This window comes from Microcoleus sp. C2D2 (assembly GCF_036702495.1).
Lineage (GTDB): Bacteria > Cyanobacteriota > Cyanobacteriia > Cyanobacteriales > Microcoleaceae > Microcoleus.
In genome coordinates this window covers 1-57,671 of the sequence record NZ_JAUBTO010000037.1, presented here as the reverse complement: position 1 = coordinate 57,671, position 57,671 = coordinate 1, and the positions used below count along the sequence as shown (strand labels likewise).

At 44.8% G+C, this 57,671-nt stretch carries 54 protein-coding genes and 1 pseudogene (1 of these 55 running past the window's edge); 29 read left to right on the top strand and 26 right to left on the bottom strand.

Translation table 11 applies throughout. The annotated features are described in order from the left end of the window. The 3 genes from QUB61_RS14685 to QUB61_RS14675 form a co-directional block, all read left to right on the top strand. Positions 1–494, top strand: partial view of a hypothetical protein gene (locus QUB61_RS14685; RefSeq protein ID WP_333129354.1) — the 3' portion only. The gene continues 139 nt to the left of window position 1, outside the view; the window shows 494 of its 633 coding nt (coding positions 140–633); its start codon lies beyond the left edge, outside the window; the stop codon is at positions 492–494. Between the two features lie 134 nt (positions 495–628). Beyond that, positions 629–1,222 carry an L-threonylcarbamoyladenylate synthase gene (locus QUB61_RS14680; protein WP_333129361.1) on the top strand — a complete coding sequence of 198 codons (594 nt, stop codon included), beginning with the start codon at positions 629–631 and terminating at the stop codon, positions 1,220–1,222. Positions 1,223–1,247: 25 nt separating this feature from the next. Continuing rightward, positions 1,248–2,183, top strand: coding sequence for a HAMP domain-containing sensor histidine kinase (locus QUB61_RS14675; protein ID WP_333129351.1), 936 nt, complete (start codon positions 1,248–1,250; stop codon positions 2,181–2,183). A 206-nt stretch (positions 2,184–2,389) separates the two neighbouring features. On the opposite strand, the gene QUB61_RS14670 is transcribed toward QUB61_RS14675, so the two are convergent. Further along, complete coding sequence (locus tag QUB61_RS14670; protein WP_333129348.1) at positions 2,390–2,878, bottom strand: GNAT family N-acetyltransferase; 489 nt, start codon at positions 2,876–2,878, stop codon at positions 2,390–2,392. Positions 2,879–3,541: 663 nt separating this feature from the next. Further along, the gene (gene hemB, locus QUB61_RS14665; RefSeq protein WP_333129346.1) at positions 3,542–4,525 is read right to left on the bottom strand and encodes a porphobilinogen synthase; all 984 of its coding nucleotides are present in this window, start codon (positions 4,523–4,525) and stop codon (positions 3,542–3,544) included. 305 nt (positions 4,526–4,830) lie between these two features. Between hemB and QUB61_RS14660 the strand changes: the two genes are divergently transcribed. Beyond that, positions 4,831–5,814, top strand: a complete 984-nt coding sequence (locus QUB61_RS14660; protein ID WP_333129344.1) for a DUF1517 domain-containing protein — start codon at positions 4,831–4,833, stop codon at positions 5,812–5,814. Between the two features lie 287 nt (positions 5,815–6,101). Continuing rightward, positions 6,102–6,704 (top strand): cyclic nucleotide-binding domain-containing protein, encoded by a 603-nt coding sequence (locus tag QUB61_RS14655; protein ID WP_333129341.1) that lies wholly within the window; start codon positions 6,102–6,104, stop codon positions 6,702–6,704. A 221-nt stretch (positions 6,705–6,925) separates the two neighbouring features. On the opposite strand, the gene QUB61_RS14650 is transcribed toward QUB61_RS14655, so the two are convergent. Both QUB61_RS14650 and QUB61_RS14645 read right to left on the bottom strand, forming a co-directional pair. After that, positions 6,926–7,372, bottom strand: coding sequence for a hypothetical protein (locus tag QUB61_RS14650; RefSeq protein WP_333129339.1), 447 nt, complete (start codon positions 7,370–7,372; stop codon positions 6,926–6,928). A 453-nt stretch (positions 7,373–7,825) separates the two neighbouring features. Continuing rightward, on the bottom strand, positions 7,826–8,596 hold the full coding sequence (locus QUB61_RS14645; RefSeq protein ID WP_333129337.1) for a hypothetical protein: 771 nt from the start codon (positions 8,594–8,596) through the stop codon (positions 7,826–7,828). A 958-nt stretch (positions 8,597–9,554) separates the two neighbouring features. On the opposite strand from QUB61_RS14645, the gene QUB61_RS14640 reads away from it, so the two are divergent. From QUB61_RS14640 to QUB61_RS14620, 5 genes are all read left to right on the top strand, one after another. After that, a complete protein-coding gene (locus QUB61_RS14640; protein ID WP_333129335.1) occupies positions 9,555–10,253 on the top strand; it encodes a class I SAM-dependent methyltransferase in 699 nt (232 codons plus the stop codon). A 192-nt stretch (positions 10,254–10,445) separates the two neighbouring features. After that, the gene (locus QUB61_RS14635) at positions 10,446–11,078 is read left to right on the top strand and encodes a 7-carboxy-7-deazaguanine synthase QueE (RefSeq protein ID WP_333129333.1); all 633 of its coding nucleotides are present in this window, start codon (positions 10,446–10,448) and stop codon (positions 11,076–11,078) included. A 122-nt stretch (positions 11,079–11,200) separates the two neighbouring features. Continuing rightward, positions 11,201–11,644, top strand: a complete 444-nt coding sequence (locus tag QUB61_RS14630; RefSeq protein WP_333129360.1) for a retroviral-like aspartic protease family protein — start codon at positions 11,201–11,203, stop codon at positions 11,642–11,644. A 73-nt stretch (positions 11,645–11,717) separates the two neighbouring features. After that, complete coding sequence (gene uvrA, locus QUB61_RS14625) at positions 11,718–14,678, top strand: excinuclease ABC subunit UvrA (protein ID WP_333129331.1); 2,961 nt, start codon at positions 11,718–11,720, stop codon at positions 14,676–14,678. Positions 14,679–14,860: 182 nt separating this feature from the next. Beyond that, positions 14,861–15,679, top strand: a complete 819-nt coding sequence (locus tag QUB61_RS14620) for a hypothetical protein (RefSeq protein WP_333129329.1) — start codon at positions 14,861–14,863, stop codon at positions 15,677–15,679. A gap of 364 nt (positions 15,680–16,043) precedes the next feature. Here QUB61_RS14620 and QUB61_RS14615 read toward each other — a convergent pair whose 3' ends face one another. Next, positions 16,044–16,211, bottom strand: a complete 168-nt coding sequence (locus tag QUB61_RS14615) for a hypothetical protein (protein WP_333129327.1) — start codon at positions 16,209–16,211, stop codon at positions 16,044–16,046. Here QUB61_RS14615 and QUB61_RS14610 point away from each other — a divergent pair. Both QUB61_RS14610 and QUB61_RS14605 read left to right on the top strand, forming a co-directional pair. After that, the gene (locus tag QUB61_RS14610) at positions 16,205–16,621 is read left to right on the top strand and encodes a XisH family protein (protein WP_333129325.1); all 417 of its coding nucleotides are present in this window, start codon (positions 16,205–16,207) and stop codon (positions 16,619–16,621) included. The two genes, QUB61_RS14615 and QUB61_RS14610, sit on opposite strands and share 7 nt — an antisense overlap. Then, positions 16,609–16,929, top strand: coding sequence for an element excision factor XisI family protein (locus tag QUB61_RS14605; protein WP_333129323.1), 321 nt, complete (start codon positions 16,609–16,611; stop codon positions 16,927–16,929). Before QUB61_RS14610 ends, QUB61_RS14605 begins: the two co-directional genes overlap by 13 nt. A 395-nt stretch (positions 16,930–17,324) precedes the next feature. Here QUB61_RS14605 and QUB61_RS14600 read toward each other — a convergent pair whose 3' ends face one another. Then, complete coding sequence (locus tag QUB61_RS14600; protein WP_333129321.1) at positions 17,325–17,819, bottom strand: GAF domain-containing protein; 495 nt, start codon at positions 17,817–17,819, stop codon at positions 17,325–17,327. 377 nt (positions 17,820–18,196) lie between these two features. Here QUB61_RS14600 and QUB61_RS14595 point away from each other — a divergent pair, with 377 nt between their 5' ends. The 3 genes from QUB61_RS14595 to QUB61_RS14585 all read left to right on the top strand — a co-directional run bounded on the left by QUB61_RS14595 (position 18,197) and on the right by QUB61_RS14585 (position 21,237). Further along, positions 18,197–19,069 (top strand): alpha/beta hydrolase, encoded by an 873-nt coding sequence (locus QUB61_RS14595; protein ID WP_333129319.1) that lies wholly within the window; start codon positions 18,197–18,199, stop codon positions 19,067–19,069. Positions 19,070–19,334: 265 nt separating this feature from the next. Further along, on the top strand, positions 19,335–20,582 hold the full coding sequence (locus tag QUB61_RS14590) for a DUF262 domain-containing protein (protein WP_333129317.1): 1,248 nt from the start codon (positions 19,335–19,337) through the stop codon (positions 20,580–20,582). A 37-nt stretch (positions 20,583–20,619) separates the two neighbouring features. Continuing rightward, on the top strand, positions 20,620–21,237 hold the full coding sequence (locus QUB61_RS14585; protein ID WP_333129315.1) for a HEPN domain-containing protein: 618 nt from the start codon (positions 20,620–20,622) through the stop codon (positions 21,235–21,237). Between the two features lie 197 nt (positions 21,238–21,434). Here QUB61_RS14585 and QUB61_RS14580 read toward each other — a convergent pair whose 3' ends face one another. After that, positions 21,435–21,653, bottom strand: coding sequence for a high light inducible protein (locus QUB61_RS14580; protein ID WP_333129313.1), 219 nt, complete (start codon positions 21,651–21,653; stop codon positions 21,435–21,437). 556 nt (positions 21,654–22,209) lie between these two features. Between QUB61_RS14580 and QUB61_RS14575 the strand changes: the two genes are divergently transcribed. Continuing rightward, entirely contained in the window at positions 22,210–22,776 is a 567-nt protein-coding gene (locus tag QUB61_RS14575) for a Crp/Fnr family transcriptional regulator (protein WP_333129311.1), read from the top strand. 466 nt (positions 22,777–23,242) lie between these two features. Further along, positions 23,243–23,653 (top strand): DUF1257 domain-containing protein, encoded by a 411-nt coding sequence (locus QUB61_RS14570; RefSeq protein WP_333129309.1) that lies wholly within the window; start codon positions 23,243–23,245, stop codon positions 23,651–23,653. A 41-nt stretch (positions 23,654–23,694) separates the two neighbouring features. On the opposite strand, the gene QUB61_RS14565 is transcribed toward QUB61_RS14570, so the two are convergent. The 3 genes from QUB61_RS14565 to QUB61_RS14560 form a co-directional block, all read right to left on the bottom strand. Next, positions 23,695–24,132 (bottom strand): hypothetical protein, encoded by a 438-nt coding sequence (locus QUB61_RS14565; protein ID WP_445300243.1) that lies wholly within the window; start codon positions 24,130–24,132, stop codon positions 23,695–23,697. After that, entirely contained in the window at positions 24,032–24,259 is a 228-nt protein-coding gene (locus QUB61_RS39910; protein WP_445300242.1) for a hypothetical protein, read from the bottom strand. The genes QUB61_RS14565 and QUB61_RS39910 overlap by 101 nt, the downstream gene beginning before the upstream one ends. Before the next feature lie 672 nt (positions 24,260–24,931). Further along, on the bottom strand, positions 24,932–25,165 hold the full coding sequence (locus QUB61_RS14560) for a hypothetical protein (protein ID WP_333129304.1): 234 nt from the start codon (positions 25,163–25,165) through the stop codon (positions 24,932–24,934). Between the two features lie 457 nt (positions 25,166–25,622). Between QUB61_RS14560 and QUB61_RS14555 the strand changes: the two genes are divergently transcribed. The 5 genes from QUB61_RS14555 (at position 25,623) to QUB61_RS14535 (ending at position 36,031) form a co-directional block, all read left to right on the top strand. Next, the gene (locus tag QUB61_RS14555) at positions 25,623–26,849 is read left to right on the top strand and encodes an acyltransferase family protein (protein ID WP_333129302.1); all 1,227 of its coding nucleotides are present in this window, start codon (positions 25,623–25,625) and stop codon (positions 26,847–26,849) included. A gap of 371 nt (positions 26,850–27,220) precedes the next feature. Beyond that, complete coding sequence (locus QUB61_RS14550) at positions 27,221–28,513, top strand: glycosyltransferase family 39 protein (protein WP_333129299.1); 1,293 nt, start codon at positions 27,221–27,223, stop codon at positions 28,511–28,513. A 78-nt stretch (positions 28,514–28,591) separates the two neighbouring features. After that, entirely contained in the window at positions 28,592–29,989 is a 1,398-nt protein-coding gene (locus tag QUB61_RS14545; protein WP_333129297.1) for a hypothetical protein, read from the top strand. 295 nt (positions 29,990–30,284) lie between these two features. Then, entirely contained in the window at positions 30,285–30,539 is a 255-nt protein-coding gene (locus QUB61_RS14540; RefSeq protein WP_333129295.1) for a hypothetical protein, read from the top strand. Continuing rightward, positions 30,539–36,031: a response regulator gene (locus QUB61_RS14535; RefSeq protein WP_333129293.1), complete on the top strand. Its 5,493-nt coding sequence runs from the start codon at positions 30,539–30,541 to the stop codon at positions 36,029–36,031. Before QUB61_RS14540 ends, QUB61_RS14535 begins: the two co-directional genes overlap by 1 nt. Positions 36,032–36,241: 210 nt before the next feature. Here QUB61_RS14535 and QUB61_RS14530 read toward each other — a convergent pair whose 3' ends face one another. Together QUB61_RS14530 and QUB61_RS14525 are read right to left on the bottom strand one after the other, a co-directional pair. Beyond that, positions 36,242–37,510: a transposase gene (locus QUB61_RS14530; protein WP_333129291.1), complete on the bottom strand. Its 1,269-nt coding sequence runs from the start codon at positions 37,508–37,510 to the stop codon at positions 36,242–36,244. Positions 37,511–37,956: 446 nt separating this feature from the next. Beyond that, positions 37,957–38,664, bottom strand: coding sequence for an ABC transporter ATP-binding protein (locus QUB61_RS14525; protein WP_333129289.1), 708 nt, complete (start codon positions 38,662–38,664; stop codon positions 37,957–37,959). A gap of 322 nt (positions 38,665–38,986) precedes the next feature. On the opposite strand from QUB61_RS14525, the gene QUB61_RS14520 reads away from it, so the two are divergent. Continuing rightward, a complete protein-coding gene (locus QUB61_RS14520) occupies positions 38,987–39,817 on the top strand; it encodes a PEP-CTERM sorting domain-containing protein (RefSeq protein WP_333129287.1) in 831 nt (276 codons plus the stop codon). A gap of 238 nt (positions 39,818–40,055) precedes the next feature. Here the strand turns inward: QUB61_RS14520 and QUB61_RS14515 are convergent, their stop codons facing one another. The 6 genes from QUB61_RS14515 to QUB61_RS14490 all read right to left on the bottom strand — a co-directional run bounded on the left by QUB61_RS14515 (position 40,056) and on the right by QUB61_RS14490 (position 45,327). After that, positions 40,056–40,835, bottom strand: coding sequence for an ABC transporter ATP-binding protein (locus tag QUB61_RS14515; RefSeq protein ID WP_333129285.1), 780 nt, complete (start codon positions 40,833–40,835; stop codon positions 40,056–40,058). Positions 40,836–40,953: 118 nt separating this feature from the next. After that, on the bottom strand, positions 40,954–41,523 hold the full coding sequence (locus QUB61_RS14510) for a hypothetical protein (protein ID WP_333129283.1): 570 nt from the start codon (positions 41,521–41,523) through the stop codon (positions 40,954–40,956). Positions 41,524–41,534: 11 nt separating this feature from the next. Next, on the bottom strand, positions 41,535–42,305 hold the full coding sequence (locus QUB61_RS14505) for a hypothetical protein (protein WP_333129281.1): 771 nt from the start codon (positions 42,303–42,305) through the stop codon (positions 41,535–41,537). 285 nt (positions 42,306–42,590) lie between these two features. Continuing rightward, the gene (locus QUB61_RS14500) at positions 42,591–42,830 is read right to left on the bottom strand and encodes a hypothetical protein (RefSeq protein ID WP_333129279.1); all 240 of its coding nucleotides are present in this window, start codon (positions 42,828–42,830) and stop codon (positions 42,591–42,593) included. Next, positions 42,808–43,686 carry an SAM-dependent methyltransferase gene (locus QUB61_RS14495; RefSeq protein WP_333129277.1) on the bottom strand — a complete coding sequence of 293 codons (879 nt, stop codon included), beginning with the start codon at positions 43,684–43,686 and terminating at the stop codon, positions 42,808–42,810. Before QUB61_RS14495 ends, QUB61_RS14500 begins: the two co-directional genes overlap by 23 nt. Positions 43,687–43,761: 75 nt before the next feature. After that, positions 43,762–45,327 (bottom strand): ABC transporter permease subunit, encoded by a 1,566-nt coding sequence (locus tag QUB61_RS14490; RefSeq protein WP_333129275.1) that lies wholly within the window; start codon positions 45,325–45,327, stop codon positions 43,762–43,764. Positions 45,328–45,603: 276 nt separating this feature from the next. On the opposite strand from QUB61_RS14490, the pseudogene QUB61_RS14485 reads away from it, so the two are divergent. After that, positions 45,604–46,175, top strand: a pseudogene (locus QUB61_RS14485) (Uma2 family endonuclease). Positions 46,176–46,217: 42 nt separating this feature from the next. Here QUB61_RS14485 and QUB61_RS14480 read toward each other — a convergent pair. The 4 genes from QUB61_RS14480 to QUB61_RS14465 all read right to left on the bottom strand — a co-directional run bounded on the left by QUB61_RS14480 (position 46,218) and on the right by QUB61_RS14465 (position 49,590). Then, positions 46,218–46,553 carry a XisI protein gene (locus QUB61_RS14480; protein ID WP_332958835.1) on the bottom strand — a complete coding sequence of 112 codons (336 nt, stop codon included), beginning with the start codon at positions 46,551–46,553 and terminating at the stop codon, positions 46,218–46,220. Further along, entirely contained in the window at positions 46,541–46,954 is a 414-nt protein-coding gene (locus QUB61_RS14475) for an element excision factor XisH family protein (RefSeq protein WP_333129273.1), read from the bottom strand. The genes QUB61_RS14480 and QUB61_RS14475 overlap by 13 nt, the downstream gene beginning before the upstream one ends. 18 nt (positions 46,955–46,972) lie before the next feature. Continuing rightward, positions 46,973–48,049 (bottom strand): branched-chain amino acid ABC transporter permease, encoded by a 1,077-nt coding sequence (locus QUB61_RS14470; protein ID WP_333129269.1) that lies wholly within the window; start codon positions 48,047–48,049, stop codon positions 46,973–46,975. Between the two features lie 149 nt (positions 48,050–48,198). Then, on the bottom strand, positions 48,199–49,590 hold the full coding sequence (locus QUB61_RS14465) for a branched-chain amino acid ABC transporter substrate-binding protein (protein WP_333129267.1): 1,392 nt from the start codon (positions 49,588–49,590) through the stop codon (positions 48,199–48,201). 294 nt (positions 49,591–49,884) lie between these two features. On the opposite strand from QUB61_RS14465, the gene QUB61_RS14460 reads away from it, so the two are divergent. The 4 genes from QUB61_RS14460 to QUB61_RS14445 are packed head-to-tail and all read left to right on the top strand — an operon-like array spanning position 49,885 to position 51,405. After that, positions 49,885–50,181, top strand: a complete 297-nt coding sequence (locus QUB61_RS14460; RefSeq protein WP_333129265.1) for a DUF1778 domain-containing protein — start codon at positions 49,885–49,887, stop codon at positions 50,179–50,181. Next, complete coding sequence (locus tag QUB61_RS14455) at positions 50,172–50,684, top strand: GNAT family N-acetyltransferase (protein WP_333129262.1); 513 nt, start codon at positions 50,172–50,174, stop codon at positions 50,682–50,684. The genes QUB61_RS14460 and QUB61_RS14455 overlap by 10 nt, the downstream gene beginning before the upstream one ends. A gap of 39 nt (positions 50,685–50,723) precedes the next feature. Next, positions 50,724–51,071, top strand: a complete 348-nt coding sequence (locus tag QUB61_RS14450) for a nucleotidyltransferase domain-containing protein (RefSeq protein WP_333129260.1) — start codon at positions 50,724–50,726, stop codon at positions 51,069–51,071. Next, the gene (locus tag QUB61_RS14445; RefSeq protein ID WP_333129257.1) at positions 51,049–51,405 is read left to right on the top strand and encodes a HepT-like ribonuclease domain-containing protein; all 357 of its coding nucleotides are present in this window, start codon (positions 51,049–51,051) and stop codon (positions 51,403–51,405) included. Before QUB61_RS14450 ends, QUB61_RS14445 begins: the two co-directional genes overlap by 23 nt. A 144-nt stretch (positions 51,406–51,549) precedes the next feature. On the opposite strand, the gene QUB61_RS14440 is transcribed toward QUB61_RS14445, so the two are convergent. The 4 genes from QUB61_RS14440 to QUB61_RS14425 form a co-directional block, all read right to left on the bottom strand. Further along, positions 51,550–52,545: an AAA family ATPase gene (locus QUB61_RS14440; RefSeq protein WP_333129255.1), complete on the bottom strand. Its 996-nt coding sequence runs from the start codon at positions 52,543–52,545 to the stop codon at positions 51,550–51,552. Then, positions 52,542–53,213, bottom strand: coding sequence for a nicotinamide riboside transporter PnuC (gene pnuC, locus QUB61_RS14435; protein WP_333129253.1), 672 nt, complete (start codon positions 53,211–53,213; stop codon positions 52,542–52,544). The genes QUB61_RS14440 and pnuC overlap by 4 nt, the downstream gene beginning before the upstream one ends. A 21-nt stretch (positions 53,214–53,234) precedes the next feature. Continuing rightward, on the bottom strand, positions 53,235–54,686 hold the full coding sequence (locus QUB61_RS14430) for an NAD(P)/FAD-dependent oxidoreductase (RefSeq protein ID WP_333129251.1): 1,452 nt from the start codon (positions 54,684–54,686) through the stop codon (positions 53,235–53,237). 122 nt (positions 54,687–54,808) lie between these two features. Continuing rightward, the gene (locus tag QUB61_RS14425; RefSeq protein WP_333129358.1) at positions 54,809–55,843 is read right to left on the bottom strand and encodes a glycosyltransferase family 2 protein; all 1,035 of its coding nucleotides are present in this window, start codon (positions 55,841–55,843) and stop codon (positions 54,809–54,811) included. A gap of 607 nt (positions 55,844–56,450) precedes the next feature. Here QUB61_RS14425 and QUB61_RS14420 point away from each other — a divergent pair. Next, positions 56,451–57,566, top strand: a complete 1,116-nt coding sequence (locus tag QUB61_RS14420; RefSeq protein ID WP_333129249.1) for a glycosyltransferase family A protein — start codon at positions 56,451–56,453, stop codon at positions 57,564–57,566. The last annotated feature ends 105 nt before the right edge of the window (positions 57,567–57,671 follow it).

Sequence of the window (57,671 nt, the reverse complement as noted above, 5' to 3'; positions counted from 1 at the left end):
TGATGGGAATGCTCTCGCAAGAGAACGGCTTCTTAGTGGTGGGCGTTATTTTGTTGTCCATGCCTATTTTTTGTAAAATTTTTGTGCAGACAGGCGTAGAAGAAATATATGAAATATATGATGTGCAATCCGACATAGGCGTAGATCGACAGCGAGAGATGCCGAGCATCGCCAATTCGGCGAACTGCGGGCCACCTATGACTCTGGAAGTGATAGGAGAAGGGCTGGTACTTAATACTCCTACTTGGCAAGGGACTTTTAAATGGGAAAATTTTAAATTTTTTACTGAAACCATAAGTTTATTAGTAATCTATCCGGTGCCATCCCTCTATCCGGTGCCAAAATCGACTTTTATTATACCCAAGCGTGCATTCAGCGGTGAAGAGCAATTGTGGGATTTCCTCCAATTGCTGCACCACAAGCTCGGGAAACGCCGCTACAATTATTTAAAGAAAATGCCGACCAAATTCTTCAATCTAAAATCTAAAATCTAAAATCTAAAATAGAATGTGGGATTTCCTCCAATTGCTGCACCACAATATCGGGAAACGCCGCTACAATTATTTAAATAAAATGCAGGCCCAATTCTTCAATCTAAAATCTAAAATCTAAAATCTAAAATCGAATGATGGCACAAGTTTCGATCGACTCCTTGATTCAAGGGGCTATTTCAGGAGATTATATTGTCAGCTTTCCCACAGATACTGTACCCGCTTTGGCTGCGCGTCCCGATCGCTCGGAGTTGATTTTTGCAGCTAAACGCCGCAGTCAAGACAAACCGCTGATTTTGATGGCAGCATCGGCCGAGGCTTTGTGGCCTTACGTGCAGGGGAGTCCAGTAGACTTAATATTGTGGCAGCAAGTGGCCGCATCCTATTGGCCGGGGGCGTTAACTTTGGTACTGCCGGCTTCGGCAAAAGTCCCGGCGGCGATGAATTCGATCGACCCGAGTACAATAGGGCTACGAGTGCCCAACCTTCCCCTTGCCCTAAAGATTCTAGAGCAGACAGGCCCTTTGGCTACCACCAGTGCCAATTTATCCGGCCAACCGCCTCTGGAGTCGGTGGCAGAAATTGAGGCTCAGTTTCCGGAAGTCTTGACATTAGTTCCTTCTGAATTAGCAACAGGGACAACAGCTTCGAGTTTGCCTTCGACTGTGGCTAAATGGACTGGCAGCGAGTGGAAAATATTGCGACAGGGCGCGATCGAGTTAGAATGCTAAAAGCTAAACTCCAAGGCAAAGCAATATGGCGCCGATCGGCTGGAGCGACTTTATATATTTAGGTATGGGACTGGGACTGGGTGTGGGAAGCAGTTGGATTTGGCGCCTGCGGCAAAAAAGCTCGCAACAGCCCGAACCCGAACTCACAGTGCAGCCAACTCCTCAAGAAATTCACTTAGAGAAGTTTGATGCCCTTTGCGAGCAACTTAAGCAAACTCAATTGGCTTATCAGATGGCATCGGAGATGAGCCAATTTAAGGCGGGTTTTTTGGCTCGAACTTCTCACGAGTTGCGATCGCCGCTGAGCACTATGATTGGTACGCTGCAATTAATTCTCTCGGATTTGTGCGACGATCCTGCTGAGGAACGAGAGTTTGTCGAGCAAGCTCACGTCGCCGCACTCAAGCTGGTGAAATTGATAGATGAAATTATCTCTGTTGCTAAAACTGAACATGGCACTGACAGGATGGATATTGAGCCGATTCAGTTAGCTAAGGTTTTTGAGGAAGTTGATGATTTAACTTACTTGCAAGCTGCTAACCGGGGCATTCGTTTAGAGATATTGCCGCCCGATCCGGAGATTTATGTATTGGCAGATTTGCCGAGGTTTAGGCAAGTTTTAGTCAATTTGGTAGATACTGCTGTTGCTCAGATGGAGGAGGGCAGTATTTCTGTTTCTGCCCATGCTTCGCCGGCATCTGGATATGTTCACATTTGGGTGGACGATCAGCGTTCAGTTAGTGCTTGGAGCGAGTCTTGGGATTTGCTGAAGCACGATTTGGAGTGTGATGCTACTAAGAGCAGCGATAATTCTCTGGTGTCTTCTGGAATGAAGTTATTGATGAATCAGACTCTTTTAACTTTGATGAGCGGAAAGTTAGAGGTTCTGGCTGTGCCTTCTGACTCCGAAGAGTGCAATTTTAACCGGACTCAGTGTTCTATTCCTTTGGCAAATTCGTGAAGAAGGAAGTTCGGCAACGATCCGTGTACGGGATGTAACGGATTTAACGGATTTAACAGTCGGGAAGAGGGCAACGGATTTAACTGATTTAACGGAGGTAGGGAAGAGGTTGGGGGGAAGATGAAAGATGGAAATTATTTATAGGGAGTAAGGTGCGCAATGCGCACCCTACATATTATAGATTTCGGTGCAAGTTTTGTGCTTATTTAACAATTAGCAGTTAGCAATTCGCCCTTGCTAATTTCTAATTCGACAATCTCTTCTAGAAGCTGATTTTCAAGTACCATTGTGGTGCTAGCGTTTTTCTGAAAACCGATGCGCTCGTAGAAGCTTTGTTTGTAAGTTGTCATCAGGTAAACTCGCTCTACTCGGCACATTCGAGGGTGACTCAAGACGGTTTGCACTAATTGGCGGCCGAGTCCTGCACCTTGGTAATCCGGGTGAATGGCGACATCCCAGATGGTGGCTCGATAGATGCCGTCTGAGGTGGCTCTGGCAAAGCCGATCGCCCGCGAACCGTCCCAAACTGTAACAACTGGTTCGCTGTTGCCGATCGCAATTTCCCAATCTTCTATCTTGCGTTCCCTCGCCCAAAAGGCGGCTGCTTTAAATAGTTCTTGGATCTGTGCGATATCTGCGCGATCGCGACCTATACAAAATTGAATGTGACTGGAATCCCTAGTCGTTGATGTCATGCTCAATCTGCCTTCAAGTTGTATCTAAAGTGTGTTACTTTTACTGTCTTACCGGGTATAGTTGATTTTGCTGGGGAACAATCAATGATTTAATTCCCGATTTACAAAACTATTTTTATTTATACATATTTTTTTAATAATTTCGGTGATTATTAATACTTTTCGGGGTAGATTTTGTAAAAAAGTCTTTGACTCAGAATTCCCAACTTATAAGCTGTCGCGCATTTAAATTGTATATTCAGGGCGGGCGGGACGCCCACCCCACAAGACTTTGATTTTTTTTGACATACAATTTAAATGCAGAAAAGCTTACCTCATACCATTTGAGATTTGAGATTTTAGATTTTAGATGGGGAATGACTGATTTTGTATGGGTTGGGAGTAGGGGCGGGTTTTACCAACCATATCTAACGAATACCAAGAATCTAGATCGACCCGCCCCCCACCTACAGAGAAACCGGGTTTTTTCGTAGCAATACTTGGTTACAGCCCACCGAAACCGTAAAAACCCGGTTTCGAGGCATCGTTTATCAGTAAGTGAGAAATTGTAGGGTGCGTAATGGCTCAAGAATCATCTATCGAGAGAGGTATTGACTCCACGATAACAGCCGAAGATTGTGCTGTGGAGTCAATTCTCTAATCTCTAATCTCTAATCGAGTGAATCAGTTTTGCAGCCAGCGCGCGGCGTCTTTGGCGTGATAAGTCAAAATCAAATCAGTACCAGCACGCTTGAATCCTGTCAAAGTTTCCATCACTACTCTTTCTTCGTCTATCCAACCGTTGAGGGCGGCGGCTTTCACCATCGCATATTCTCCAGAAACGTTGTAAGCAGCAACTGGCAGGTTAGTTGCTTCCTTCACGCGCCAGATGATGTCCATGTAAGCTAAAGCGGGTTTAACCATGAGCATATCTGCGCCTTCGGCAATGTCGAGAGCAATTTCTTTAAGAGCTTCGCGGCCGTTTCCGGGGTCCATTTGATAGGTGCGCCGATCGCCAAATTGCGGAGCAGAATCGGCCGCATCTCGGAACGGGCCATAATAAGCTGAGGCGTATTTTGCCGCGTAAGACATGATGGGAATATCTTCAAACCCAGCAGAGTCCAATCCTTGGCGAATTGCTCCGACAAAACCGTCCATCATTCCCGAAGGTGCGATAATATCGGCACCGGCTTTAGCTTGAGCAACGGCGGTTTTCTTGAGCAATTCTAGTGTCGGATCGTTCAATACGCGGCCGCTTAAATCTCCGACTTCCAAATAGCCGCAGTGACCGTGACTGGTATATTCGCACAGACAAGTATCGACCATGACGATTAAATCTGGTACGGCTTTTTTAACTGCTTCGGTCGCTTGTTGGACGATGCCGCAGTCGTGCCAAGCACCTGTAGCGTCTGTATCTTTGTCTGCGGGAATGCCGAATAAAATAATCGCGGGAATGCCGAGGTCGTAGACTTCTTTTGCTTCTTCTACTATTTTGTCTACCGATAGTTGGTAGACTCCGGGCATCGATTTAACTTCTTTGGCAAAAGCTTCCCCCGGTACGGCAAATAAGGGGTAAATTAAATCGCTGGTTGTCAAGATATTTTCGCGTACCATCCGGCGGAGTTGGGGATGGTTGCGGAGGCGGCGGGGGCGGTGAGTTGGAAACATAATGTTTTTTTTACGGTAGATAAAGCCCTGTTTTCTAGGACTCGCGGCGTTTCTTTAAAAGTCTAGAGCTTATTGTTGGCCGATCGCCCTCTACTTAAGTAAACTTCTGTAAAACCCGCGATGTCCCTTATTCTTCGTCAGGGATGCAAGTGCTTTCGGGCCTTTCCCGTTCCCAGACAGATCCCGTCCCGGTGCTTCACCGGATCGGTTGGTACGGATATCTCGCTGGCTTCACACCTGCAACCAGCCTGCCCAGAAGCGAGAATAAACTGTAAATTATAAATGTATCGAATAGTAACGGTCTTATGTACAAGCAACTACTTTCAAAGATCAAACCGCTTTTGAAATCACTATTCGCGATCGGTCTGGTACTGACGCTAGCCCTCGGTAACGCTGACGGAGCTCTGGCAGCCCGCAGCGGAGGACGCATCGGGGGCGGATCTTTTAGAGCTCCGGCGCGCAGTTACTCATCGCCGAGCCGCACTTACGCGCCGCCGTCCGGGGGTTACTACCCGGGCGGCGGCTTTGGCGGCGGTTTCGGTTTCCCGTTCTTGCTGCCGTTTTTTGGCTTTGGGGGCGGGTTTGGCGGCCTGTTCTCGATTTTGATTTTTATCTCGATCGCTAATTTCCTCGTCCAAAGCTTCCGCCGCGCCGGGGGCGGCACTGACGAACTCGGCAACAGCGCCCCTACTACCACTGTATCTGTCGCCCGCTTGCAAGTCGGTTTGCTAGCAGAGGCCCGTGGTTTGCAAGCCGAACTCGACTCCCTAGCGCTAAAAGCGGATACCGATACCGCTGCGGGTCGCGCTCAAGTGCTGCAAGAATCTACTCTGGCGCTGCTGCGGCATCCTGAATACTGGGCTTACGCGGGCGCTGAATCTGTGCAAACTCGCTTGGAAGCAGCCGAAGCTAAGTTTAATCAATTTTCTTTGGCAGAACGCAGCAAATTTACTGAAGAAACGCTCTCGAATTATAACAACCAGCTCCTGCAAGCAGGGAGCAGCAAGATCCTGCCAGGTTTGCAGGAAAATGGTGCGCTGGTTGCTTCTGATTTGAATTCCGATCCCGGGGAATTTATTGTGGTGACGGTAATTGTCGGTACTCAAGGCAAATTGCAATTGCCAGCCGTGAAAAACTCTGAAGATTTGCGCCAAGCTTTGCGCCAGATTGGGGGAGTCTCAAGCGAGCAGTTGCTGGCGGTTGAGGTGCTGTGGACTCCTCAAGCGAACGGGGACACTCTGACTGCTGACGATATGTTGGCCGGCTATCCTGATTTGCGATCGATTTAGTAAGCAAGACTGGGCGCGGAGCATTGTCTGCCGCGCCCGAGCCCGCAGCAAAGCTGTGCGGGCGAACCCAATTGCTTTTGAGACGGGCATGAAGCAGGATTTTGTCTAAGCCGATCTACCTAAAAAAGATTGTTTAACAAATGCTAGTATTGAAAGATTATGATTCTGTTTGATTTATCTTCTGCTATTGCCAAGGCCGACCCTAGAAAAGTTTTGCCAAGAAGTTAGGCAGGATAAAAAAAACTGATTGAGTCAGGAGTGACTGCTTCGGAAGAAGTTGCGACCGGGTGTACTCTAAATTTTATATAAAGAAGAAGCGATCGGGAGCTAAACTTATGGCCGACAGCAGCAGAAAAAAAGCCCTTTTCATTTTGAGCCAGTTAAATAACGACGATATTGACTGGATCGTCCAAAAAGGTAAAAAGGAAGTTCTAGATCCGGGCGCGATTTTAATCCATGAAGGGAGACAGATAGATGCGCTATACATTGTTTTGGATGGGAGTTTGAGCGTATTGATCGAGGCTGAGCAGACTAAAGAACTTGCTAAAATAGCCAGGGGAGAACTTGTCGGAGAAATTTCTTTCATTGATAGCCGTCCTCCTTTGGCAACGGTGAAGGCGGTGGAAGAAACTCACTTGCTGTCAATTCCCAGGCGGCAGTTAGTAATCAAACTTCAACAGGATATGGGCTTTGCTTCCCGGTTTTATTATGGAATTTCACTGTGTCTGGCAGACAGGATGCGCGGTACGATCAGACATATAGAATACGGTCGCAATATTGAATTAGATAAACCAGATTTTGAACGGGAGGATATAAATCCTAACGTCCTGGAAAATTTGGCGCTAGCTGAGGCTAAGTTTAATTGGCTGAGGGAAAATGTTAAGGCTTGAGTAATTTTAAGGCGTTTTTGAGTTGGGTGTGAAAAGTTGCCAATACATACGGTAATTTATCATCGAGGTAAACTCTCAAGTCTAAAAACCGGAGTCGAAAGCAAAAAAGGGGCTGGTTTTACCGGAAATATCGATCGATAACTGCCGGAACTATAAAAACCTGCCCCTTTGCTTTACAGTTGCAACCTCGCGCGCCCAAATGCAACTACCAACCACACAATCTAGATAATTCCCGGTCCTTTGCCGCGGGTGTCTTCATCCATTGTCAGTTTTCCTTCCTCGCCTTTTTTATCTTTGACTTCAGCGAGAATTCGAGCGCGTTCTTGGGCTTCGGCTTCCTCTTCGGCTCTCAAATCGCCCGGTTCGTTGATGTACATTTCCGGTTCGATCGCGTAATTGTTAACCAGACCTTCTTTGTCTACTGTATAACCATCTGTAGTGTGAATGCTTTCGTCATCAGTTTGGTCATCAGTTTTTGCACTTTTCTGCTTCCCTTCGGTGGTTGGGTGCATGAAGTTGGACCCTTCGCGTTCTTGCCGCGCTGCTGTCTCGGCAGGAGTAATGCCCCTGTCGTAGTGGGGGGCTTCCATATTAGCTTCGATTTGTTCGTCTGCCGGTGTTGATTTGCTAATTTCTTTTTCGGGCGGTGTTGGTTGGCGATTAGTCATGATTTTTTCCTGAGTTATCTTTACAAAAAGATGTTTGGCTTATGTTTAAATATTAAGTCTAAGCTAGCTCATTCACAAACTATCTTTGGTTATAGTTTTCGAGAACTTGCTGTTATAGCAGATGTTGAAGGAAGAAGGTAGAAGGAAGAAGGTTTTATTTATCTAGGAGAAAAGGAAGAAGCAATCTTCCGCAAGGGTTTCAGCAATTAAGAACGTCCTAACTGTCAGGGCGGTTGCTATATGAAAAATAGATTTATTGAGTCTTTCTCAAGACTGATAAAATTCTCTCTTCCTTGAAGTTTTCACAGTCGGCGAGTATTTGACATCTATCTAAAGGTAGATAATTGGGAATTGGTAATTGAGAATTGGCAATTGGGAGCATGACTAATGACTAATCACTAATGACTAATGACTAATGACTAATCACTAATGACTAATGACTAATGACTTCTTTTATGCTTCTTTATAGAAGCGGATGATTTCGCGGACGTGGTTGAGAAATTGTCCGTCCTCGGTGAGTTGGGCGATCGCACTTTCTGCATCTCTTGCGAGTTTAGTGTGTTCTGCCTGATTTGTCGATCGCAAAGATTGTAGAGATGCGGCTAAATTAGTTAATTCTATTTTGGTGGCTTGTTGCTCCCGCTCTTGGACAGCAGCCCAAGAATTCGGATCGTCTGAATTTAATTGAGCGGTCAAATTTCTAACTTTAGATTCTAACTCTGCAAAGCGGCTGCGGAGTTCGACAATATCTTCGCGGGGGTGCAAAAATTGGCTGCTGATAGTTGTCAGCCGCTGGGCTAAATACTGATAACCTCGGATAGCTGGACGCAGTACAGTTAACAGCAGTGCAGCACCGGAACTGAGATAGCCAATAGCACTAATTCCGGTGGCGGCTAGGGCGTAAAGTGCGATCGCGCTAAACAGGTGAAGTCCGATCGCCACAAAGAGCGATCGGCTAACTAATACAGTAACGTATTTGAGTTGTTCCCGATCGACAGCAATGTTTTTTTTAGTAGATTCGGCAGCTTGCGCTAAAACTTCTTTTGCTTCAAAATGGATATTCCAGGGAACTGTAACTATCAGCAACAGCCATTCAAAAATAGCAATGGCAATTACCCAATCAATAAAACTGCCGGCGGAGACGTGCAGCCATTGCAGAATGGCAAAAACTAGCAGCAAAAATATGCCTGTGCCCGCACCGAAACCTGCAAAACTGTAATACATAGCGATTGCCTTGGTGGAATGTTGTTTTGATTGTGGGTAGGTTGTTTAGGTATGTAGGAATAAGCTGTGACAGTTAAGGAATCGTCCTATTGCTCCCGGTTCATTAGTTATGAGTAATAGTGCGGGGCAAGGGTTGATAGAAACCTGATTTTTTCCCACAAATACTTGCTCTACCTCAATCGTGGAATGTTATTTTCATTGTGGATAGGTTGTTTAGATGTGGAGGTATAAGCTGTGACAGTTAAGTAATCGTCCTCTTAAACCCAGTTTATTAGTGATTAGTAATACTCCGGGACACCAGGGTTTCCAGAGCCCTGGTTTGTTTCAGGAAAATACACCGACTTTAACCCATCAATAAGAGTTAAATGAAACGGTTTATTTTTTGGGAGGGCGTAAGTCCTCAATAATTAGTCATTGGAAATTAAGGATAGCGACACGAAAAAAGTTTACAATGTAAGAAAATCTAAACGAATCACAACCTCTGCGATTGCTTCATTTCACTCGCTTTTGACTACTTATGTTTGGCGCAGTTCATCTACTTAGCGATCGGGATGAAGTCACTTTCTCCCCAACTCATACCATTTGAGATTTGAGATTTGAGAGGTGAGAAGGGGAATGGCTGATTATGTATGGGTTTGCACCTTGTCTACAGTTGCATTCATCTTTTGAACTGGTATCACTCACGGCGTTACGCATGGGGACGAACCCAGCAATCTCAAAACGATCCCCTCTATCGATTTTTCTTTTCCAGAGCAGCTAAATCACCTGTGGCTGAGATAAACTGATTTGGAAGTAGATCGGGCGTTTTGCAAGTTGCCTCTCTGTAACCGAGACACTGCTACTGCAACCTGTCATCAGCCACAGCAAAATAGGTGCCAAAATTAACTCTACAGTCTCCAATTTCCATTAACGGCGCGTCTACCATCTAAAATCAAAAGTCAGCAGCAAGGACAAACCGATGGCGAACTCAACTCTTGGCATAGAAAATCAACTTTACGATTATCTGTTATCTATTTCTCTGCGGGAACCCGATATTCTCGCTTCACTACGGGAAGAAACTGCTAAGCATCCTATGGCTAGGATGCAGATAGCTCCCGAACAAGGTCAGTTTATGGAGCTGCTGGTGCAGCTTATGGGAGCGAAAAAAACCCTAGAAATAGGGGTTTTTACTGGTTATAGCTCGCTGTGCGTAGCTTTAGCGCTGCCTCCTAACGGTCAAATTATTGCTTGCGATGTCAGCGAGGAATATACTGCGATCGCGCGACGCTATTGGGAAGCTGCGGGTGTCGCCAACAAGATTTCTTTGCAGTTGGGCCCAGCAATAAATACTCTCGACAAACTAATAGCCGAGGGACAAGCAGGAACCTTTGATTTTGCCTTCATCGACGCCGATAAAGAAAATTATGAGGCTTATTTTGAGCGATCGCTGCAACTTGTACGCAATGGCGGTTTAATTGTAATTGACAACGTTCTGTGGTCGGGACGAGTTGCTGACCCTCAAGTACAAGACGAAAGTACCACCGCCATTCGCACTTTTAACGACAAATTGCGCCACGATCCCAGAGTTACTCTCAGTGTTGTCCCCATTGCTGACGGGCTGACTTTGGCATTGAAACGCCGCTGGGCTACTATGATGGAACCTGAACAGCATAATTAAAGAATTGTTTGCGGTTTGCGGTTCTTTTTAAAATTGCCACAAACTGCTAACTAATTATTCAAGAAGATACAACTCAGTTTTATATATAGAGTAAGGTGTGCAATGCGCTCCCTAGAAACTCAAAAGTATAGAGTAAGGTGCGCAATGCGTACCCTAGAGAATGATTTATTTTTTAGTTAATCAGAGGCGCAAATGCTGGGTTCAAATTTGCAGGTAAAATTACCGATTCACGAAACTTTTCAGTGTACTGTTCAAGGCGAAGGTTACTGGACGGGGACTTTAGTTGATTTTATCAGATTGGCCGGTTGCCCTGTGCGGTGTCCTTGGTGCGACACGGGTTACGCAAATGGGGGCAAAGGTTTGCCCTCTGTGCCGCAGTCGATCGCACAATTGCTCGCTCAATTGCAGTCTCCGAGGGTTGTCATTACTGGCGGCGAACCTTTCATTCACCGGGATTTGCCGGAGTTAGTTGAAGCTTTGTTACAAGCTGACAAGCAGGTGAGTATTGAAACTTCGGGCGCTTGCTGGCAGGATGTTTCTCCCCAGGCTTGGATTACTCTTTCTCCTAAGGAACACGTTAATCCTAAATATCCGGTGCAAGAGCGTTTCTGGACTAGAGCTAATGAAATTAAGTTGGTGGTTAGCACTGGCGAAGAAGTTGAATTTTACAACAATAATTTGCAAAAAAATGTTAAAAGCCAGGTTTTTTTGCAACCGGAATGGAACTCGAAAGAATCAGCAATTCCGATTATATTAGAAGTCCTAAAAAAGAATCCTAGTTACAGGTTATCTTTGCAAACTCACAAGTTTATTGGCGTGCAATAATTGGATTATTTTGACACAGATAGCAGCCGATGGGCGGAGCGAAGCAAAGAAAGTACATCGCCCTACTATTCGTATAAGTATGTGCTAAAATTAAGGCAGTAATTTATTGTATTATGAAAGTTATGCAAGCAGCTACTGAAAATCAAATGGGAAAAGTTATCGCAACCCTAGTAATTACGAATCGGATCGATGAAGCTAAAGCAGAAGATGGTCTGATCCCAATCGAGCAAGTGAGGTCTGTTACTCTAGAAAATGTTTGGGTGGATACGGGCGCGACTACTTTGTGTTTGCCTAAAGATGTCATCGCCAGACTGGGTTTGAAAATCCTCAAGCAAGTGGTTGTGGAAACAGCCACGGGTATTAGTGAGGCGAGGATTTTTCGGGATGCTTCGATTTCTCTGTGCGGGCGCGAAGGGACTTTTGAGTGTTTGGAATTGCCAGAGGGGAAAACGCCACTTTTAGGCGTAATTCCGATGGAAGCGCTGGGAATTGAAGTGGATTTGAAGCATCAAAGTTTGAAGGTTTTGCCCGACGGGCCGACGGAAACTTATTTGACAATTCTTTGATATTCTTGAGTTTGGATGCCAGCAATTCGATCGGCAGCGCTAAGATGGTTAAGCACTGTTTTGCACTACTCTCATGTCCCAACGCGCCGAAACCTCAAACAGCCAGCCAAGTGCATCCCGCAACGGGCATAATGTGACGAATGCTCACTCTAACAACCAAAATACGATTCGGGTTCGCGGTGCCAGACAGCACAACCTGAAAAATATCGATCTGGAACTGCCGCGCGATCGACTGATCGTTTTTACTGGCGTCTCGGGTTCTGGTAAGTCTTCCCTCGCTTTCGATACAATTTTTGCCGAGGGACAGCGCCGCTACGTCGAGTCTCTCAGCGCTTACGCGCGCCAGTTTTTGGGACAGTTGGACAAACCCGATGTGGACGCGATTGAAGGCTTGAGTCCGGCTATTTCGATCGACCAAAAGTCAACGTCTCACAACCCGCGATCGACTGTTGGCACTGTTACAGAAATTTACGATTATCTCAGATTGCTCTACGGCAGAGCCGGCGAACCGCACTGTCCGATTTGCGATCGCTGCATTGCGCCGCAGACAATTGATGAAATGTGCGATCGAGTCATGGCACTTCCAGACGGCACTCGCTTTCACCTTCTGGCACCAGTTGTGCGCGGAAAAAAAGGCACTCACCGCAAATTATTGTCGAGTTTAGCTGCGGAAGGATTTATTCGCGTCAAAGTTAACGGAGAAATTTTAGAACTTTCGGAAAATATCGAATTAGATAAAAATCTAACGCACAATATCGAGATAGTTGTCGATCGGTTAATTAAAAAACCCGGTTTAGAAGAACGTTTAGTTGATTCTCTGGCAACTTGTTTGCGCCATTCAGAGGGAATTGCGATAATTGAAGAGTTACCGACTGATGAAAATTCCGAACCACAGGGGCCGATCGTATTTTCCGAAAACTTTGCTTGTCCCGAACACGGCGCGGTAATGGAGGAACTTTCACCCAGGTTATTTTCTTTTAATTCGCCTTACGGCGCGTGTCCGAACTGCCACGGTTTGGGAAGTTTGCGGACTTTTGCGCCGGAGTTGGTAGTTCCCGACGAGAAAGCGCCTGTTTATTGTGCGATCGCGCCTTGGTCTGACAAAGACAATTCTTATTATCTTTCTTTGCTTTTCAGTATTGCTGAGACTTGCGGGTTTGATATCGACACTCCTTGGTATCGATTAAAGCCCGAACACCAGCGGGTAATTTTGTACGGCAATGAGTCCAAGCGCACCGCAGAAAGTAAAAAGCGCGACGGCAGCACTGATTTGAGGAGAGATTTTAATGGCGTGATTGCCATGTTGCAGCGCCAGTACGACGATACTGGTTCTGATTTGATCAAGCAGAAGTTGGAACAGTATCGGGTCGATCGCTTTTGCGAGGTTTGTCACGGCAAGCGCTTGAAAACCGAGGCGCTTTCGGTGCGGTTGGGACAGTACGGAATTGTGGATTTAACCAGTATTTCGATTCGCGAATGCCGCGAACGAGTAAATAATTTGGGATTGAGCGATCGGCAGTTCCAAATATCCGATTTAGCCCTGAGAGAAATCAAAGCAAGGCTGCAATTTTTGCTCGATGTCGGGTTAGATTACCTGACTTTAGACCGCGCAGCAATGACGCTTTCTGGCGGAGAAGCCCAGCGAATTCGGCTAGCGACTCAAATCGGTTCTGGTTTGACGGGGGTACTCTACGTTTTGGACGAACCCAGCATCGGACTGCACCAAAGAGACAACTTTCGCCTGCTGCAAACCTTAACAAAATTGCGCGATTTAGGCAATACTTTGATTGTCGTAGAACACGATGAAGAAACCATGCGAGCGGCCGACCACATTGTCGATATCGGGCCCGGCGCCGGCGTTCACGGTGGCAAAATTATCTCGCAAGGAAGTTTAGGAGACTTGCTGGCGGCCGAGGAATCTTTGACCGGGGCTTATTTGTCGGGAAAGCGAGTAATTGAAACGCCTAATGAAAGGAGAAAAGGCAACGGCAAAGCTCTCTCAATCATAAATGCGACGCGCAACAATTTAAAAAATATCGATGTCGAAATTCCCCTGGGAAAACTCGTCTGCGTGACAGGCGTTTCCGGTTCGGGAAAATCAACTTTAATCAATGAATTGCTGTACCCGTCGCTGCAACACTATCTCACCAAAAAAGTGCCTTTACCGCCCGATATGGAAGCCCTCAAAACGAAGGGGGAACGCTCTTTAGACGATGTGGTTGATAAGGTAATTGTCATCGATCAATCTCCCATCGGCCGCACTCCGCGTTCTAATCCCGCTACTTACACGGGAGTCTTTGATGTGATTCGCGATTTGTTTGCCGAAAGCATTGAAGCGAAGGCAAGAGGTTACAAAGCGGGGCAGTTTTCTTTTAACGTTAAAGGGGGAAGGTGCGAAGCTTGCGGCGGCCAAGGGGTGAACGTGATTTCGATGAATTTTCTGCCGGATGTTTACGTGCAGTGCGAGGTTTGCAAGGGTGCACGGTACAACCGGGAAACGCTGCAAGTGAAGTACAAAGGCAAGTCGATTTCTGATGTTTTGAACATGACTGTAGAGGAATCTTTGGAGATGTTTAAAAATATTCCCAGGGCGGGCGCCAGACTGCAAACTTTGGTTGATGTTGGTTTGGGTTACATTCAGTTGGGACAGCCGGCGCCGACGCTTTCTGGGGGCGAAGCGCAGCGGGTAAAATTGGCAACGGAACTGTCGCGCCGCGCTACTGGGAAGACGCTTTATTTAATCGATGAACCGACGACGGGTTTGTCGTTTTATGATGTTCACCATTTGTTAAATGTGCTGCAAAGATTGGTGGATAAGGGTAATTCAATTTTGGTAATCGAACACAATTTAGATGTGATTCGGTGCTGCGATTGGGCGATCGATTTGGGGCCGGAAGGGGGAGATAAGGGCGGCGAAATTATTGTGGCGGGGACGCCGGAGGAGGTGGCGGCAAATCAGAGGTCTTATACTGGGAAGTATTTGCAAGCTGTTTTGCAGCAGCATCCTTTGGGGGAGGCTGTAGCCGTTAGTTAATACTAACAGGAATTACGCAATTCTCATAATTAGTAAGGTGCGTCAGATATTTAAGCCTTCAATAATCGTTTAAGAAACTCACCTGACGCACCCTACAATTAAAATACGTCGTATAATTGATAGAATATAGGTGCGAATCCTTCGCCCCTCCGGATATATTTACAAAATTGGGATAATCGTTCATGAATCGGAAATACTATTCTCATCGTACTGGCAAAAATCCTGATGCGAGTCGCTACGATCTACCCATGTTCGTTAAACTTTTCAAAGTTGTTTATCTTGAGTTTCTAAAGAACGATTATTTTTATGCAAACTATGGAGCTGTCCCAGGCAAGCTAGGTGCTGATATAGGAGCACAAATGTTCCTCGCCATCAGGAAATCTGATTTATACCCAATTGAGGAAAAATGTAATAATTATTCAGAGGATGACTTGTTTGATGTCATCGAGTTTCTTTACGATTGTGTTTCTAAGCATATTCATGGATACAATGAATGGGGTGATTATGACGATTCTTATTATGACACCTCCGCTGGTAAGCAAGAATTTAGAGATAGAATTAATCACCTCTTGTGTGATTATAGAGAGGGATATGAACTCTCCGAAAAGGGTGAAATTCTAAAATTTTCCGAGCAAGGATTGGAGGACTTAGTTATTGCAAACTTGCCTCCTCACGATGCTGAAAATATTGAGCAGCGAGTTGAATCCGCAATTCTTAAATTTAGACGTTTTCGCTCATCTCTAGATGAAAAGCGTGATGCAGTTCGAGACTTAGCTGATGTTCTTGAGTTTCTGCGTCCTCAAATTAAGGCAGTAATATCAAAGAAAGACGAGAGCGACTTATTTAATATAGCTAATAACTTTGGAATACGACACCACAATGAAGAGCAAAAGCAGGATTATGACAAAGCCATTTGGTATAATTGGATGTTCTATTACTATCTGGCAACGATACACGCTTGTATAAGGCTAATTAAAAAGGATGAAAGCCAGTCACCATAAGCGCTAGGGGTAACACTTTATGGCAGCGGAGGAGCAAAAACCACTGGTGATGAATTCGAGGTTATTTCTCGCCGCTGCATTTTACGGCTGATTCTCTCAATCCGTTATGACATCGGAAGCTGAATCAAGAGTTAGCAATTCCCGCTGAGATTCTCATCCAGCCCTAGGAGTCGGTACAAACTCCCGCTTAACAATAGAACACCATTCCAACAACATCACAGTAAACTGAGAGCAACCCCATTAGCCCCAATTTACCTATGCCACGCTGGTTTAATACCGCAGGCCCATGCCAAGCAGACATTCATTACGTCCTACCCCCAACACTGCGCTTACCGGGCTTAGAATGGTTAATCGCTCAACGCAACTATGTCGTCATCCATGCACCCCGACAAGTGGGTAAAACCACAGCCATGCTAGCTTTAGCCAAACAACTCACCGACAGCGGACAATACACCGCCGTCATGGTTTCGGTGGAAGTCGGTGCACCTTTAAGTTCCGATGTAAATCCTTGGGTAAAATCTAAAAATGGCAAAGGATCTCTTCCACAACACGGTCAAAATCGCCCTACAAAAAGATGGCTGGAAGATTACCCACGATCCCTACCAGTTACGTTATGGTGTTGCTGATGTCTACATCGATCTTGCAGCCGAAGAAGCGATCGCCGCTGAAAAAGAAGGACGTAAAATAGCTGTAGAAGTCAAAAGTTTCGCAGGTGGCTCCACCATTTCTGAATTCCACACCGCCCTCGGTCAATTCCTCAACTATCGCGTTGCCATCGAAGTCTCTAGCGAACCAGAACGTATGCTGTATCTGGCAGTGCCCACCGATACCTACCAAATGTTTCTCAGATTTGAACCCGCAAAAACTGTCATCGAACGTTATGAAATTCGACTAATTATTTACAATCCAACTCGTGAGGCGATCGACCAATGGATAGACTAAACGAATACCGCAAAATTGTTTGTGACTTTCTCGAAGACTTTTCTAAAAATGACGCAAATGCTCAGTTAATATTCGATATCGCCCGCGATCGATACCTCGTTATGCACAACGAATGGCGCGACGAATATCGCATCTATGGCTGTGCCATGCAGCTCGATATCATCGAAAATCAAATCTGGATTCAACACAACAGTACCGAAATCTATATCGATCGAGAACTGATTCAACGTGGCGTGTATCCTCAAGATATCATTCTTGGATTTCGCTCCCCCAGCATCCGAAAAATTATTGCCGCCAACTCTTGCTAGAGACAAAGGTTTGGAACAGTTAGATGGATAAGTATAGCCTTTCTCAGTAACATGAGGTGCTCTCGCGGGCATAGGGCATAGCCATAGGACTCGCCCCCATACCTCACCACGCTTGAGAACCGCTATAGTTAGACAGAATTAATTACACAAAATAGAATCTGAAATTCTCTTACCGTAAGCTTTGCAACATTATATCTGTGTAAATATTTCTGTCTCGGTTACAGTTATTCGAGCGTGAGTAACCTCTTTCTCTACTTCTCAAAGTTAAACATTTTCATAGTTTGTTAAAGTAGTGCGATCGCACAATTTTCATCGGGACTGGAAAGTTGAAACTTCGCATCTATATTTTATGCTCGATACCCCAACTGTCACAAAGCAGAATCTGGGATTCAAAATTAACTATCTTGAATTGTCGGAGACATTGCCATATTTTGTGCTTGTTGCTGCATGAATTCAATGTCCGATCTCAACCAAGTGCGGGGCCCGCTGCACTGATGAGCAATTAACAGCCCCCACAGTCCTTTTTTTGTTAAAATTGGCACGGATAAATTGGCGCGAACTTTCAGGCTACGCAGAAAATCTCGGTGGCATTGGTGAATGGGTTCTACTTCAATATCTGCAATTGCTCTAACTCTGCCGGCTTCGTACAAAGCAGCGTATTCGCCGTTAAAACACTCATCTGGTCCCGTGGAACCCAAGATTGAGAGGTCGATCGCACTCAACATCTCGTAAGTCACTCGACCTTGCCACTGCTTGTAAAAATGATAAAGCACCGCGCGATCGCTCTGCAAAATTTCTCGAATGTCGTAGAGGGATTTTTCAACTAATACGTCGCGCTTTAGACGATCTGTCAAGCGGTTAACAATGTTTTGCAGGCGATCGCCAGACATGATATTAACTCCTTCAATTCTCAGTATACTCGCCGGAGCTGAATTATTTAACTTGCACCCTCACAAATACTCAAATTTTTGCCAATCGGAATTCTCGATCGCTCGAAAGTAAGTGATTTTTCGCTTAACAGTTGTCGGGATGCCAGCAACATTATACTAATATTTTGAGTGAGATAGCAATCTTTTGGGGAAACGGGCGAGCGGCTTTTTTTACGCACTCGTTTCGCGAAGAAGTACCGGCGAGACGCCTGTTCCACAAAGGAAGAGAAAAGGAAGAGTTTACAAGTGCTGGGAGAATTGCTAGATATGCCTAAAGTTGGTTCCTCTCAAAGACAGGAACTGCTAGAATATGTCGAAAGCTAGAGGAAGCATCAAATATGTCTGTGCTAGAAGCTGCTTGGAAACACGAATTTATCGCTACAAACGGCATCAAACTGCACTATGTCACTCAAGGTTCTGGGCCGCTGATGCTGATGCTGCACGGATTTCCGGAATTTTGGTATTCTTGGCGGCATCAAATCCCGGAATTTGCATCAGATTATAAAGTTGTCGCGGTGGATCTCAGGGGTTACAACGACAGCGACAAACCTCAGGATAAATCTGCTTACGTGATGGCAGAGTTTGTGCAAGATGTCAAGGGAATTATTCAGGGTTTGGGATACGAAAGTTGCGTCTTAGTTGGTCACGACTGGGGAGGCGCGATCGCCTGGAGTTTTGCTTATGCTTATCCCCAAATGGTGGATAAATTAATTGTGATGAATCTACCACATCCGGCCAAGTTTGCTGAAGGGCTACGCACTCCTCAACAATTGCTGAGAAGTTGGTACATCCTTTGGTTTCAGTTGCCTGTTTTACCGGAGTTGTTAATTCAGTTGGGCGACTATCAGGCAATTGCTGCTGCTTTTGAAGGTATGGCAGTGGACAAAAGCACCTTTACCCCCTCAGATATAGAAGCTTACAAAGATGCGGCAGCCAAACGGGGCGCTCTGACTGCTACTATCAATTATTACCGCAATCTAGCTGGCGGATTTCTCGATCGCCAGAATTGGAGCGTGCTGCAAGTTCCGACGCTGATGATTTGGGGAGAAAATGATACCGCCCTCGGCAAAGAGTTAACCTATGGAACCGCAGATTACGTGCGGGATTTTCAGATTCAGTACATTCCTAATTGCAGCCACTGGGTGCAGCAGGAACAACCGCAGTTAGTGAATCGGTACATGAGAGATTTTTTGGCAAGCAAAGCTGTTTGAATTGACTCCTACCCGCGATCGGGGGGAGGAAGATTCCTCCCCGCCACCCTAGTAGGCAAGGGGCTGGGGGGTTAGGTTTTTTTAAGTTGTGGAAAAAGTGCCAAATATCAGTTACCATCCACTTTAATTGCTAAAAAAATTGAGTTTATTTCATTTTCACATCAAATTCTGACTATTCTCTTAGATAACTAAAGCCTTCTGAATTCTGCTATACTTAGGTAATAAATATTTTACCCAGATTAAACTCACCCAGTATAGCGCAGTCATGCCTAAACAAAAACTCTTGGAAAAACCAGAAGAAGTAAACTTTGATGAGGAAGATGAAACTCTAGATGATGAGCTTGCATCTAATGGAAAGCCACAATCGGTATTAAAAGAAATTTCAAAAATTATTGTAGCTGGAACTGACTGGACAACAGCCACCATACTCGATCAAATGGAGCGTGAAAATATTCAACTAAATCCCAGATTTCAAAGACGAGATGCTTGGGATATAATTCGCAAAAGTAGGTTTATAGAATCAATTTTTCTAGGATTTCCCATTCCAGAAATAGTGTTAGCTTCCCATGAAAAAACAGGAAAAAAATTTATAGTTCTTGACGGCAAGCAACGCTTGCTTACAATCCTGCAATTTTATGGAAGAAGCGAAACTATTAACAATAGTTTTACTTTGAAAAACTTAGAGTTTAGGCCCGATCTAAATGGTTGTACGCATCAGGATATAAAAAACAATCCTTCCCTTAATTCTGTACTTGATGAACTAGACAATCAAACTATTCGTACTACATGGATTCGGAATTGGCATACAGAAAGTTTACTCTACAAGATTTTTCTTCGTCTTAATGTAGAAAATACTCCGCTATCTCCACAAGAACTAAGACAAGCATTGCATCCAGGTGATTTCATCAATTTTTTAGATGACGAATCAATTAAAAATCAAGCTTTAAGAAAAATCCTAAAATCTAAAAATCCCGATCCTCGGATGCGCGATGTTGAATTATTACTGCGGTATGTAGCATTCCATCATTTTTTATCCGATTATCGCGGGAATCTTAAAGCATTTCTGGATATGACCTGCGAAAAACTCAACAATGATTGGAAATATCGAAAAATGGAGATCGAAGATACAGTTAGCCAATTTGAGAATGCAGTGCAAACAACCACTACAATATTTGGGCAAGAAAATATATTTCGTGTGTGGTTGAGCAGTTCTAATGCTTACCGTAGAAAATTGAATCGAGCCATTTTAGATGTAATGGTCTTTTATTTTTCCGACCCAGTTATTAGACAAGCTGCTGAGAATAATCGGGCTGAAGTGGAAAATGCATTTAAAGAGTTATGTTCATCATCTAATAGCGAATTCAGAGACGCTGTTGATAAAAGAACAACTAGCATTCGTGAAACTTATACTCGTCTCTCACTGTGGGGCAAAGCTTTGTTAAAGGTTTTGGATGTAGATTTTAATGTACCTGAACTCGTAGATAACCGTATTATTTTTAACGGTTTGAGGTAAGTTATTAATAGGTATGCCAAAATCCGTTAGATTTCGGATGTTAACCAAAGAGTTAAATAGGTTAAAAAGACAATTTCTACCTAAGATTAACCCTACAGGTTCATATTCCGAGCGACAGTTTGCCCACACTCTTGCCTACAGAGTTTTAGTTCATGCTGAAATTGAGGCTTATCTTGAGGATAGAGTTTGGGAAGTAGCCCTTAATGCTAAAAATCATTGGGATAGTCAGGGTAAGACTTGCCGTACTTTAATCTGCCTGCTTGCCTTCTCCGGTCTAGAGATGGAAGTACCACCACATACACTTACTCCCAGCCAAGGAAGTAAAAAAGTGCCGGATGGAAAAATAAAAATTAACAAAAAAATAGATTCAGCTATTGAGAGTTTTAAGCGAGCCATTAAGCAGAATCATGGAATCAAAGAAGCTAATCTTCTAGCGTTGCTTTTGCCCATAGGAATAGATACAGATGATTTAGAGCCTGTTTGGCTGGCCACGATGAATACGTTTGGGGAAGAACGAGGTGTTGTGGCTCATTCTTCATCTACATCTCCCACTATTCAAGTGCCGGATCCTGCAACTGAACTGCGTAGGATAGAGCAAATTATTAGCCCTGGACTTTGTAAGGTGGATGAGCTGATCAATAAGCTGATGACATAAATGAATAAAGCGCCAGCAATTGCTGAGGCTTTATTGTTGTTCTAAATTCGTAATTATCTAATTAATAAAATCGTTTTAAAAATTGTGTTGGGGAATCTGAAATCCGGTTAATGTACCAGTCTGTGTCGCTGAAGGCAGGATTTTTCATAGCAACCGGCTTTCTTTGTCTCAGTCTGAGGTAATTCCAAGACAATGTCCTAGCCTAAAATGTCTTTGAGCATGCTGATCGAGTTTTGTCCGGTCAAAACTTCGATCGCCACCAAGGAAACAAAGCCAATCATGGCAAAACGTCCGTTAACTTTCTCAGCATACTTGGTAAATCCGGTGTTGACTTTACTGTCTACATACATCTTCGGCTCATGAGCGAAGTTGTTCAGTAGGCCTTGGTCGTCAACGATCGGGTTGCGTGAAGTCATTTGTTTTTCGTTTGTTGCTTTATGTAAATAAATGTAACTGATGGTTAAGTTATATTACAGTTACTGGGATCGCGAAATTCGGTGATACTTATCATAAAAGTTCGCAGTAGCGCCTCTAAAATTTTAATAAAAATTATCATTATATTCATGAGTCAACCTACAATCTTTATGGGGCGGGCGATCGGGCTTTGCCTTTGAGTATCAATTACATGAAAGTACGATCGATAACCATCTGCCAACTCTTGACTCTCAAGAGTCGCTGTCAACGGTCTCTGCAACCCCGTGGCAGGTGATTGGAGTGGGGAATGTCGATCGCCCGATCGGGCAACTTATACTCTTTACCACCTGGACACGGATATTATGAAGTTCAGAAACCTCTCCTACAGCAGGCGCAAAGGGTTTCAGGCTTAGCACTCCCCGCGTCGCAACTGTTGCAAAAATTCACAACCCTCTCTTGCCAAGGGGAAGGTAATATCTGCAATCGCCTATCAGCTAATTGACATAAATTATCAATTAGTTTAAACTGCATATTGTATTCAAAGTAGCGGTGAATCCTATGACTCTTTCCACCTACACTCCAGCCTTGTACGCTAGTTTCAGACACCAGACTTTCACCTGCCGTCAGTTAGTACCCGTGCCTTCTAAAGGCTTGCTGCGAATAGAACGGGGAGCTGTCCGAACGGTGACTTGGAACGAGCAGGGGACACCAATTACGCTGGGATATTGGGGAGTTGGGGACGTGCTGGGTCAGCCGCTGTCAGGCGTCCAACCTTATCAAATTGAGTGCAAAACTCATGTAGAAATTAGCTACATTCCTGCAAATTCGTGCGATCGATCCTTAGATGAAATTTTGGCGCACGTTCGGCAAAATCAAGCATTTTTCTGCATAGTTCGCAGCGAATCTCTGCGCTCACGCCTGCTGCAACTATTAATTTGGTTGGGACAAAAATTTGGTCGCGAAGTCGCACAAGGACTGTTAATTGATTTGAGATTAACTCACCAGGAGATTTCCGAAGCACTTGGGATTACGCGAATTACTGTAACGCGGCTGATGGCTAGGCTGGAAGAGGAGGGATTTATCGATCGATCGCGCCCTCAATACATTGTCTTAATTTCACGTTAGTTTGATTTTTACAGAAGAGCTATTTTTAATCGCAGCTGGGCGCCGAGCAACGCAGATATTTTTTAGGTATCTGTGTTTATATTTCAACTTACCGCAGATCGCCTTACTCTGGGCTATCGGTTGTGGTTTGATGAGGGGTTGAAACTGCTTTGTTGTGTCAATTTCTCCCCACCGATCTCCCTGGGCTCGATCGGCAGTTTCTGCGATTAGCCGTTCAAAGTCGCTGAGATTACCGTTGGAGTGAGTCAGCCATGAAAGCACGATATCGGGTAAAAGACTACAACAAAAGATAATTAAAAATCGTCCTTTAATGGAAAAATAATTCAGCTTGAAGTTTTTTAAAGCGCGATCGCACCCCAGGACAGCAATGCCCACCTTACTACTACATATAGAGTAGCCCAGGATTTGTTGCGCAAGTCCTGTATATATTATAATTATATCAAAAGTATCACAAACTCTAGTTTTTATGTCACACTTTACTTCAATTAAGACGCAGATTAAGAATCGAGATGCCTTAGTAAAAGCGCTGGCAGATGTAGGATTCGCTCGGGTTGAGGTACACGAAACAGGTCAGCCTCTGTATGGGTTTCAAGGAGATGTACGTCCCGAGAAAGCAGAGGTAATTGTACGCCGCCAATATCTAGGAGCTGCCAGCAACGATATGGGCTTCAAGCTGCAGAAAGACGGGCAGTTTGAAGCGATTATTTCAGCATACGATCGAGCTTACAGATATTCTCGGCAGTGGTTGAAGGAGTTAACTCAGCGTTACGGATATCATGCTTTGATGGCAACAGTGCCGGAGCAGGGATTTGCAGTGGAACAAGAAGAAACTTTAGAAGACGGTACTATTCGGGTGGTAGTGGGGAAGTGGGTGTAATCTCAAAGCTGTTGGCTAATGACTGATGACTAATGACTAACTCATTCCTCGTTCCCAGGCTCTTTTGATGGTTGCCAACAAGTCATCTCCAGCTTTGATGAGAGTGCTGCCTTTGTGGGCGCGATAAAGGAGATGGATTGGCCCGCGAGGCTACCACCTAAGCGCAGTTTATCTGCGATCGGATTAAATCCAAATATGCTAACGTAACCAACGCCAGCTTCGACAACGATTCGATCGATGCCATTGCCGACGGAAACGGCATCGTTGCCAGTTCCCGGCTTGATGAAGTTATTGCCGTCGCCTGCGTTGATGTTGTCATCGCCTTGACCGGTATACATTTGATTGTTGCCGTCGCCTGCGGTGACGAAATCGTTGCCACTACCTGTGATGACGCGGTGGTTGCCTTTGCCTGCTTGCGATGCGGTTGTTGCCGAATGGGCCGTTGATGATGTCGTTGCCTGCTTGGGCGTAGATGGTATCGTCGCTGGGGCTGTCGATGATGATTTTATTGCCTTCGCCACCGAAGATGCTGCTTGCTGCTTCTGGGGGATTAATAATGTCTTTACCTGTGTCTGTAAAAATTGTACCCCTACCGTCGCCTGTGATTAGGCTGTCATCATTTTGGGATGGGAATACTGAGGTAGCGGTTATTTCTGAAACGCATCTAATTTATAAGTTTCCCCCTATAGCGTTTTTTAGCTTTCACAAGCACTATGTGGGGGTCAAGCAATATCAACAGGACGCAGTAATCTCGATCTATCTATCGAAAGCAGCTCTTTCTCTGACTAGCTCGAATTTTCTTCCAAGTCACAAGACTTGAACCATGATGTATCTGTAGTTACGTTTAACTCTCTTGTCCCAATAATCTAGACGAAGTAGATTCTCAAGCCTATTACTAATAAAAATTAACTAGCTTTGGCAAAAATATTGTCTTTTGAATCTCAAGAATCTCTACAACAAGCTATTGATAATGGTTTCGAGGCACAACTTATATCAAATCCGTTAGCATCGGAATAGTAAATTCGAGTTCACTGTTGACGGTTGACTGTTGACGCCGTGAACAGTCAACCGTCAACAGTCAACCGTCAACATCATTCCGGTGTAACCGGAAATGATATTAGTTGTCTGCCGTTTTCCTTAATAAGAATTTTTTTAATAGTATTTCTTAAGAAGTGTTTAAGAAAACTCGGCTGCTGACAGGCTGGGCTTAAAAATATTTTCGTAACTAGCTCTTGAGCACTATTTTTAATAAACGCCAGGAAGTTAAAGTCGCCTAAGTCATTGAATCCGGGTTGAGTTTTCGTTTGTCTGGCAGTTAGTTCGATCGCTGGTACAGGCACTATTAGTTCTAACTTGCCAGAAACTGTGATGCGATCGCCACTGCAACCGGAAAGTACGCGCTACCGAAGCTATCCCGTAGGGAATCGGCCCGCGCCCCGACTCGCCAGTCTGAAGATGCGATCGTCGGCTGGAATGCTCTGATATTAGATATAATCCGTGGGGCAAAAACATCGCCGCATAACCTCCGCGTGCAATAATTTAGCGATGGTTCACGCGGAGGTTATGCGGCAAAAGCGATGGGCTTGGCGCTGATGACCAGCCCTATCTGGCATGACTGCCGAGCCTGGTCTATAAGTCCCTCAAACGCTTCAAATCTCGTAGTTTGTAGGTGCGCACTGCCCTCGTAGCGTATTGGTGCGATCGACCGGCTTTACCTCATCCTATCGGCTGGCGATCGGCAATAAACCTAATTTATTGGTAATCACCTGTTAAAAGAAGAAGATTTGACGATCGCAGCCTTCGAGATTTCAAAAGTTTGAGGATCTTCTTCACAACGCTAGACAGGGCTGACGCTTATGATATAGACTAGAATGATTCCCGAATCCTAGGAGCGATCGAGTACATCCTAGGCTTGACATTGTAACTTTCCTGACTGTTGCTATAAGTTTGAATTAAACGGATTTTTTTTATGAAGTATAGTCGATTTCAAGAATTAGATATGATGAGAGGGTTGGCTGCCTTCTGGGTAATCGGGGTTCATTATTGGTACTTCAATGTCCTCCCTCCATTTTTTGGATACAGCAACTTTTTTGAGTATATAAAAGTAGTGGGTGAAGCCACGTCGCTGCCAAAGTTTTTTCCCCTGCCATTTAATAGTGTAGGAAATATAGTTTTTGATTTGCTGAATATATTTTTCATGCTTGGATATCAGGGAGTTCATATTTTTTTCATTCTCAGTGGTTTTGGGCTGACTTATTCAAGAATTTTAAAACCTGATGAAAGCTGGATTATTTTTATGAGAAAAAAAATTTTCCGGCTCTACCCTACCTACTGGATACTTTTAGCTGTATCTTGGATAATTCCTCGGTTAAGGTCAGATTTGTTTTTTGGCTTTTTTGATTGGTCGTCATTTTGGAGAAGTTTTATAATTCTCGATAAAGCAATACCATTTTCTTGGTTTATGTTTCCACTACTTCAATTTTATTTGTGTTTCTTTTTGCTATTTAAGTTTTTACAAAAAAAATCTCTTAAACAGTTTATATTAACTTCTTTTCTCATTAAAGTCACCTATACATTTTTAGTTTTAATGTTAGGCTTTAACGTATTTTTACCAATAATAGGCGATTTCGGTTATCCAGGCTATTTAGCAATTTCAAGGTTATTTGAGTTTTGTTTAGGAATGGCAATGGCAAAGGTTTATGCAAGTAATCCTACTCTATTAATTAATTACCTAACTAAGCCAGTCACAATAGCCCTAGCAATATTTTTTGAAATATTGGGTATTATCTGTTCGTTCATTTTTTTAAATGAAATAAAGTTTCTCGGCGTAGTTTTACCTGTGGGACTGTCTTTTTATGATGCTTTCATTGGATTTGGTTTATTTGTAATTGTCTTTAATATATCTAGGAATTTAATAAATTTATCTGGATTAATAACTAGATCTTTGACATGGATTGCTCAGATTTCCTATGAACTCTATTTAACGCAGTTTATCGGGTTAATTGTAATACACAAATTTTTTACTGTGGTGGTGCGAGGTGAACCTTCACTTTTGACGGCTAGCCGTGCTATTTTACTTTATATATTAATTCTTCAAATTTGTATAGTTAATGCTTGTTTATTACAACAGCTAACAAACTCGATCGCAAGTCGAGTTAGATTAGCGATGGCTCCGTTTACCTCGGGCGGCAAATAATATATAATCCTGCTACATGGGCATAGTCCACAGTCAGCCGATTTGAGATTCTAGATTGGAGAATCATACCAAATCCGCATTAAAAATCGCCAATTGGACTCGGCGGTTGAAACCACTACTCTAGAAACGAAGTCCACTCCAAGCGGACTAAATAATAAAGGGGTATAAATCCCGGATGGGGTATTACTCCCGTCAATCAGCCTGCGAAGGTATAAATCCGGGGGCTTTTGAGAAATGGTGCGCAGCTTTTATGTATTTTAAAAGTTTTACTAAAGCGGCTAAGCCATGTGAGATGAGTCGCGTTATAATTTTTGACATTCCCAAGCTAAAAAATTGAGTTCGAGCCAATCAAATTTTCGCAGTCAGTTTTTATGACACCAGACATATCAGAAGCCCAGCAGCAAAGAAATGACCGCATAATTGTCTTGGCACTGATTTGTCTGACGCTGCTGGGACTGGCATTCCGCCTTTATTTGGCGTGGCGCACCAACCAAACTCTCCCCGATACGCCCGCCCGTCTCGGAGGCGATGAACCGGGCTATGAGCGTTTGGCATACGGGCTGCTGAAGGGTCATTTTTTTGAGAGGCCGAGCCGGACACCAATTTATCCATTTTTTGTGGCTGGATGCTATGCAATTTTTGGTCGTTCTCCCGCATCTGTAGTCTACGTACAAGCTTTTTTGGGGGCGACAATCATACCGCTAACTTTTATCCTAGCACGGCGTTTTACAGGCGCTCAAAGTTCCTTAGTAGCGGCTGGATTAATTGCGCTGCATCCCTCCCTCATTCTTCATGTCAGGCTGCTGCAAACAGAGATTTTATACGCGCCTTTAATACTTTTAACAGTGCTGGGTCTGCTGCGGGCATTGGAACAGCCGCAGTGGCAAAATTTTTCATTAGCAGGTGCGCTGTTGGCAATTACGAATCTTTGTCGGCCGAGTGCGATGTTGCTTCCAGCACTTGTGCCACTATTGATGCCGCGCCAATGGCCTTTTAAGCGCAAGATAGCTTTGTTTATTGCTTATGTGGGCGCAATTATCATCATTACTGCACCTTGGACTTACCACAATTATCGAACTCACAAAACTTTTTTGATTTACAGCGTTTCTACGGCGCTGCTGTGGCAAGGAAGTCCCGAGTTTTATCATTTGGCCTATGAACAACTGCCAAAACGCCATATAGTTCAGATTTGGCAGGAAGAACTGAATCCGGATCGGAATGGGGGACACAATGCTTTTACAATTGAGGGCGATCGCTATTTTACCAAACGGGCGATCGCTTCAATCCTCCGCGAGCCTGCTGTCTATCTATGGTATTGTTTGCAAAAGGCAGTTTTTTTATGGTTGGGAAACCCTCTAATTGACTGGCCTTATCACGCTATGTTTAATGTGGAGGCAATGCGGCCATTCTTTTCGCCGCAACGGATTGTCGGCATTTTATGGTCGCGAATTTTGCCTGTATTTGCTACTTTGGGCATGATAGTTTTGCGGCATCGCTGGCGGGAGTTTTTGCCACTGTTGCTAGTTTGTGGCTATTTTACTTGGATTCATGCGCTCACTTATGCAGAAGTTCGCCACAGCGAGCCGCTGCACCCGATTTTGGCGGTCGTAATTGCTACGGCGGCGGGAGAACTTCAGCGTCGGTTGAAGTTAATTAGTCAGTAGGTATTAGGCAGTTTATTATTAGTTATTAACCCAGTGTTATCAAAAACAACAATTCGTAATTTTACAATCGGCGTTTTAATGGCTATTGGCATAGGGTTGTTCAGCGGAACGACAACTTTTGCTCAAAACATCGAAACAATTAAAATTTCTGGCAAGGCTGCGGGTGTTAGCACTCGCTACATCGGTGCAGTTGAGGGCAGTATCAATTTCGACATCAAAGATTTGCAAGATTTGGGAATAAATACATACCGCATTTACGGCGGTATGTCTCGATGGGAAGCTGAAGATGATGATGGTAAATACGGCTGGCCGTCTATTGACGAAATTAAGACAAATCCAAATATAATTAATTGGGCGCATTGGGATAAGATTATGACCGAGCCTCCCGAGGGTAGCGATTATTGGTGGTCGGGAGAACCCGGCACAGTTTGGCAAGGCAATGCCAAAACTATTTTTAATAGTCTCAAACAAGCAAATATTCGCCCGGTTGTGACTATTCGGAATGTTGACAATGGCTGGAATCCGAGTTGGTCTCTGCAACTGAATCCGCCTCGCGCCAAAGAAGATTGGAACGAGTGGTGGGAACACGTGTTTGCTACGGTTTATTGGCTGAATGTTCGCAATGATTACCGCGTTGATGATTGGGAAATTCACAACGAACCGGACAATCGCGAGCAGGGTTGGGGCGGGACTAGGGCTGACTATTTTGAATTGGTTAAGGTGGCAAAAGATGCGATCGACTTTGTTTACAAAACTTATTTGCCTGCGCGCACTTACCGCATCCACGGCCCGAAAACTGTAGGCGGCAGCAATTGGCCGGCTAGTGCTTTGCAAGAAATTCCTAATTATTTCGATACAGTCAATGTCCACAACTACGATGCAGATATTTCTCACTACACCCGCAAAGTGCGCGGCTGGATGAACGGTACTGTCCGCGCTAACTCGCAGCTTTGGGTAGGAGAATGGGGAACTTACGAGATTAGCTATAACGATTTATCTTTAGCTTTAAATTTGATTAAGAATTTGATTCGAGGTTCCCAACCGGGGGATAATTATATTTACGGCAGTCACATATTCTGTTTGTACGACTGGGGAAAGCCGGGACTGCCAGTAGGTTTGCTGGGGCCATCCGGCAAGCGGCGCGCGGGCTACTATGCTTTGCGGATGGGAATTAGGGCTTTGCAGGGCGGGAAAACTACCTTTTTTCCTATCACTAACAGTTCGGATTTAATGGCAGTTGCAACTCTCGATACTAGCAACAATGTTTACTTGCTGGTTGTCAACGATAGAGCCAAATCTTACACGGTTAATGCTGATATTTCGGCTCTGCTCAAAGCCGGTAATGGCACGGTGCGGGAGTTCAGTTCTCGGAGAATGGATGAGGTTGCTGATAGCTTAACGCTCAAGGGTGGTAATGCGAGTTTTGGGGTGCCGGGGAACAGCGCTATTCTCATCAAGTTCGATCGCCAGAATTGAAGCTCAAATCCTCGGGGTCATAATTGCCATAAGATAGAATTAGTTATGATCGGAATTATTTATTTTCGGCCGGTTTGGCCCTGGAGCCATCGAGTCCTTGAACCCTTGAACCCCTAATTGCACAGTTGAAATACCTAAATCGTCATGTTGTGATTCCCCTCCTGTCACTGGTAAATTGGTAGCGTGCAGGTATCTTGCCTCAAACAGAATCCGAGCGAGAGTTCCGTTGAGGGCGAGAAAGTAGGGTGCAGTCTAGACAATCGCAGAAATTCTTGCTCGTAAACCCGCAGCAGTTATGCTAAGCGAGGAATTGCCCGCCAGCCTTCATGTCCGCCCTCTGGCAGATAGCATTGGTTCTGAAAGTCAGAACCCGTCAATTATCAGGATTTGGCACCGAATTAATTTTCTTTGCCTTGATGCTGGAAGTCTGGGTGAGTCTAATCGTACAGAAACTTTGAGGGCGCTTGGAAATCTCGCGGGTAAAGCCTCTCAATCAACCTGCTGCTGGCGATCGGGTTTTTCCAACAAATATCACTTTTATGCCCCCTGATGTTTATTCCCTCCCTCAGTCAGGTCATTAACCGCAATCCCCTCACTGTCACCCCTGAGACGCCCGTAGAAGAGGCGATCGAGCTGATGAGCAGCACAGGAGCCAGTTACGTCCTCGTGGTAGAACCGCGCGGGAATTCTCAATTCGGAAATCCCACGAACGGGACTTCCCCACAATCGCGGCAACAGTCGGGTTTCTACAACGGCGTACCGCGTGCGGTACACGCAGGAGGCAACCGGCTGCGTCTTTCCGGCTCAGAAGCTCCCTACCAGACAGTGCTGGGGATTTTTACAACGCGAGATGTCGTACAGCTGAATTCGATCGGCGCTGCTTTGAGCGGATTTGCCATCGAGCAAATCATGATCAGAACCGTAACAGTAGCCCGAGAATCGGAAATCCCCGACTTTTTTGCCTTAGCAAATCTGCTGGAGAAAAATAAGATCGGCCATTTGCCCGTCGTCAGCGACACTGAAGAACTTGTCGGTTTAATTAGCCCTCAAAGCTTGGTGCTTGTGTTGCAGGGAATTGGGGACTCGACGACACAAAAAGCAATTAGCAGCGCTTCGCCACCTGCGGCGGGTTTGGCGTTCCCTCCGCCCCTGCCAATTCTGCATCCGAAATTAGAGCTGCCCGCGAGTTTAATTAAACTTTATCAAATCCCTCAAATCGCAGCCTCGCGAATTATTCACGCTCCTGCTACTTGTTCGGTTCGCTATGTGGCGCAACTGATGTTCAGACACAATGTTACCTATGTATTAATCACTGAAACCCCCGAACAACACTCGACTGGTCATGCTCAAAATTCCCAATTTCCAAATCCCAACATTCACAAACTGGTTGGGGTGGTAAGTTCGCGGGACATCGTGCAGTTGCAGGCCCTGGGAAGAGACTCGAACAAAATTAAAGCCGGAGCGATTTGCAGCAGTTCGCCGCCGCTGGTGCGATCGCACTCTACCCTGGAAGCAGCAGTCGCCCTGCTGCAAAAAAACTACTGCCAGTTGCCTTTATTAGTCATCAACGAAAGCAATCAGCCGATCGGGATTGTCAATCCTAAAACTATCCTTTTACAAGCACTGGATTCAAAATCTCTGCATTCTGGCTTGATCGCTTTGCAGCGCCAGCTAGAATCTAGCAACGCTCAATACAAAAGACTTTCAGCAGAAATACAGCGGAGGGGAGCTCCGAGCCACCTCACGGCTGAAATTTCTCCTCACAGTTTCGAGGAGCGCCCCCATATCCCCGCAGCAGTCAACAATCAGGGGATTTGGGACTGGAATCTCGAAACAGATGAGTTTTTTTATTCGGCGCGGTGGCAAGAAATGCTGGGCTACGAAGAAGGGGAAATCTCGAATCGCCGATCCGAATGGTGGAGTCGCATCCACCGAGATGATATAGACTCCGTAAAGGCCGCTTTAGAAGATCACTTCGCCCAAAAGACAGCGGATTTTGCAGCAGAATATCGGATGTACTGCAAAGACGGCAGCACTCTCTGGGTGCTGAACCGGGGTCAAGTTTTGCGCAGCCCCACGGGCAAACCGCTGCGGGTAGTAGGAACTCATACAGATATTACTCCAAACAAGCAGTTAGAACTCAAAAACCCGGCTCACGATCGGGCTCAATTCCAACTATTTGACTCTTTGAAAGGAACAGTAATTTTCCAGATAGATGCGGCGGGGGTTTGGACATTTCTCAACCGCGCTTGGACGGAAATTACGAATTTTTCGGTTTCCGAAAGTTTGGCAACTAATTTTTTAGATTGGGTGCATCCAGATGAGCGCGCGCAATGTGCAAGTTTATTGGAGTCTTTGCTGTCGGGGAAGTCGGAATTTGAACGGCGAGAACTGCGATTTAAGTACAAGTCGGGGTCGGGAAAAAACTCCTGGGGAATTCACAGTAATGATAACTTTATTTCTGTTGAAATATATGCCCAAGTCCAGCGTAATTCCCAAGGCAAAACAACGGGAATTTTAGGGACTTTGCACGATGTCTGCAACCGCGTCGAAGGGGTTGAGAAACTGCGGGAAAGCGAGCGGGCAATTCGATCGCTATACGAGGTAATGGTGAGCTCGGAAGGCTCTTTTGACGATCGAACGCTCCGGTTGCTGGCAATGGGCTGCAGTCAGTTTGGGATGGATATCGGGCTGTTGGGCAGGGTTTTGGGCGATCGCTACGAAGTGATCGCGGCTTATGTACCGGAAGATTTTCCCTTTGGATTTGCTAAAGGAGACGGTTTTTCTTTGAGCAGAACCTTCGAGCGAGAGGTTTTGCGATCGAGCGAACCTATTTCTATCGAATCAGCAGGCACTACTGAGTGGCGCAACCACCCCGCTTACAGCGTGCGCAAGTTGGAGGCTTTTGTGGGGACGAGGGTAATGGTGCAAGGGCGAGTTTTTGGCACTTTGAGCTTTAGTTCCCGCACCCCTAAATCTCCTTTGAAACCCCTGAATTTTGAAATTTTAAAGTTGATGGGCAATTACATCGGCGCGGAAATTGCCCGCGAAGAGCGAGAGCGAACTTTACAACGTCAGTACCAGCGCGTTTTACTGCTCAAACAAATTACTCAAAAAGTACGATCGACCTTAGATACTCAAGAAATTTTTCAGACGACCGCCACCCAAATCGGTCGCGTATTTGGCGTCAATCGCTGTACAATTCACACCTATCTTTCCCAACCTTATCCCCACCTTCCTTGCGTCGCGGAATACTTAGAACCAGGTCACGAATCGGCTTTAGATTTAGAACTTTCTGTCACTTATAACCCCTACACAGAAAAACTCCTCGCTGAAGATATAGCCCTGGCATCTCCCGATGTGTTTGCCGATCCTTTGCTCGAATCTTCGGGGCCGATGTGCCGCCGCATCGGATTAAAATCTATGTTGGCGGTTCGCACTTCCTATCAAGGAAAACCGAATGGAATTATTACTTTGCACCAGTGCGATGCAACTCGCCAGTGGACTCCAGACGAAATTGAACTGTTAGAAGATGTTGCCGCTCAAGTCGGAATTACGTTAGCTCAAGCACAACTTTTAGAAACGGAAGTTGAGCGACAGCGACAGTTAGCCGAGCAAAATGAAGCTTTGGATCAAGCGCGACAAGCGGCGGAAGTTGCTAACAGAGCTAAGAGCGAATTTTTAGCGACTATGAGTCACGAAATCCGCACTCCCATGAATGCGGTAATCGGGATGACGGGCTTGCTGCTGGATATGGATCTAACTCCAGAACAGCGGGATTTTGTGGAGACAATTCGCACCAGCGGCGATGCTTTGCTGACTATTATTAACGATATCCTCGACTTTTCTAAGATTGAATCGGGAAAACTGGATTTGGAACGCTGCCCCTTCGAGCTGCAAAACTGTATAGAAGAATCTCTGGAATTGCTGGCTCCGAGAGCATCAGAAAAAGGTTTAGAGCTGGCTTACTTTATTGACTCTTCTGTTCCGAAAAACATTTTAGGAGATGTCACTAGGCTGCGCCAAATCTTGGTAAATCTGCTGGGCAATGCCGTTAAGTTTACAGAGTCGGGAGAAATTGTCGTCTGCTGTACGGCTAAGAAAATTGAGCCGGTAGCTGCTAAGAGTTTGCCGGAAACAATCAATATTCTCGACCCGCAACGGCTAGCAATTAACCAGGGACAGTTGGCACGTAGCAGACAATACGAGATTCAATTTGCTGTCCACGATACGGGAATTGGCATTCCGCCAGACCGGATCGATCGCCTGTTTAAAGCTTTTTCGCAGGTGGATGCTTCGACAACGCGACATTACGGCGGGACGGGTTTGGGGCTGGCTATCAGCCAGCGTTTGAGCGATATGATGGGGGGTAGAATGTGGGTTGTCAGCCAGGTTTCTCCGGGAAGTTCTAAGTCTCAAACGGCAGTTTCTGCGATCAAACCAAGTATCGCTGGAAGGTGGCCTGCGGAATTTACTCCGCCGTCGATATCGGGTTCGGGTTCGATTTTTTATTTCACGGTGATTGCTGAAGCTAATGACATCCGGGCTGAGGAAAAAAGGCCGGAATTTGCCGCTGGTAAGCGCTTGTTAATTGTCGAGCATCATAGCATTAATCGGCAAGTTTTGATCCGGCAGGCAGAGTCTTGGGGCATGATACCCGTGGCTGTAACTTCGGGTGCTGAGGCTTTGGAAATCATCAAAGAAAACTCGGCGCTGGATTTAGCTATTTTGGCAATGAATCTACCAGATATGGACGGTGTGGCTTTGGCTGTGGAGATTCGGAAATTTGAGCTGAGCAATTTGTCTGGCGGCGGCGGTCTAAATCCGAATGTGATGAAAGTTAAAAGCCCTCGCAAAATGGCGCTACCTTTGGTGCTGTTTACTTATTTAAGCAAGGCGGAAGTTTGGAAAAAACTTGAAACTACAGAAGTACATTTTTCTGCTTTTTTAACTAAGCCTCTAAAACAGTCTCAGTTTTATAATGTGTTGCTGCAAGTTTTTGGATATGTTAGCGGCAAAAGCGGCAGGGGAGAAGTTTCAAATGTGGTGACTTTGACTTCGGGATTGAAGTATTTTGAAAATTCTCAAGAACAGCACCGCGTGCGGAGGACGCCTGCTGTTTTGAGGCAGGCTGCTACCAATTCTGCAGGACTTGATGCAGCTAATTCTACTCAGATTCGGATTTTGCTGGCCGAGGACAATGTGGTGAATCAAAAAGTCGCTACGCATTTGCTCGACAGGATAGGATATCGGGCTGATATTGCGGCTAATGGGTTGGAGGTTTTGGAGGCCCTGAAGCGGCAATCTTACGATGTTGTGCTGATGGATGTGCAGATGCCGAACATGGACGGGTTGGAAGCGACGCGCCGCATTTGTCAGGAATGGCCGGCTAACAAGAAGCCGAGAATTATTGCGATGACTGCTAATGCGATGCAGGGCGATCGCGAAAAGTGTCTGGAAGCAGGTATGGACGATTATATTACTAAGCCCGTGCGCAGGGAAGAGTTGGCGCTCGCCTTGAGCAAGTGTTCACCTCTGCATCGGGATAAATTGGATGCCGTTACTGAGCCCAAAAATCAAGATATTTCCGATAAACTTGACAGTGAGGCTGCTGGATATTCCATTGTTCAACCGGGAGCAGATTCGCCGATTGATTTTCATGTTTGGCACAATCTCCGCGAGCTAGACGATGAGGAAGATCCGGATTTTTTGGGGGAGCTGATTAAGATATATTTGTTAGACGCACCACAGCATTTAGAAACCATTAAGGAGGCTATTTTTCTCGGCGATGCTGATAGTTTGAAGCTGGCTTCTCACACGCTGAAGTCGAGCAGCGCCAATTTAGGAGCCGTGTCTTTTTCTGCTGTTTGCAAGGAGTTGGAGTATATGGGCCGCGTGGCGGTTGAGTCTGGAGGGGAACAGGTTTTTGATGTGAGTACGGCGCGCGATCGCCTGTTGGAAGCCCAAGCGGAGTGGGAAAAGGTGCGGGCGGCTTTTGAGACGGAATTGGAAACGGGGAAGTTGCGATCGCAACTGGGATAATTGGTAATTAGTAATTGGGAATATAAACATAAATCCGCTCTGGGGCGGGTTCACCAAAATCTCTAATACAAGTCAGAAAGCCAAGTAAACCCGCCCCAACCGCAACCAGGATGCTTAATTAACCGCACTCGATATAATATGATGTCCGGTTTGCCCGTCATTAGCGAGTGTTTGTAGTGAGGACTTTATAGCTAGTAAAAGTATAGTCATTTATGACATGACATGGGAGGCATTAAGCCCCTCCCCCTTCACTTTCACTTTAAGCGGATTGACCTGCCTCGGCTGAACTACGCAGCTCCCTATCCCATTGCTAAACGCATTTGGGATTGCTTTTCTCAAAATGTTATAAGAAGCGTTAACATCGGAGTTAATTAATTGACCGACTGATGTCTTGTACAAACCTCTTTTGATCCGCCTGCCGCTAAATACAATATCCTTATCTGTCTTTCCATAGACAGGGATTGGATCTAAATCGAGAAAATTAGACCGGGATGTATAAGATTCTTCTTGCATGACGACCTTAATCCCCACGAATCGAGCTTTGTATTGCAACATCTCAATTAATCGAGTATGAGGAATACTGACAAAGTTCTGATTAGTTTGCTTTCCCAAATCAATCTCTGTTTTCCATTGTACATTCTTGCCAATTACCAACGTCCCAATTTGTTTGGCGATTAAAATGTCAACAATCAGGCGACTGGTATGATGCAAGTAATTATCAATTTTTTGGTGGCGACAGCGAGTTAACCGTTGAATGCGGGGTGAACTCTTGCGACTCCCTTTCAATTGAGTTTGTAGTCGTGCTTTACGTTTGTTGTAGAACTGATTGATTGATTTTAATGGTCGCCCGTTAATCAGGAGCGGGGTAAAACCCGGCTGATTTGAAGTTAACGCCACTAAGTTATCCAGTCCTAAATCAATACTAGCTACGAATTTATCATCGCTGACGGTGGACTCCGACTTGTCATAAATTACCTCGATCACATAAGAATCGCATTTGGGAACCAACCTAACTTGACAAACTCGATCGGGATTTACTTTGGTTTTGATTGAGAGATTAGTACCCGAAAGCTTAATAATTCCTTTTTTCAACAGTTTGCTACTAATTGCTTGTATTGTGTAGACGAGAATGTTTCGCCCTTTGACCTTATCCTTGTACTTGGGCAGTTTGGGACGACCCGTGAATTTAGAGTCATCAACTTTGTAAGCTTTAACCGCTTCAAAAAAAGATTTCCAATTTTTATCTAGTATCATTAAGATTTGCTGACTGACTTTAGCTGGCAAAGCCTTGTATGCTTGATGAGACTTCATCAAACGGTTCATTTCGTTGTAATTGATGTAACTCCATCCATAAACAAAACTCTGACGAATGACGTAGTTAGCAGCATTGTAGAGATTCTTGGATTTAAAAGCTAATTCATCAATCTGGGCGAAACGGTATTCCGTAGATTTAATGATATGCCTCTCTGCTAGTTGCATTTAGTACCTCTATTTTTCAAGGAGCGCAACATTTTCTTGTTTAACTTTCCTGACTATATGATACTACTATTGTTTATTGATGCTTACAAACTTAATGAAGTTTTATGATACCAAATCCGCCTTAAATACCCCCTTTATCTCTTAGTCCCCTTGGAGTGGACGAAAGTTTGACTCTATGCAGCGGTTTCAACCGCCGAATGATAAAAGGGGTAGCTTTCCCAGGATTTGGTATTAAGCTGTCGCGCATTTAAATTGTATATTCAGAGCGGGCGGGACGCCCACCCCACAAAACTTTGATTTTTTTTGACATACAATTTAAATGCCGCAACAGCTTAGTCCTCTCTATGTATGAATTAATAAGCACTAAAGTCCTTAATACGAACAGAATTATGGTTGTATAACGGGAGATGATATAATACAGGATTACCCATTACGATGATAGCTATTTAACTTTCACCTAAATACGCTTTGCGAACAGTTTCATTTGACTGCAAATCGCTAGCAGTACCGGCGACTACAACCTGACCGGTTTGGATGACATAGCCGCGGTGGGCTACACTTAAAGCCATGCGGGCGTTTTGTTCCACCAGTAAAATAGTTGTTCCTTCAGCATTAATATCGCGGACGATCGCAAAAATTTGACTGACTAACATCGGTGCCAATCCCATACTAGGCTCGTCCAATAATAACAAGCGGGGGCGCGACATCAAAGCCCGGGCGATCGCCAACATTTGCTGTTCGCCGCCGCTGAGAGTTCCCCCTTTTTGACTAATTCTTTCTCGCAAACGGGGAAATAAATTTAATGCTTTTTCCATATCTGACTTGATACCGAGAGTATCGTTGCGGAGATAAGCACCCATTTCCAGGTTTTCTTGCACCGTCATTCGCGGAAAAATTAGCCTCCCTTCGGGACTTTGAGAAATCCCCAAACGGACGATCGCCTCTGTAGATAGTGCTTCTAAAGGCTTTCCCTCAAATAATACAGTGCCGATTCGCGGGCGCAGCAGTCCTTGAATCGTGCGGAGAGTTGTAGTTTTCCCCGCCCCGTTGCTGCCGATTAATGTCACAACTTCTCCCTGCGAGACTGTTAGCGATACTCCTTTGAGAGCGTGGATATTTCCGTAGTAGGTGTGAATGTCTTTAATTTCCAACATAATTACTCTTTCTGCTTTGTCCTTTATTATATTATCCCGAGTAATTATAAATTTTTATTGCATTTATTTAAATTTAACCTTTTTTAGAATATACTAGGCAGTAATTTTCCTTAAAGAAACACTAGCAGTAGCTCCCATAATACCATGTATTTTTAGCAGTTGTTGCGGCCTACTTTAAACTTTTAATTAAGCCCAAGATTTCTTTACAATAGTTTTACAAAAATCTCTAACTAAAAAGGTATTATTAGTACGTAAGCGAAACCCACCGCTACAAATTACCAATAACAGCACTTAAATTTGTTGTAATTTAAGGAAAATTATCATGAAATTAAAGTACAGTACCGGAGCGATCGTATTTCTATTAGCAACTCCTTTAGTAAGCGGCTTGACTGTAGGCATTGGCCCTAGCAGTGCTGCAATAATCGCCGGTTCAGCAGTAGAAGTAACCATTGACAACTTCAGTCACAGACCGAATGGGAATGGTACATTTACTAACACTTACACTCAGACAACAGCTAACAGCGGTTCAGTTATTAGCCAAGCGAACGCTGAGGCAGTTGTTATATCTAAGGCTCACGTATGGCTGGCAGCAAATCTCTCGCAAAGTAAAGTCCAAGGTGACGGCAATAACTATTCCGGTTTAGCCCAAAGTCAAGCAATAATGCTCGGCGACTTCAACATTCGTGCCGCAGAAACTTTTTCCTTCATTTCCCACATAGTTTTAGATCTTTTAACATCAGTTGACAACCGCCAATCCGAACGCGCCAGCGCGAGTGTCAGTATATCTTTCGGGTTGATTGACAGTGATACTAATATGCTGTTAGACTCTTGGGAAATTGCCAGCGGTTTAGACTCTTCTAGAGGTCTTTATTGGGATTTGTCCGGCAGCAACAGCTTTAATCCCACAGCAATTAATTTGAATTTTATGCCTGAAGGAAGTAGAGCAAAAAGCCTCCTGTATACTTCTGGGGTGTATTCGCGAACATTCGACAGCGACACTAAGTTAAGGTTAGTAGAAGTTAACAACAATATAGCAGAGGCAGAAGCAGTTCCCGAACCGAGCACATTATTAGGTACTGCAATATTTTTAGGATTGTTTGTCAGTAGGCGAAAACTCAATAATAAATTGTCTCAAGTCAAATTATCAGTTTAGGAACAACCCCCAACATCAAGCCGTAGGGTGCGCCTTGCGCACCTCCTCTAGTTTCGGTTAAATTGCTCGTTATAAAATTCTGTCGCCCGGGGCAGGTTGATAAATATTATCAATTTGAATTACAGATTGTTGGTGAAATCCGCCCCTACTTTTATTGCGGTTAATTTGCCGGACATTATATCACTTCTTCCTAGGATCGCGCGGAGCACCTCACTTATCTGTCGGCACACAATACCCATTAACCATTGCCATCTTCTTCTTTTCCCAAATATGCCTCAATCACCCGAGGATCTGCGCGAACTTGTGCCGGAGTGCCCTCAGCAATTTTAGTACCGTACTCCATAACACTAACGCGATCGCTAATTCCCATCACCACCTTCATATCATGTTCAATCAGCAAAATACTCAAATCCAACTCATCGCGAATCCGGTAAATAAAGCGAGTTAAATCAGCCGTTTCGTTCGGGTTCATCCCCGCAGTCGGTTCGTCCAAAAGCAACACTTTCGGATCGGAAGCCAAAGCCCTCGCAATTTCCAATCTCCGCTGGTCCCCGTAGGAAAGGTTTTTTGCCAACTCCGGCGCTTTAGAAGCACCTAAACCGACAAAATCAAGCATACTCAAGGCTTTTTTCTGAGCTTCCCGTTCCTCCAAAATCACAGCCGGAGTCCGGAGGATTGCACCCAACAAACCAGTTTTTAATCGGCAGTGTCTACCTACTAAAACATTATCCAGCACAGTCATGTTGTTAAACAAGCGGATATTTTGAAAAGTTCTAGCAATGCCGAAAGTTGTCAGACGATCCGGCGGTAAACCGGTAATATTTTTATTTTCAAGTACCAACTGCCCCCCACTCGGTTTATAGATGCCCGTAAGCATATTAAAAAATGTGGTTTTTCCGGCACCGTTGGGGCCTATCAAACTAGCTATCGCTCCTTTTTCCAAAGTTAAGCTAACCTGATTTACCGCGGTCAAACCCCCGAATCGCATTGTAAGTTGCTTTGCTTCTAATAGTGACATTATGGTTGTGTTTCCTAATATTAGTTTAGTGGTTAGAGAATTGCCCCTTGAGTTTCAGGACAAAAACCGTGGAAAATAAAATGACACTGGAAGTTTTTCACTGGCGTCAGGTATTATGCTAAGGCGGATGTGGTATAATATCTCTCCAGCGTCTAGCTTCAATGTGGTGCTGTCTTAGCAATCGGTTAAAGTCTTCGGTATCAGTTGTTGCAATGATTACATCTATTCCTATTCTCTTAATAATGATGGCTTGAGCGGCTATAATTAAATCTGCATCTTGGGGTTCATAAGAATTATTGCGTGCAAAAGCCCATAGCTCAGCCGCTTCTTGCATTACGTTGCCCTCTTCGCAAGTAACTGGAAAAGATGCAACCCCTTTTTTTGTGATTAGCGTATCTAGCCTTTGAATAGCTTTAATAGCTTTTTGTTTGTGTTCTGGTCCTGATTTGCGATCGCTGATTCGTCTGAGATGCTCGCGCCTTTGTTCATAGTTTGCGATTTCGGATATAGCTACAGGATATCCTTCATTTATTAGCGTCGTTAACCAGCCATTACATTCAATTGCTTCTAGAATCGATTCCTTAACTTCGCTTTCAGCGTTTTGAGCCAACCTATTTTTGCTTTGGTCAACATCGGGATGTATGAGTTTTCCGAGGACACCCGTATCTAAAAAAATTAACGTACTCATGAATTAGGTTGCTACTTGTCCGATAGCTTTTCCAGGTCACTAATGTACTCTTCACGCCAGGAATGCAAAGTTTTAAGGAGTTCTTTTTTATCATCTGTTTTTATTGCATTGTTAGCTTCTTCATAGAGTGCTTTATATGAGAAACTTTTGCGATCGTGCCTATCAATTTCCCACAAAATTGCTTTGGCTGCATTTCTTATGCCTATAGCTGGGCTGGTGATTTCATCTGCTGGTTTTTTCTTGGCATAATCTTCAAATGTTTGATAGCTGATTAGTGTCTGAGCTATATCTTTGGCTAATTCGCGACCTTTTTTGGTAAAGAAGCTTAGATAATTTTCTGCAATATCTAATAAATTGATGAGTCCTACGTAAAACAATGCTAGTTGCTTTACTTCGTGGTCTTCAAGAGATGCAGCAAGCGTAAATGAATGTTTGACATACATCAGCGTTCTAGATATTTTAGCCCAAATTTGTACATTTTCTAGGGCAACAAAAGTTTCGTTCGTGGCAATTTTTTTGTACTTTATCTTAAATGCTTCGACGCTACTTTCAAGTTCTTCTAAGCTTTTAAGTCTTTCCCCAGAATTGGTTTCTGATTCAATATGGAGATAAAGCTCGTAGATTGACAGCAGCTCTCTAAGAGCCTCCTCTGGTGCCAGAGCATCTTGAGATGGGAATGCTTTTTCTAACGATTGTAGTATCGCTGCAAATTGTTCTCCAACTCCCTTAATTTGTTCGGTATAATTGCTGTTTTCAATGATTTGTTTTGTCGCTAAAGTCATAGCTTTGAATAATTGGAGTGATTCGACCTTGGCCAGACGATACAGAGGATGGCTAATCCTGCTGCGGTGACGGTCAAGCTGGTTAATTCCTAGTTTAGCTTACCTGAGACATTGGCAAATACTTTTGGAGGCATTAGGGTACAGCATTGATACACGCCTAACTAAGAGCAATCCTAACACCATCAGCACCTTCTTGTTGGGTGGCAAAGGTAAGAACGTCTTGATCGCGATAGTTTGTCCTGCGTCGTAGGAAAAGTCGGCTCAATCGGGCGTGGCAATTTGTTCTTAAAGGAGCTGAGCCACGACTTCCTTCAGTTGACACGCACCGAAGCGATCGCCTCGGTGCCTTTCGGCAACAAAAGTTAATACAGTCCTATTTACTTTTGTCCAACTACTTACTACATTTTCTAGCGTACACACAAAGTGCGATCGTCTGCGATCTGCGGTGCGCCAGCAGCCAATTGTCTCAGTTAAGTCAAATATCGGGGCTGACGCACCCGACTCAATTCTGTAACGTACAAACAAAATAAAACTTAAAAAGATTAGATTCTAGCGAACGACCAGGGCGATATTGTGCGTGTAAATCGGCGGTCGAAAAGTTTTCAATAACTTTGAGATTGAGTTCGTCAGCCAAAGTTGCAATCTTTTCAAACCCAGTAATCCACGGGGCATACATACTTTCATATTTATCTATGTAATCATTGATATCTTGGTAGCCTGTCGTTCTCAAAATCACCTTTTCCGACATATAATCAAAGGACAATCGGAAGTTATGAACATTGTCGCGAATTTGTTCTAACACAAATATTACATCTTTTTTGCCAAGCAAGGTAGTGTTGCCTTCCCACAAAAAATATGTCTGTCGAGCGAAATCAAATTCACTCTGTTTCAGCAAGGAGGTTAAACCGTCTTTTACGTAATCGCCGGGAAGGTAGCGAACATTGGCAGTAACTTTGTTAGCTTTGAGAGTTTCTTCTTTTAATTGAAGAGTCGCCTGGTCGTCTATTTCAAAATAAGTGACTTTTTCTCCATTAATTCTAGCAGCGCGAGTATCCAAACCCGAACCTAAAATAACTACTTGCTTGCAACCTCCTAAAATTAGATTTGACACAACATCATCAAAATATTTAGTCCGCAACTTAACCATTTCTTTAGCGGCGGGAGAGTTTTGAGCTATGTGGCTAGCTATTTTTTTTGTTTCCTCATTCAACCAGATTTTTACTACATTATCAGTGTAAAGAGGAATTACCTCTTCATTCTCTTCTGCTCTAAATTCCGCAACGATAAAAGCAGTACCAGTTACATTTTTCATGGCTAATCTTGCACCCTTAGTAAGTAGTTGGTTACCAATAAACATTAGATGGGGATGGGAGTTTGACACTCATACACTCCCTTGTATCCTAGATTATTAGCTAAACCCGCCTACAAAATACTATGTTTTTTTGTCCTTACCTACTTATTGACTTCTCGCATCTGCTAAAGACTCATTGCTCGCTTCACCATCAGAATGCAGTTCAGCTTGGTGGATCTTATCAGGAATCAGCCCCTCCGGCCGCACGATCATCATGACAACAAGAGTTAGGCCGAATAGAAATAAGCGCATTTGAATCGGGTCTAAACTGGTTGCCAGAAAGTCTTGTAACTGGGGACTTGCAATCCTGGGGATTACAAAAGTATTCAGAAAACCCTTGAGGACTTGCGCTAATTGTGGCAGATAAAGCCGATCGGCAGACATGATAATGATAGCGCCCAAAATCACCCCGGTCATGTTGCCCAAACCGCCTAAAATCACCATACACAGGATGATTACCGACACCGAGAAATCGAAAACGCTGGGAAAAATTGCGCTGATATAGGCGGCGTAAAACGCGCCTGCAAAGCCCGAAAACGTCGCTCCCATCGCAAAAGCCGAAAGTTTGGTTTTGACCAGGTTAATCCCCATCGCACTAGCCGCTAATTCATCTTCGCGCATGGCATTCCACGCCCTCCCCAAGCGGGAATCTCGCAGCCGCGAAATCATGAAGTAAGCGAAGACAACTAGCAGTAAAATTAGGTAGTACCAGGGAAAGTAGTTGCCGGTGCTGAAAGTGCCGACGATGGGGAGAGATGGACGCCCGATCGGGTTTATTCCCGCTTCGCCGCCGGTGAGGTTAAAAGGTCGATCGCACCCAACCAGACACAGCACCAACTCGGGTTTACCCAAAACAGCCGCCACAATCTTCGATACTGGTTCGTCGATCCGAATCGCGGTTAAATTCCTAAAGACAACCGGGATAATTTCGCCAAAACCGAGGGTAACAATCGCCAAATAATCGCCCCTGAGCCGCAGTGTCGGAATACCGAGGATTACGCCCGCGATCGCAGCTACACCCGCGGCGATCGGCAGTACCACCCAAAAGTTCCAAGCAATATTTAACTGCCCAGAAGATAGCAAAGCCGTCGTGTAAGCGCCGATCGCAAAAAACGCCGCATATCCCAAATCCAACAAACCCGCAAAACCCACAGTAATATTCAAACCCAGCGCTAACATAATAAAGATTTGAATCTGTACTACAGTAGCAATCCAGCCAGTCTGAGCCTGAATGTCGATAAACGGAAACAGAATTAGAATAAAAGCTAATGTCACCAGAGTTGCCAGCCGCTGGCGTTCCCCCTGCAAACCCTGCAAAGCACCCATTAACGTAGCTGTCAAAATTGCGATCGTCAAACTGCAAATCCCGTACAGCAGCGTCGTCGGCAAAGCCACAGCAGATTGACCAGACAAAGGTCTAATCAAAACCCCTTCTACCACACTCGCAACTAACAGCCAAACTCCCAATCCCACTCCCGCTAAACTGCCGATTGTCGCACCCATTTTCGGGCTGTAAACCTTCTGATTCTGACAGCTCATAAACCCGGCAGCCGTACCCATCAGCCAGCCGATCACGGTGCCGCTCCAACCGCCGAATAACAGAACAGTCAAAGAGCCGATCGCCCCTAAAATACCGCTCGATTTGATCGCATTAATTATTTTTTTTGACATAGGAAGAAGTTATTAGTCATTAGTCATTAGTTATTAGTCAGCAGTCAGTAGTTAGATGAAAAAATGCTAGGAATCGCAGTTATAGATGCGACTGACGCGGGTAGTGCCAACTTCTGCCTCACCTCAAGCAACTCGATCGACCGCTGGCTCTGGAAACTGCCGATCGGGCTAGCTACAGTTTAGAGTCTTTTGAGTTCGATTATTGCACCAAAAGTGACGAAACTTCAAATATACTGGAACTGTTACCGCAACACGCTTCAAACTGGCGATCGCTATATGGTACAAGCACCTGAAAAAACTATCAGCCTCGACGAGTTTTTGCAACTCCCAGAAACCATACCCGCTAGCGAATATATCAAAGGTGCGATCGTACAAAAAGCTATGCCGCAAGGAAAACACAGCCAACTACAAGGCAGACTCGTAACAGTCGCCAACGACATCGCACAGAAACCGCAAATTGCCTAGCCCTACCAGAACTTCGCTGCACCTTTGGCGGACGTTCTATTGTTCCCGATGTCGCGATTTTTGTTTGGAATCGCATTCCCCTAGACGCTGACGGCGAAATTGCCAATACATTTAACGATCGCCCAGACTGGACAATAGAAATATTATCCCCAGCCCAAAGCCAAACCAAAGTCACAAACAATATTTTGCACTGTTTGAAGGCCGGTTGTCAGATGGGTTGGTTGCTCGATCCCGATGAAAAAAACATTTTAGCCTACCCCGCAAGGCAGCAGCCGATTTCCTTGCAAGAACCAACAGATATACTTCCGATGCCCAATTTTATGCCGGAAATGCAGTTGACTTTAGGCGAAGTTTTTGGCTGGCTCAAACCAGGGAATATTTAATTTGATAGCGCAGGTTAACTCAATATTTTGCAAAGGGATTTTTCAGGCTATGGCAAATCCGGTATGCTTGCGTACTTCAGGCGAATGAAACGCTAAAACAATGCAATTTTCCGGGACGCCACCCTCGAGTAATTCATCGGTAATACCGTCTTCAATACCGTCATAATGAATCCAGAGTTTGCCGTTGCGGATTTCAACGTGAACTACCGCACCATGAATGCGTTTGCGGTCTTGCCAACCTTCGTGCATCAACAGAAAATGATTGCGGTCTTGGCTGACAATCACATAGCTGCTAATTTCGCCGTATCTGTACGGCAAATTGGCATAGTAAGACAATATTTTATAGATTAAGTCCCGGTACTCGTCTAGTTTATCCACTTTGTAATAACCTCCTTAACTGGATCTACAACAATGAGTTTTATTGCCCTATCTTCGAGAACAACTTGCACGATTTCCTCCGCAAAAAAAGTAGAATAAATTTCCTCAACAATTGCTAGATATAGCGTGCGCTCTGGGTCTAATCTAGATAGCATTGTCAAATACAAAGTATACTGACCTAAAGCATTTTCTAAATCTTTTACTGGAGATTTGCCTACAAAGCTTTTGATTTCAACGGCAATTGTTTGTCCCTTTCGTTCAGCAGCCAGTAACTTTTTAGCTCCTAAGTCTATCAACACACCGCGCAAGGAAAGTCTGAGAGGGAAAGGATCGTCTGTAATTATCCACCCATCCTTTTCTAAAGCAGTCCTTACTTGATAATGATAAATGTCTTTTGCCATTTTTTCAACCCAGCACCTTTAAACCTTCTCCTGAACATTCTCACCCAACAAACCGCCTGGCCGAAAAGCCAAAATCACCACCAAAACCCCAAACACCCAAGCATTAGTCCAGCGGCTCGACAAATACTGATCGCTCAAAGACGACAGCAACCCAATCAAAACCCCTCCTAACATCGCCCCCACAATATTGCCAATTCCCCCCAAAACCGCCGCCGTAAAAGCCCTCAAACCCGCCGTAAACCCCATCGTAAAAACAATAGTATTGTTGTACAGACCAACCAGAATCCCAGCCGAACCCGCCAAAGCTCCCCCAATCAAAAAAGTCAGAGCAATAATCTGATCCACATTAATGCCCATAATTTTAGCAGCATCGCGGCTTTGAGCAGTTGCCCGCATCGCCTTTCCCAGACGAGTGTACTGCACAAAAACATGAAGCAAAACCATCAATACAACCGCCACCACCAACACAATTAAATCCTTGGTAGTAAATACAATACTCGTTTGAATTCCCAAAGCTTTGAGAATATCAACTCGCGGCAACAAATCGGGAAAGCTTTTCGGAGCAGCAGAATTAGAACCCATCACCGGAATAAAAGCTTTCAATCCTCCCCAAAACAGCCCCATATTTTGGAAAATAAAAGAAACTCCAATTGCCGAAATTAAAGGAGCCAAACGGGGAGCATTTCGCAAAGGCCGATAAGCGTACTTTTCCACAACAATATTCAGTCCCGCACAAAACACCGAACATACAATTAAAGCGACTAACATCACCGGTATAGCAATACCTAAAGGTGCGCCATCTTGAATGCCAAAAGCCCCGAACACAGTTAGCGAAGCAAAAGCGCCCAACATATACAAATCGCCGTGAGCAAAATTGATTAACTCAATAATGCCATAAACCATAGTGTAACCCAAAGCAATAATTGCAATCAGCGCGCCGTTGACAAGACCAACTAATAATTGTTGGATAAAAACTTCAGGATTGCTGGCTATTTCCCCAAGGATTTTGGGCAAGTCAAATCCGGCAATTGGCCCTAACAACAAAATTATATAAGCTACAGCTAGATATAGAAAAATACTCTGCCATTTTTTCATAATTTTGGGGTGATTGGTAATTCGTAAGGTGCGCCGAAGAGCACCCTACTAAAGTGATTGGTTAAGGTGCGCCGAAGCACACCCTACTAAAGTGATTGGGTAAGGTGCGCATTGCTACTAATTACCGCCGACAAATGACTAATAACTAATTATTCCGGCTTGAGCGCGTTCACGAACTCCCACTTGCCGCCTTTAACAACATTTCCTGACATTGTAGTCAAGCTCGTGTCGCCGTTGGGGTCAAAACTCCAAGTCCCGAGTACCCCGTTAAAATCTTTAGTTGCCATGACAGCTTCGCGGATAGCACCGCGGTCATTTTTGCAAACTTTATTAATTGCGCCGATCGCAACTTTAGCAGCTTCATAGGCGTAAGCTGTATAAGTTTCCGGTTCAGAATTATATTTTGCCTTGTAACTTTCGTACCACTTCGCACCGGTACCAGTCAATACTTGAGGAGGCAAGCCGCCAAAAGTAGCGTAAACTGCTTCGGCATCTTTGCCTGCCGCGTCAATTAAAGCTTGCTCTTTGATACCGTCCGGGCCCATGAATTTAACTGCATCAGGCGTCATTCCGACATTTCTCATATCTTTAATTATTTGTCCGGCATTGCTTTGAGTAGTCCCTCCAAAGTAAATCAGGTCTGGATTTAAAGCTTTGATCTTATTCATTAACGCCTTGTAGTCGCTAGCTTTAATATCAATTCCCTCTCTTCCGAGGACTTGAATTCCCAACTTTTTAGCAGTTGCTTCAAAAACATCAGCGATGCCTTTGCCGTAGAGTTCTTGGTCGTCGAGAATGTAGACTTTTTGCACGCCCAAAGATTTCGCCCAGTTGCCAGCTACAGCTCCTTGAAGGTCGTCAGCGGGGACAACGCGGCTGAAATTGCGAGTGCCTGCGGGATAATAAACGTTGGGTTCTTTGGCTTCGCCTTGTCCTGGTTTAGTCAGTCCCGGATAAGTGTTGGCCGGACTGATCATGACGATGTTAGCTTGGTTGAGCACGGGAATGGAAAGTTTGGCGGCCCCGGAGTTATAGTGACCGATGACGGCAACTACCGAACCGTCAGCGACGGCTTTGTTAGAGTTGGACGTTACTTGGGCCGGGTCCCATTTGCCGGCGGCGGCGGTGGCGTCATCGTAAACTTCGTATTGGATTTGGATTTTGCCGTCGCAAGCTTTGGAGTCGGTTTCGGCCAGTGCTTGTTGGATGCCGTTGACCATTGTTTGAGCTTGACCCAAGGCGCTGCCTGTCATCGGGAGCATGGAGACAATTTTGACAGTATTTGGGTCTCCGGGGCTGCTGACTGCGGGAGTGGCTGCGGGACTGGTTCCGGGACTGGCTCCGGGAGTTGTGGCGGTGGGTGCTTGAGGACTTTGACAGCTAGCGCACACAGAGGCTATTCCGGCTGCAAAAAGTAATTTCCGCAATCCTGCGGCGCGGAGATTCTGTGTTGAGTTGGTTTTTGGGGGTGTGGCACTTTGGCCACCTGACTTCTGGGAAAAGTTCATAGGTTGGTTCGTTTGTTGCTTGCGTCTTAGCATATTTTCACTGTTTTAAGTATGTAGTCAAGAGTTAGCACAAGTTTAAAAAATTTGTGTCAACTATCAAAAACACACCTAGAAAGCCAACATCAGGACTTAGGCCAGAACTCCTGTCTCAGGGGCGGCGGGGGCTGCCCGTACAATGGGTGAGTTCACGATTCCATCGCGGTTAACTAGATCCGCGATCGAAGATTCCTGTAAATGTGTTGACATTGTGTATACAAAAAAATAGAATATAAATATGCTAGGGCTACTAGCTCTAATTACTACTGTGTCTAGCTAGAGGTAACTTTTATGCACCCGCCAGCATCTGAAGAATCAGTCAGCCAGACCCGCGATGTGACAATCAACATTCGAGCTAAGGCGAATCAACGCGCTCTCATCGATCGCGCGGCCCAATTACAGGGAAAGAACCGATCGGAGTTCATGCTTGAATCAGCTTACCAAAAAGCTCAAGATGTTCTTCTAGACCGCTGTTTTTTTGGGTTAGATGAACTTAAATTTAAGCAATTTTTGGCGCTGCTGGATGCACCGCCGACGCCAAATCAGAAGCTAAACGCATTACTAAAAACAAAATCTCCGTGGGATTAGATCGAGATTTAGGCCAACTGTGCCCGCCTGAAAGGCTGAACTCGTTACATCAAATTGAGACCTTTGATTCAGGCAACAGTCAGTTAGATGAATGGCTCAAGCGCCGCGCTCTGAACAATGAGTCAGAGAGGGCTTCACGGACTTATGTTTTGTGCGATCGCCAAGCAGTCATTGCGTACTATTGTCTGGCAAATGGAGCAGTAGCACAAACTGCTGCAACGGGTAAAGTCGGGCGCAATATGCCCGATCCGATTCCTGTTATGCTGATTGGACGGCTTGCAGTCGATCGCAACTGGCAAGGCTGCGGCATCGGACGCGCTTTGCTGCGGGATGCCATTCTTCGCACTTTGCAAGCTGCTGAGATTGCAGGGATACGGGCAATTCTCGTACACGCTATTTCGGAAGAGGCGAAGCAGTTTTATCAGAAGTTCGGGTTTACTGTTTCGCAGATCGATCCGATGACACTCATGGTGAAAGTTAGCGATGCCATTGCTTCACTTTAGCTCAGACGTTAGTTGCTCCCGTTGGAGGTTTGCTCGCGCATGGTTGAGTTGCAATCGGATTTAGAATATGTAGTGAGCGATCGCCTAAAAGTTTCTTTAGATGCGATCTCGCAATTTTGCCAGCGCTGGAACATTATCGAGTTTGCCCTGTTTGGCTCGGTGCTGCGGGATGATTTTCGCCCTGATAGTGATGTGGATGTACTGGTCACCTATGAGCCATCGCACCACCTCACGCTGTCTCATTTATTGAGTATGCAGGAGGAGATAGAGCATTTATTTCATCGTTCTGTGGATTTGGTTGAAAAGAATCGGTTAGAAAATCCCTATCGGCGATCGAACATTTTGAAAACCTATCAAGTGATTTATGCAAGCGGGCGATCGGGATAGTGCTTCACTTTGGGACATGGCGCAGTCAATCCGTCGGATTCAAGAGTTTACGGCTGATGCGTCATGCGAGACTTATCTTGAAAGTGTTTTTATGCAAAGTGCCGTAGAGCGGCAGTTGGGGATTTTGGGCGAAGCAGCTCGGAGGGTTTCGATCGAGTTTCAGCAGTTGCATCCCGAAATTGATTGGCGAAATGCGATTAACTTACGAAATATTTTGGTTCATCGTTATGACCAAGTGAGACCAGAAGTTATTTGGAATATTGTTACAAGTGTTTTGCCTAGTTTACTGGTACAAGTAGAGGCATTATTGCCGCCGTTACCTGATGATAGTTGAGCGATCGCCCACAAACAAAAGATTCGCGATCGCCTCATTGCAACAGTTGCAAAAAAATATTAACTAGATGGCGAGATTAAAGACGAATCGCTTTTTTATATTGAGCGACGAATCGATTTATTGGTAGAGGAATTAGATCGAAACTTATTCCTCATTTTCTAGCTCTTTTAACGGTTCAAACACCAACACTGAATCGATCGCGTCAATTGCCTCCGACATTCGCAACTCGTGGGTGCCTCCGACAGTAATATACCGCTTTCCTTTATTCTGAAGAATCTCAACAAACCGCTGGTGCATAGTCATTCGTAAATGTTCGCTTTCTCGCGTTCCATCCTGAACAAAGCCGAAATCCGGCTGAGTCAAAATATACAAATCGTAGCGGTGGCTGTCTGCAATTTTCTCGACCATTGGATGTTCCGAACCAACGTAACGTTGGTGCCAAATACAAGTAGCTAAAGGGTCTGTATCGCAGATAATGACTTTGTTAGCGCGAGTAGCAATATCGTCTTCTATAGCAGCTTGTTTCTTGGCAATTTCTACAAATTCATAGCTGTCCCAAATTTCAGGATCGGGCGAATATTGCCTACCTTCCCAGTAACACCTGCCGTATTCGGGAACCCAAGCAGTTTGATAGTGCTGTGCGAGCGATCGCGCTAGGGTAGTTGTGCCGCTCGATTCTACACCTAGCACGCAGACTCGTTTGGCAAAGTAGGCCTTGGCTGGGGGAGTCAGCATTTGCCAGTATTCGGCTAGGTGCGATCGCAATTGCGTTCCAGAAATCGGGAATTTGAGCCGTTCGCGATCGACTGCACAGTGTTGAGATCCCATCAGTTTTGCCCAAGGTTCGCCGTAATCTTCTGAAGTAAAAGCGATATCGGGTTTTCGCCCGGAAAGCACCTCAAGAGTCCTCTGAGCCCAAGGTTCGGGGGCTTCCGGCAAATCGTCGAGCACTTCGATAACTTCTGCGTCGGGATGCAAAAACCGAATCCATTCGGCTCTAACACTTCCTGCAACTGCTTGATTTGTTTTGTAACAGGCGAGAACGATTAAACGGTCAACCTTTTTTTTAGCTTCTCGAATTAAGTAGTCGTGTCCTTTGTGGAAGGGGTAAAATTTGCCTGCAGTAACACCGAGTATCATAAAGATTGCTGCTGTTTTAACTTTTGTTCCGAGTAAATCCGCTGAAAATTTTGCAGCCCGTAAATTGCCATCAACCAAAATACCGCGTACAAAATACTCGTCAGATATAGCCCGCGCGAGGCATACAAGGGAACGTAAATCGTGTCTGCAACAATCCACAAATACCAGCTTTCGAGATAGCGTTCCATCAGGTATAACTGGGCGATCGCGCTTAAGATGGTGGTCAGGGCGTCCCAAAATGGTGCTGCACCGCCCAAAGATACTAATACTGTTCGCAAGCCAAATACGCCAACTGTAACTAAGACTGCGGTGAGGATGAGCCAGCGTTGGTCAATGCGACATACAGGTTTTTCTGTGCTATTTTCGCCGCCCCGCAGCCAAATATAAATTGCTTGCAAGCTCGTGATTAAATAGAAGAATTGAATCGCTACTTCGCCGTAAAGTTTAACTTGATAAAACACCGCAGCGTAGGCGATAACTCCGATTAAGCCGATCCACCAGCCTAGGGGATTGTTTTTAGCAAGCAGCCAAACGCTCCAAGCAGAAGCGATCGCGGCTATCGCTTCGATTAAGCCGAGTTGGATAGGGACAAACCACTGCACTGAAAGCAGGAGCACGAAGATGCTTGCTGCGAAGCCGATTAAGTTTGGCAGGTTCGCTTTTTTCATGGCAATCCCTATTTCGTCTGGCTATATTGACTGCGAAATCAAATCCGAACCCTTTTTGTCCTTTGAACGATCGACACTAAAATCTTCATAGTACGATCGCTCAGTATTCACATCCCACAAATCGTGCTTTTCGCCGAGAATATTTCTCACTGCCAGCATTCCCGTCAGCATAGAATGGTCTTGGTTGTTGTATCGGTGCATACCGTTGCGCCCGATCGTCTGCAAATTCTCAATACCTTTCAAAAAACCTTCAAGTACCCGCAAGTGTCCTCGATATTCCCCATCATAAACTGGATAAGCTTTGGGTTGCCGTATGACAACTCCATCTTCCACCTCAGCAGTTGTTGCTAAACCCAAACCAACCAACTCGCGAGTTGCTAATTCGACAAGTTCCGCGTCCGACATTTCCCAAATCTCGTCGCCTACGCTACAGAAATATTCCATTCCCAAACAACTTTTGCTGGCGTCTGGAACTAAAGTGGCGCTCCAATTCTTAAAGTTTTGAATTCGTCCAACTTTGACTTCGGGGGAATGAATGTAAATCCAGTTGTCAGGAAACAAATCCTTGCGATCGACAATCAGCGATACAATCAAAAAATCTCGATATTTGAGCGATCGGGCGGCGTGCAGCACCTCTTCTGGCGGCTGCGGTTTCATTCTTGCTACCAGCGCCGATATCGGCATACTGGTAATGAAATTCTCCGCCGAATATTGAACTAACTCTCCGTTTTGCTCAGCAGTAATACTTTTAATTTTATTACCTTCACGCTCAAAGCTAATAACTTTACTATCCAGATAAACTTTGCCGTCTTTATTCTCCACAGCTTCCGCGAACTTTTCCCACATCATCCCCGGCCCCAAAGCCGGATAGTCAAACTCTTTGATTAATGTTTTAGTGTCGTTGCTGCCAAACAAAGCATTAATAATTGCTGTCGTCAGCGACAGTCCTTTAATGCGCTGCGCCGCCCAATCAGCTTGAATTTCCGAACAGGGAATCCCCCAAACTTTTTCAGTGTAAGTCTTAAAAAATGTTTTGTACAAGCGTTCCCCAAAACGATTTATCACCCACTGTTCAAAAGTTTTTTCTTCCCGAAGCGGCCAGATTCTCACTTTCAGATAGCTCAACACAATCAGCATACTCTCAATTATGCCCAAATTAAAGAGAGTATTGAAAGCACCGATCGGATAGTTGAAAAACTTACCTCGATAAAAAATTCGCGACAATCGCGGCACTTTAATAAACTCATTTCCCAGTACCTCTTGCCACAACTGCTGCACGGCTTCAACTTTAGTATAAAAGCGGTGACCGCCAATGTCGAAACGATAGCCTTTGTAGGTTTCTGTGCGAGCTATTCCCCCAACTTTATCACCTTTTTCGAGTACAACAGGGATGATGCCTTCCTTGACTAGCTCGTAGGCAGCAGTCAAGCCCGCAGGGCCTGCACCGACGATCGCAACAGGATAATGTTTCACTCAGCTTACCTCCAGCTTTTTTCTCTAACCATATTATTTATCACTTCTAAAATGTAGATTCACCCGTGAATACCCTGAGAAACTATCGATTGACCGGATGTTGAAGAACAATTTGCCTTGATTTATTGAGCGGATACCGGCAAGCTAACTTTCCCCGTCAAGGGCTTTTTTCGGTATAATAAGTGGCGACCTGTGCCGATCGCAAATGCCAGTCCGCTATAAAAGTAGAAAAGCCAGTGCCAAGGAATTGTTTTGAGGGCAAATACGATACCGTGTTTGCGGTAAAAAAATTGGTAAAGCGGTGCATTAATTGCTAGCAGCGGTATTGCCAGCAAGCCCGCCATTAGCAGACAGCTCAGCGACCAGCACGTCCCCAAAACTGCCAGCAGCACTGCATAAGTTAAAATCACGCTGATGCGGTTGGAAACTTGCAAGTTGAGGTCGTTATTCAATTTACGATCGCGCCAAATCAGTTCTGTCCAAGGCAGCGCTCGGTAGAAAAAGTCAGCTTTCACCATCCCCATCGGTTTCCACCGCTTTAAATGCTTCACCTGCAATGTTTTACACAGCCGAATGTTATAACCTGCTTGTTTCAAACGGTAGCCGAGCTCAATATCTTCGATCGAAGGTTCGCGGTAATTTTCATTAAAACCACCCATCTGCAAAAAAATTTCCCGGCGAATCACTCCGCAAGCTCCCCAAAAAGTCGAAGCTTCTTCGTTACCTGTTTGGTGCACGTAGTGGTGCAGCAAGTTCCTGTACTGCGATAAAAAATCCGGATCTCCAGGATCATCGTCGTAAGATCCGATGAAAGCAGCTAAGTAGGGATTATTTTTGAACACCGAGCTCGCATAGGCCACAGCTTCTGGACAAACAGCGACATCAGCATCCACAAAAAACAGAATATCTCCCTTCGCAGCTTGCGCTCCCAAATTTCTCGCTCGGGCTGGGCCCCCGGACTCAGGAATTCTGATTAATTTGGCGCCGAATTCCTTGGCCAGGCGCCAGGAACCGTCGCTTTCGCCATCTGCTACTACAATAATCTCCATCGGTCTGGGCACAGCTTGAGCCAGTTTTGACAAACAGGTGCGGAAGTAAGCGCCCCCGTTGTGAACTGGGATAATGACGGATACAGTGGGGTCGGCGGTAGGAATCATCACCTAAATTGTTTAAATTGCAGGGGCAAAAATTTGCTTGAGATTTATTGGTGCTACTTTACGAAGGGTAAAATCAGCTCTACTTTTTTATTTATAACTCGATTTCTGTTTGTATTCAACTATATTTTGTCCTGGAATTCTCAATTGCATTTTTTCCAATTCATGGCTGTATTCTACGCCATATCTTGCTGAGACTGACCTGAAGCCTACAACAGCTTTATTAAATCTTTAAATATATCAGCGTTTTTGTAAACCTTACAAAAAGCCCCAGCAGCCTTTAGTGCTGCTGTGTTTCACCGCACAAGATTTTGACTTTATAGTACGTATACAGTATAAAATACAACATACTTTATACTAAAATCGGTCTGCTGTCAAGGCTTGCCCGGTACAGTTTATTTTACAGAGCTCATCCGCGAGTGACTCCTGCACCAAGTATGTATCCCGACGGCAGTGCCAATGCACATTTTAGGATTTGTGGCAATATATATAATATATATACATCTTAAAAGTTCCGAGGGTGTACGATCGAGCTTTTGTAATTTGCTAACATACCCTTAGCTAGCTCCCTTAAAGCCAAAACTTTTACATAAACAAGTTTTTATATTACATGAACACCTCCCAAAACAATTTAAATCAGCCATTAGTTTCAGTCATCATACCAGCTTACAACGCTGAAAACTTTATTGCTAAAACATTAGAATCAGTCTTATTTCAAACTTATCAAAACATAGAAGTTTTAGTAGTTGACGACGGCTCTACAGATACAACAGCCGAAATCGTAAAATCTTTTGTTCAAAAAGATAGCCGAGTCAGCTTATTGCGGCAGTCAAATGCCGGCGTCGCCGCCGCTCGAAACCTAGCAATTGAAGAATCAAAAGGCGAATATATTGCTCCCATCGATGCCGACGATATTTGGTATCCGCAAAACCTAGAAAAACAAGTGAAATGCCTGACTTCCTCAGCACCATCTGTCGGAGTCGTCTATTCCTGGTCAGTTGATATAAATGAAAAAGACTTGCTCACAGGTGGATTTTACAACTCCACCATCGAAGGAGAAGTTTACACAGCATTAGTTTATAAATATTTTATAGGCAATGCCAGCTCATCTCTAATCCGCCGCGTTTGTTTTGCAAAAGTCGGCGGTTACAACTGCAAACTTAAACTAGAAAACGCTCAAGGCTGCGAAGACTGGGAACTTCACCTCCGCATAGCCGAACATTATCAATTTAAAGTAGTGCCAAAATATTTAGTTGGCTACCGGCAGATTACCAGCAGTATGTCTAGCAACTATGCAGCAATGGCAAAATCTCACTCTTTAATTATGGCAGATGTCCGGCAGCAACATCCCGAAATTCCCAGCAGCATTTATCGCTGGTCTAGCAGCAATTTTTACATTTACTTAGCTGTTAAAAGCAACCGCAGCGGCAATCACAGGAGTACATTATCTTGGCTGTATCGAGCTTTTAAAGAAGATTTATTAATGGCACTTTTGCGCCACAATTTGTATCTGCTGTCAATAGAAAGTATATTAAAAATAATAGTTCCAGCCCCAACTGAATCAGCGTTAGAGTTACAACAAGCATCTGAATCGAGTCAAGGGACGACACTTGCTAGGATTGAGACGCGAACCAAAGTTCACACCATACTGCCGTCCCAGGTATACGAAAGAATGCGATTCAACAGTTTAGCCAATCGAACATCTATAGGAATGAGAATTAAATAACTTCCACAAGTTTGTGGGATGGGCGTCCCGCCCGTCCAAAAAGGACGGGCGGGACGCCCATCCCACAATAACAATTAAAATTGTAAGTTATTTAATTCGCGATCC

What these genes read in the sequence shown, in the direction of transcription:
- QUB61_RS14680 (WP_333129361.1), top strand. Translation starts at nt 629, where the DNA reads ATGGCACAAGTTTCGATCGACTCCTTGATTCAAGGGGCTATTTCAGGA.
- QUB61_RS14520 (WP_333129287.1), top strand. Translation starts at nt 38,987, where the DNA reads ATGAAATTAAAGTACAGTACCGGAGCGATCGTATTTCTATTAGCAACT.
- QUB61_RS14585 (WP_333129315.1), top strand. Translation starts at nt 20,620, where the DNA reads ATGTTAACCAAAGAGTTAAATAGGTTAAAAAGACAATTTCTACCTAAG.
- QUB61_RS14460 (WP_333129265.1), top strand. Translation starts at nt 49,885, where the DNA reads ATGCACCCGCCAGCATCTGAAGAATCAGTCAGCCAGACCCGCGATGTG.
- hemB (WP_333129346.1), bottom strand. Translation starts at nt 4,525, where the DNA reads ATGTTTCCAACTCACCGCCCCCGCCGCCTCCGCAACCATCCCCAACTC.
- QUB61_RS14605 (WP_333129323.1), top strand. Translation starts at nt 16,609, where the DNA reads ATGGATAGACTAAACGAATACCGCAAAATTGTTTGTGACTTTCTCGAA.
- QUB61_RS14620 (WP_333129329.1), top strand. Translation starts at nt 14,861, where the DNA reads ATGAATCGGAAATACTATTCTCATCGTACTGGCAAAAATCCTGATGCG.
- QUB61_RS14465 (WP_333129267.1), bottom strand. Translation starts at nt 49,590, where the DNA reads ATGCTAAGACGCAAGCAACAAACGAACCAACCTATGAACTTTTCCCAG.
- pnuC (WP_333129253.1), bottom strand. Translation starts at nt 53,213, where the DNA reads ATGAAAAAAGCGAACCTGCCAAACTTAATCGGCTTCGCAGCAAGCATC.
- QUB61_RS14640 (WP_333129335.1), top strand. Translation starts at nt 9,555, where the DNA reads ATGGCGAACTCAACTCTTGGCATAGAAAATCAACTTTACGATTATCTG.
- QUB61_RS14660 (WP_333129344.1), top strand. Translation starts at nt 4,831, where the DNA reads ATGTACAAGCAACTACTTTCAAAGATCAAACCGCTTTTGAAATCACTA.
- QUB61_RS14600 (WP_333129321.1), bottom strand. Translation starts at nt 17,819, where the DNA reads ATGTCTGGCGATCGCCTGCAAAACATTGTTAACCGCTTGACAGATCGT.
- QUB61_RS14535 (WP_333129293.1), top strand. Translation starts at nt 30,539, where the DNA reads ATGTTTATTCCCTCCCTCAGTCAGGTCATTAACCGCAATCCCCTCACT.
- QUB61_RS14645 (WP_333129337.1), bottom strand. Translation starts at nt 8,596, where the DNA reads ATGTATTACAGTTTTGCAGGTTTCGGTGCGGGCACAGGCATATTTTTG.
- QUB61_RS14475 (WP_333129273.1), bottom strand. Translation starts at nt 46,954, where the DNA reads ATGGCAAAAGACATTTATCATTATCAAGTAAGGACTGCTTTAGAAAAG.
- QUB61_RS14470 (WP_333129269.1), bottom strand. Translation starts at nt 48,049, where the DNA reads ATGAAAAAATGGCAGAGTATTTTTCTATATCTAGCTGTAGCTTATATA.
- QUB61_RS14525 (WP_333129289.1), bottom strand. Translation starts at nt 38,664, where the DNA reads ATGTTGGAAATTAAAGACATTCACACCTACTACGGAAATATCCACGCT.
- QUB61_RS14550 (WP_333129299.1), top strand. Translation starts at nt 27,221, where the DNA reads ATGACACCAGACATATCAGAAGCCCAGCAGCAAAGAAATGACCGCATA.
- QUB61_RS14510 (WP_333129283.1), bottom strand. Translation starts at nt 41,523, where the DNA reads ATGAGTACGTTAATTTTTTTAGATACGGGTGTCCTCGGAAAACTCATA.
- QUB61_RS14440 (WP_333129255.1), bottom strand. Translation starts at nt 52,545, where the DNA reads ATGATACTCGGTGTTACTGCAGGCAAATTTTACCCCTTCCACAAAGGA.
- uvrA (WP_333129331.1), top strand. Translation starts at nt 11,718, where the DNA reads ATGTCCCAACGCGCCGAAACCTCAAACAGCCAGCCAAGTGCATCCCGC.
- QUB61_RS14675 (WP_333129351.1), top strand. Translation starts at nt 1,248, where the DNA reads ATGGCGCCGATCGGCTGGAGCGACTTTATATATTTAGGTATGGGACTG.
- QUB61_RS14630 (WP_333129360.1), top strand. Translation starts at nt 11,201, where the DNA reads ATGCAAGCAGCTACTGAAAATCAAATGGGAAAAGTTATCGCAACCCTA.
- QUB61_RS14445 (WP_333129257.1), top strand. Translation starts at nt 51,049, where the DNA reads ATGCAAGCGGGCGATCGGGATAGTGCTTCACTTTGGGACATGGCGCAG.
- QUB61_RS14610 (WP_333129325.1), top strand. Translation starts at nt 16,205, where the DNA reads ATGGCAAAGGATCTCTTCCACAACACGGTCAAAATCGCCCTACAAAAA.
- QUB61_RS14420 (WP_333129249.1), top strand. Translation starts at nt 56,451, where the DNA reads ATGAACACCTCCCAAAACAATTTAAATCAGCCATTAGTTTCAGTCATC.
- QUB61_RS14635 (WP_333129333.1), top strand. Translation starts at nt 10,446, where the DNA reads ATGCTGGGTTCAAATTTGCAGGTAAAATTACCGATTCACGAAACTTTT.
- QUB61_RS14590 (WP_333129317.1), top strand. Translation starts at nt 19,335, where the DNA reads ATGCCTAAACAAAAACTCTTGGAAAAACCAGAAGAAGTAAACTTTGAT.
- QUB61_RS14545 (WP_333129297.1), top strand. Translation starts at nt 28,592, where the DNA reads ATGGCTATTGGCATAGGGTTGTTCAGCGGAACGACAACTTTTGCTCAA.
- QUB61_RS14530 (WP_333129291.1), bottom strand. Translation starts at nt 37,510, where the DNA reads ATGCAACTAGCAGAGAGGCATATCATTAAATCTACGGAATACCGTTTC.
- QUB61_RS14575 (WP_333129311.1), top strand. Translation starts at nt 22,210, where the DNA reads ATGACTCTTTCCACCTACACTCCAGCCTTGTACGCTAGTTTCAGACAC.
- QUB61_RS14560 (WP_333129304.1), bottom strand. Translation starts at nt 25,165, where the DNA reads ATGTTTTTGCCCCACGGATTATATCTAATATCAGAGCATTCCAGCCGA.
- QUB61_RS14570 (WP_333129309.1), top strand. Translation starts at nt 23,243, where the DNA reads ATGTCACACTTTACTTCAATTAAGACGCAGATTAAGAATCGAGATGCC.
- QUB61_RS14505 (WP_333129281.1), bottom strand. Translation starts at nt 42,305, where the DNA reads ATGACTTTAGCGACAAAACAAATCATTGAAAACAGCAATTATACCGAA.
- QUB61_RS14670 (WP_333129348.1), bottom strand. Translation starts at nt 2,878, where the DNA reads ATGACATCAACGACTAGGGATTCCAGTCACATTCAATTTTGTATAGGT.
- QUB61_RS14555 (WP_333129302.1), top strand. Translation starts at nt 25,623, where the DNA reads ATGAAGTATAGTCGATTTCAAGAATTAGATATGATGAGAGGGTTGGCT.
- QUB61_RS14450 (WP_333129260.1), top strand. Translation starts at nt 50,724, where the DNA reads ATGGTTGAGTTGCAATCGGATTTAGAATATGTAGTGAGCGATCGCCTA.
- QUB61_RS14425 (WP_333129358.1), bottom strand. Translation starts at nt 55,843, where the DNA reads ATGATTCCTACCGCCGACCCCACTGTATCCGTCATTATCCCAGTTCAC.
- QUB61_RS14515 (WP_333129285.1), bottom strand. Translation starts at nt 40,835, where the DNA reads ATGTCACTATTAGAAGCAAAGCAACTTACAATGCGATTCGGGGGTTTG.
- QUB61_RS14650 (WP_333129339.1), bottom strand. Translation starts at nt 7,372, where the DNA reads ATGACTAATCGCCAACCAACACCGCCCGAAAAAGAAATTAGCAAATCA.
- QUB61_RS14595 (WP_333129319.1), top strand. Translation starts at nt 18,197, where the DNA reads ATGTCTGTGCTAGAAGCTGCTTGGAAACACGAATTTATCGCTACAAAC.
- QUB61_RS14540 (WP_333129295.1), top strand. Translation starts at nt 30,285, where the DNA reads ATGCTAAGCGAGGAATTGCCCGCCAGCCTTCATGTCCGCCCTCTGGCA.
- QUB61_RS14490 (WP_333129275.1), bottom strand. Translation starts at nt 45,327, where the DNA reads ATGTCAAAAAAAATAATTAATGCGATCAAATCGAGCGGTATTTTAGGG.
- QUB61_RS14580 (WP_333129313.1), bottom strand. Translation starts at nt 21,653, where the DNA reads ATGACTTCACGCAACCCGATCGTTGACGACCAAGGCCTACTGAACAAC.